This is a genomic window from Streptomyces sp. NPDC008086 (assembly GCF_042957325.1).
Taxonomy (GTDB): domain Bacteria; phylum Actinomycetota; class Actinomycetes; order Streptomycetales; family Streptomycetaceae; genus Streptomyces.
This window is the reverse complement of record NZ_JBIBIA010000010.1, coordinates 1-54,957: the sequence shown is the minus strand read 5'-3', so window position 1 is coordinate 54,957 and position 54,957 is coordinate 1. Positions and strand designations below refer to the sequence as shown.

At 71.0% G+C, this 54,957-nt stretch carries 52 protein-coding genes and 3 pseudogenes (1 of these 55 only partly in view); 20 read left to right on the top strand and 35 right to left on the bottom strand.

All coding sequences use genetic code 11. The features are described from left to right. The 7 genes in view from ACFZBP_RS32690 to ACFZBP_RS32660 are tightly spaced (at most 39 nt apart) and all read right to left on the bottom strand, a layout consistent with a single transcriptional unit that may run on beyond the window. Positions 1-1,326, bottom strand: partial view of a carboxyl transferase domain-containing protein gene (locus tag ACFZBP_RS32690; protein WP_391418467.1) — the 5' portion only. It extends 252 nt beyond the left edge of the window; 1,326 of the gene's 1,578 nt are visible here — the first part of the coding sequence; its start codon is at positions 1,324-1,326; its stop codon lies beyond the left edge, outside the window. Positions 1,327-1,345: 19 nt separating this feature from the next. Then, positions 1,346-1,879, bottom strand: a complete 534-nt coding sequence (locus ACFZBP_RS32685) for a flavin reductase (RefSeq protein WP_391418465.1) — start codon at positions 1,877-1,879, stop codon at positions 1,346-1,348. Between the two features lie 11 nt (positions 1,880-1,890). Then, positions 1,891-2,784 (bottom strand): MBL fold metallo-hydrolase, encoded by an 894-nt coding sequence (locus ACFZBP_RS32680; protein ID WP_062718358.1) that lies wholly within the window; start codon positions 2,782-2,784, stop codon positions 1,891-1,893. After that, positions 2,781-3,749, bottom strand: a complete 969-nt coding sequence (locus ACFZBP_RS32675) for an SRPBCC family protein (RefSeq protein WP_391418461.1) — start codon at positions 3,747-3,749, stop codon at positions 2,781-2,783. Before ACFZBP_RS32675 ends, ACFZBP_RS32680 begins: the two co-directional genes overlap by 4 nt. Then, a complete protein-coding gene (locus tag ACFZBP_RS32670) occupies positions 3,746-4,006 on the bottom strand; it encodes an acyl carrier protein (protein ID WP_062718362.1) in 261 nt (86 codons plus the stop codon). Before ACFZBP_RS32670 ends, ACFZBP_RS32675 begins: the two co-directional genes overlap by 4 nt. 39 nt (positions 4,007-4,045) lie before the next feature. Further along, positions 4,046-5,269: a beta-ketoacyl synthase N-terminal-like domain-containing protein gene (locus ACFZBP_RS32665; protein ID WP_391418458.1), complete on the bottom strand. Its 1,224-nt coding sequence runs from the start codon at positions 5,267-5,269 to the stop codon at positions 4,046-4,048. Further along, the gene (locus ACFZBP_RS32660; protein ID WP_391418456.1) at positions 5,266-6,675 is read right to left on the bottom strand and encodes a beta-ketoacyl-ACP synthase II; all 1,410 of its coding nucleotides are present in this window, start codon (positions 6,673-6,675) and stop codon (positions 5,266-5,268) included. Before ACFZBP_RS32660 ends, ACFZBP_RS32665 begins: the two co-directional genes overlap by 4 nt. A gap of 75 nt (positions 6,676-6,750) precedes the next feature. Here ACFZBP_RS32660 and ACFZBP_RS32655 point away from each other — a divergent pair, with 75 nt between their 5' ends. Further along, positions 6,751-7,536: a 3-oxoacyl-ACP reductase gene (locus tag ACFZBP_RS32655; protein WP_383457911.1), complete on the top strand. Its 786-nt coding sequence runs from the start codon at positions 6,751-6,753 to the stop codon at positions 7,534-7,536. 63 nt (positions 7,537-7,599) lie between these two features. Here the strand turns inward: ACFZBP_RS32655 and ACFZBP_RS32650 are convergent, their stop codons facing one another. The 3 genes from ACFZBP_RS32650 to ACFZBP_RS32640 form a co-directional block, all read right to left on the bottom strand. Continuing rightward, positions 7,600-8,367 carry a BTAD domain-containing putative transcriptional regulator gene (locus ACFZBP_RS32650; protein ID WP_383457914.1) on the bottom strand — a complete coding sequence of 256 codons (768 nt, stop codon included), beginning with the start codon at positions 8,365-8,367 and terminating at the stop codon, positions 7,600-7,602. Positions 8,368-8,521: 154 nt separating this feature from the next. Next, positions 8,522-10,657, bottom strand: a complete 2,136-nt coding sequence (locus tag ACFZBP_RS32645; protein ID WP_391418453.1) for an MMPL family transporter — start codon at positions 10,655-10,657, stop codon at positions 8,522-8,524. After that, the gene (locus tag ACFZBP_RS32640; RefSeq protein WP_391418450.1) at positions 10,658-12,418 is read right to left on the bottom strand and encodes an MFS transporter; all 1,761 of its coding nucleotides are present in this window, start codon (positions 12,416-12,418) and stop codon (positions 10,658-10,660) included. Positions 12,419-12,557: 139 nt separating this feature from the next. On the opposite strand from ACFZBP_RS32640, the gene ACFZBP_RS32635 reads away from it, so the two are divergent. Continuing rightward, entirely contained in the window at positions 12,558-13,355 is a 798-nt protein-coding gene (locus ACFZBP_RS32635; protein WP_391418448.1) for a TetR/AcrR family transcriptional regulator C-terminal domain-containing protein, read from the top strand. Here ACFZBP_RS32635 and ACFZBP_RS32630 read toward each other — a convergent pair. The 10 genes from ACFZBP_RS32630 to ACFZBP_RS32585 form a co-directional block, all read right to left on the bottom strand. Then, positions 13,321-13,662 carry an antibiotic biosynthesis monooxygenase gene (locus ACFZBP_RS32630; RefSeq protein WP_383457925.1) on the bottom strand — a complete coding sequence of 114 codons (342 nt, stop codon included), beginning with the start codon at positions 13,660-13,662 and terminating at the stop codon, positions 13,321-13,323. The two genes, ACFZBP_RS32635 and ACFZBP_RS32630, sit on opposite strands and share 35 nt — an antisense overlap. After that, positions 13,655-14,821, bottom strand: a complete 1,167-nt coding sequence (locus ACFZBP_RS32625; RefSeq protein ID WP_391419078.1) for an acyl-CoA dehydrogenase family protein — start codon at positions 14,819-14,821, stop codon at positions 13,655-13,657. Before ACFZBP_RS32625 ends, ACFZBP_RS32630 begins: the two co-directional genes overlap by 8 nt. Positions 14,822-14,832: 11 nt before the next feature. Beyond that, positions 14,833-15,717, bottom strand: coding sequence for an NmrA/HSCARG family protein (locus ACFZBP_RS32620; protein WP_383457928.1), 885 nt, complete (start codon positions 15,715-15,717; stop codon positions 14,833-14,835). Between the two features lie 24 nt (positions 15,718-15,741). Continuing rightward, positions 15,742-16,575: a DUF6081 family protein gene (locus tag ACFZBP_RS32615; RefSeq protein WP_391418443.1), complete on the bottom strand. Its 834-nt coding sequence runs from the start codon at positions 16,573-16,575 to the stop codon at positions 15,742-15,744. A 110-nt stretch (positions 16,576-16,685) separates the two neighbouring features. Next, the gene (locus ACFZBP_RS32610) at positions 16,686-17,081 is read right to left on the bottom strand and encodes a PPOX class F420-dependent oxidoreductase (protein WP_383457933.1); all 396 of its coding nucleotides are present in this window, start codon (positions 17,079-17,081) and stop codon (positions 16,686-16,688) included. A 1-nt stretch (position 17,082) separates the two neighbouring features. Next, a complete protein-coding gene (locus ACFZBP_RS32605) occupies positions 17,083-18,690 on the bottom strand; it encodes an MFS transporter (RefSeq protein ID WP_391419076.1) in 1,608 nt (535 codons plus the stop codon). Positions 18,691-18,701: 11 nt separating this feature from the next. After that, positions 18,702-19,622: an NADP-dependent oxidoreductase gene (locus tag ACFZBP_RS32600; RefSeq protein ID WP_383457939.1), complete on the bottom strand. Its 921-nt coding sequence runs from the start codon at positions 19,620-19,622 to the stop codon at positions 18,702-18,704. A 30-nt stretch (positions 19,623-19,652) separates the two neighbouring features. Beyond that, the gene (locus tag ACFZBP_RS32595; protein ID WP_391418437.1) at positions 19,653-20,291 is read right to left on the bottom strand and encodes a hypothetical protein; all 639 of its coding nucleotides are present in this window, start codon (positions 20,289-20,291) and stop codon (positions 19,653-19,655) included. 73 nt (positions 20,292-20,364) lie between these two features. After that, positions 20,365-21,351: a zinc-binding alcohol dehydrogenase family protein gene (locus ACFZBP_RS32590; RefSeq protein ID WP_383457944.1), complete on the bottom strand. Its 987-nt coding sequence runs from the start codon at positions 21,349-21,351 to the stop codon at positions 20,365-20,367. Beyond that, entirely contained in the window at positions 21,351-22,280 is a 930-nt protein-coding gene (locus tag ACFZBP_RS32585; RefSeq protein ID WP_391418433.1) for a 3-hydroxyacyl-CoA dehydrogenase NAD-binding domain-containing protein, read from the bottom strand. The genes ACFZBP_RS32590 and ACFZBP_RS32585 overlap by 1 nt, the downstream gene beginning before the upstream one ends. Positions 22,281-22,353: 73 nt before the next feature. On the opposite strand from ACFZBP_RS32585, the gene ACFZBP_RS32580 reads away from it, so the two are divergent. After that, positions 22,354-22,794, top strand: coding sequence for a nuclear transport factor 2 family protein (locus tag ACFZBP_RS32580; RefSeq protein ID WP_383457949.1), 441 nt, complete (start codon positions 22,354-22,356; stop codon positions 22,792-22,794). A 3-nt stretch (positions 22,795-22,797) separates the two neighbouring features. Here the strand turns inward: ACFZBP_RS32580 and ACFZBP_RS32575 are convergent. Next, positions 22,798-23,255 (bottom strand): annotated as a pseudogene (locus tag ACFZBP_RS32575) (DUF234 domain-containing protein); the annotation flags it as partial. Between ACFZBP_RS32575 and ACFZBP_RS32570 the strand changes: the two are divergent. Beyond that, positions 23,256-23,525: pseudogene (locus tag ACFZBP_RS32570) on the top strand (TetR/AcrR family transcriptional regulator); the annotation flags it as partial. 27 nt (positions 23,526-23,552) lie between these two features. Here the strand turns inward: ACFZBP_RS32570 and ACFZBP_RS32565 are convergent. From ACFZBP_RS32565 to ACFZBP_RS32540, 6 genes are all read right to left on the bottom strand, one after another. Next, a complete protein-coding gene (locus ACFZBP_RS32565; protein WP_391418427.1) occupies positions 23,553-24,578 on the bottom strand; it encodes a TauD/TfdA family dioxygenase in 1,026 nt (341 codons plus the stop codon). A gap of 56 nt (positions 24,579-24,634) precedes the next feature. Further along, on the bottom strand, positions 24,635-25,609 hold the full coding sequence (locus ACFZBP_RS32560) for a ThiF family adenylyltransferase (RefSeq protein WP_391418423.1): 975 nt from the start codon (positions 25,607-25,609) through the stop codon (positions 24,635-24,637). Beyond that, complete coding sequence (locus ACFZBP_RS32555; RefSeq protein ID WP_391418419.1) at positions 25,606-26,484, bottom strand: hypothetical protein; 879 nt, start codon at positions 26,482-26,484, stop codon at positions 25,606-25,608. Before ACFZBP_RS32555 ends, ACFZBP_RS32560 begins: the two co-directional genes overlap by 4 nt. Further along, a complete protein-coding gene (locus tag ACFZBP_RS32550; protein ID WP_391418416.1) occupies positions 26,481-27,692 on the bottom strand; it encodes an acyl-CoA dehydrogenase family protein in 1,212 nt (403 codons plus the stop codon). Before ACFZBP_RS32550 ends, ACFZBP_RS32555 begins: the two co-directional genes overlap by 4 nt. A gap of 45 nt (positions 27,693-27,737) precedes the next feature. Then, entirely contained in the window at positions 27,738-28,058 is a 321-nt protein-coding gene (locus tag ACFZBP_RS32545; RefSeq protein WP_383457965.1) for a hypothetical protein, read from the bottom strand. Between the two features lie 445 nt (positions 28,059-28,503). Continuing rightward, complete coding sequence (locus ACFZBP_RS32540) at positions 28,504-29,952, bottom strand: MFS transporter (RefSeq protein WP_383457971.1); 1,449 nt, start codon at positions 29,950-29,952, stop codon at positions 28,504-28,506. 138 nt (positions 29,953-30,090) lie between these two features. On the opposite strand from ACFZBP_RS32540, the gene ACFZBP_RS32535 reads away from it, so the two are divergent. Together ACFZBP_RS32535 and ACFZBP_RS32530 are read left to right on the top strand one after the other, a co-directional pair. After that, a complete protein-coding gene (locus ACFZBP_RS32535; RefSeq protein ID WP_383457974.1) occupies positions 30,091-30,525 on the top strand; it encodes a MarR family winged helix-turn-helix transcriptional regulator in 435 nt (144 codons plus the stop codon). Between the two features lie 427 nt (positions 30,526-30,952). After that, complete coding sequence (locus ACFZBP_RS32530) at positions 30,953-32,203, top strand: BTAD domain-containing putative transcriptional regulator (RefSeq protein ID WP_391418411.1); 1,251 nt, start codon at positions 30,953-30,955, stop codon at positions 32,201-32,203. A 377-nt stretch (positions 32,204-32,580) separates the two neighbouring features. On the opposite strand, the gene ACFZBP_RS32525 is transcribed toward ACFZBP_RS32530, so the two are convergent. Beyond that, the gene (locus ACFZBP_RS32525; RefSeq protein ID WP_391418409.1) at positions 32,581-32,802 is read right to left on the bottom strand and encodes a hypothetical protein; all 222 of its coding nucleotides are present in this window, start codon (positions 32,800-32,802) and stop codon (positions 32,581-32,583) included. Between the two features lie 363 nt (positions 32,803-33,165). Between ACFZBP_RS32525 and ACFZBP_RS32520 the strand changes: the two genes are divergently transcribed. Together ACFZBP_RS32520 and ACFZBP_RS32515 are read left to right on the top strand one after the other, a co-directional pair. Further along, positions 33,166-33,405, top strand: a complete 240-nt coding sequence (locus ACFZBP_RS32520) for a type II toxin-antitoxin system VapB family antitoxin (protein WP_383457982.1) — start codon at positions 33,166-33,168, stop codon at positions 33,403-33,405. Beyond that, the gene (locus ACFZBP_RS32515) at positions 33,402-33,821 is read left to right on the top strand and encodes a PIN domain-containing protein (RefSeq protein ID WP_391418406.1); all 420 of its coding nucleotides are present in this window, start codon (positions 33,402-33,404) and stop codon (positions 33,819-33,821) included. The genes ACFZBP_RS32520 and ACFZBP_RS32515 overlap by 4 nt, the downstream gene beginning before the upstream one ends. Before the next feature lie 494 nt (positions 33,822-34,315). Here ACFZBP_RS32515 and ychF read toward each other — a convergent pair whose 3' ends face one another. Next, the gene (gene ychF, locus ACFZBP_RS32510) at positions 34,316-35,404 is read right to left on the bottom strand and encodes a redox-regulated ATPase YchF (RefSeq protein ID WP_383457987.1); all 1,089 of its coding nucleotides are present in this window, start codon (positions 35,402-35,404) and stop codon (positions 34,316-34,318) included. Between the two features lie 631 nt (positions 35,405-36,035). On the opposite strand from ychF, the gene ACFZBP_RS32505 reads away from it, so the two are divergent. After that, entirely contained in the window at positions 36,036-36,497 is a 462-nt protein-coding gene (locus tag ACFZBP_RS32505) for a DUF6542 domain-containing protein (protein ID WP_383457992.1), read from the top strand. Between the two features lie 43 nt (positions 36,498-36,540). On the opposite strand, the gene ppgK is transcribed toward ACFZBP_RS32505, so the two are convergent. Both ppgK and ACFZBP_RS32495 read right to left on the bottom strand, forming a co-directional pair. After that, entirely contained in the window at positions 36,541-37,290 is a 750-nt protein-coding gene (gene ppgK, locus ACFZBP_RS32500; protein ID WP_391418400.1) for a polyphosphate--glucose phosphotransferase, read from the bottom strand. Between the two features lie 29 nt (positions 37,291-37,319). Beyond that, entirely contained in the window at positions 37,320-38,345 is a 1,026-nt protein-coding gene (locus tag ACFZBP_RS32495; protein ID WP_383457998.1) for a 4-hydroxy-3-methylbut-2-enyl diphosphate reductase, read from the bottom strand. A gap of 320 nt (positions 38,346-38,665) precedes the next feature. On the opposite strand from ACFZBP_RS32495, the gene xseA reads away from it, so the two are divergent. The 3 genes from xseA to ACFZBP_RS32480 all read left to right on the top strand — a co-directional run bounded on the left by xseA (position 38,666) and on the right by ACFZBP_RS32480 (position 40,877). Beyond that, the gene (gene xseA, locus ACFZBP_RS32490) at positions 38,666-39,898 is read left to right on the top strand and encodes an exodeoxyribonuclease VII large subunit (RefSeq protein WP_383458001.1); all 1,233 of its coding nucleotides are present in this window, start codon (positions 38,666-38,668) and stop codon (positions 39,896-39,898) included. A gap of 9 nt (positions 39,899-39,907) precedes the next feature. Then, the gene (locus tag ACFZBP_RS32485; RefSeq protein WP_383458003.1) at positions 39,908-40,138 is read left to right on the top strand and encodes an exodeoxyribonuclease VII small subunit; all 231 of its coding nucleotides are present in this window, start codon (positions 39,908-39,910) and stop codon (positions 40,136-40,138) included. Positions 40,139-40,286: 148 nt separating this feature from the next. After that, positions 40,287-40,877, top strand: coding sequence for a malonic semialdehyde reductase (locus ACFZBP_RS32480; protein WP_391418395.1), 591 nt, complete (start codon positions 40,287-40,289; stop codon positions 40,875-40,877). Between the two features lie 117 nt (positions 40,878-40,994). Here ACFZBP_RS32480 and ACFZBP_RS32475 read toward each other — a convergent pair whose 3' ends face one another. Beyond that, entirely contained in the window at positions 40,995-41,516 is a 522-nt protein-coding gene (locus ACFZBP_RS32475) for a DUF4245 family protein (RefSeq protein ID WP_391418393.1), read from the bottom strand. Positions 41,517-41,644: 128 nt separating this feature from the next. On the opposite strand from ACFZBP_RS32475, the gene glpX reads away from it, so the two are divergent. Next, the gene (gene glpX / locus ACFZBP_RS32470) at positions 41,645-42,682 is read left to right on the top strand and encodes a class II fructose-bisphosphatase (RefSeq protein ID WP_062718430.1); all 1,038 of its coding nucleotides are present in this window, start codon (positions 41,645-41,647) and stop codon (positions 42,680-42,682) included. A 78-nt stretch (positions 42,683-42,760) separates the two neighbouring features. Here glpX and ACFZBP_RS32465 read toward each other — a convergent pair whose 3' ends face one another. Both ACFZBP_RS32465 and ACFZBP_RS32460 read right to left on the bottom strand, forming a co-directional pair. Next, a complete protein-coding gene (locus tag ACFZBP_RS32465) occupies positions 42,761-43,141 on the bottom strand; it encodes a WhiB family transcriptional regulator (RefSeq protein WP_383458015.1) in 381 nt (126 codons plus the stop codon). 175 nt (positions 43,142-43,316) lie between these two features. Further along, complete coding sequence (locus ACFZBP_RS32460) at positions 43,317-44,000, bottom strand: DUF1707 domain-containing protein (RefSeq protein ID WP_391418387.1); 684 nt, start codon at positions 43,998-44,000, stop codon at positions 43,317-43,319. 202 nt (positions 44,001-44,202) lie between these two features. Between ACFZBP_RS32460 and ACFZBP_RS32455 the strand changes: the two genes are divergently transcribed. The 4 genes from ACFZBP_RS32455 (at position 44,203) to ACFZBP_RS32440 (ending at position 50,767) form a co-directional block, all read left to right on the top strand. After that, positions 44,203-45,870, top strand: a complete 1,668-nt coding sequence (locus tag ACFZBP_RS32455) for a FumA C-terminus/TtdB family hydratase beta subunit (RefSeq protein WP_391418383.1) — start codon at positions 44,203-44,205, stop codon at positions 45,868-45,870. Between the two features lie 307 nt (positions 45,871-46,177). Next, positions 46,178-47,566: an aspartate ammonia-lyase gene (locus tag ACFZBP_RS32450; protein WP_391418380.1), complete on the top strand. Its 1,389-nt coding sequence runs from the start codon at positions 46,178-46,180 to the stop codon at positions 47,564-47,566. A gap of 83 nt (positions 47,567-47,649) precedes the next feature. After that, the gene (locus tag ACFZBP_RS32445; RefSeq protein WP_391418377.1) at positions 47,650-48,345 is read left to right on the top strand and encodes a DUF402 domain-containing protein; all 696 of its coding nucleotides are present in this window, start codon (positions 47,650-47,652) and stop codon (positions 48,343-48,345) included. Between the two features lie 280 nt (positions 48,346-48,625). Further along, the gene (locus ACFZBP_RS32440) at positions 48,626-50,767 is read left to right on the top strand and encodes a SpoIIE family protein phosphatase (protein ID WP_383458037.1); all 2,142 of its coding nucleotides are present in this window, start codon (positions 48,626-48,628) and stop codon (positions 50,765-50,767) included. A 79-nt stretch (positions 50,768-50,846) separates the two neighbouring features. Here the strand turns inward: ACFZBP_RS32440 and ACFZBP_RS32435 are convergent, their stop codons facing one another. Next, entirely contained in the window at positions 50,847-53,246 is a 2,400-nt protein-coding gene (locus ACFZBP_RS32435) for a transglycosylase domain-containing protein (RefSeq protein WP_391418372.1), read from the bottom strand. Between the two features lie 355 nt (positions 53,247-53,601). Here ACFZBP_RS32435 and ACFZBP_RS32430 point away from each other — a divergent pair, with 355 nt between their 5' ends. The 3 genes and pseudogenes from ACFZBP_RS32430 to ACFZBP_RS32420 all read left to right on the top strand — a co-directional run. Continuing rightward, on the top strand, positions 53,602-54,495 hold the full coding sequence (locus tag ACFZBP_RS32430) for an SPFH domain-containing protein (RefSeq protein WP_391419074.1): 894 nt from the start codon (positions 53,602-53,604) through the stop codon (positions 54,493-54,495). Further along, entirely contained in the window at positions 54,492-54,758 is a 267-nt protein-coding gene (locus ACFZBP_RS32425) for a hypothetical protein (protein WP_383458045.1), read from the top strand. The genes ACFZBP_RS32430 and ACFZBP_RS32425 overlap by 4 nt, the downstream gene beginning before the upstream one ends. A 105-nt stretch (positions 54,759-54,863) precedes the next feature. After that, positions 54,864-54,957, top strand: a pseudogene (locus ACFZBP_RS32420) (PadR family transcriptional regulator); the annotation flags it as partial.

The window sequence follows — 54,957 nt, the reverse complement described above, 5'->3', positions numbered from 1 at the left end:
GCCCATCACCGCGATCTCGTTGGTCGGCCAGGCGAAGGCCAGGTCGGCGCCGATGGACTGGGAGTCCAGCACGATGTAGGCGCCGCCGTAGGCCTTGCGCAGGACGATCGAGACGCGGGGGACGGTGGCGTTGCAGTACGCGTACAGCAGCTTCGCGCCGTGCCGGATGATGCCGCCGTGCTCCTGGTCGGCGCCGGGCAGGAAGCCCGGCACGTCGAGCAGGGTCACGATCGGGATGTTGAAGGCGTCGCACATCGTCACGAAGCGGCCGGCCTTCTCCGACGCCGAGATGTCCAGCACCCCGGCCAGGGTCTGCGGCTGGTTGGCGACGATGCCCACCACCCGGCCGTCCAGCCGGGCGAGGCCGCACACGATGTTGCGGGCCCAGCGCTCGTGGACCTCCAGCCAGTCACCGTCGTCGACGAGTTCCTCGATCACCTTGTGCATGTCGTACGGCTGGTTGCCGTCCTGCGGCACCAGGTCGTAGAGCGTGGAGGTGACCCGGTCCGCCGGGTCGTCCGAGGGCTGCACGGGCGGGTTCTGCCGGTTGTTGGAGGGCAGCAGGGAGAGCAGGTAGCGCACTTCCGCCAGGCAGGTCTCCTCGTCCTCGTAGACGAAGTGCGCCACCCCGGACGTGGTGGCGTGCACGTCGGCGCCGCCCAGCGCGTTCTGGGTGAGCTGCGCGCCGGTGACGGCGCTGACCACGTCGGGGCCGGTGATGAACATCTGCGCGGTCTCGCGCACCATGAACACGAAGTCCGTCAGCGCCGGCGAGTAGGCCGCGCCGCCCGCGCAGGGCCCGAGCATCACCGAGATCTGCGGGATCACCCCCGAGGCGCGGGTGTTGCTGCGGAAGATCCCGCCGTAGCCGGCCAGCGCGGAGACGCCCTCCTGGATCCGGGCCCCGGCCCCGTCGTTGAGGCTGACGAGCGGAGCGCCCGCCGAGAGGGCCATGTCCATGATCTTGTGGATCTTCGCCGCGTGCGCCTCGCCGAGCGAGCCGCCGAAGATCCGGAAGTCGTGCGCGTAGACGAAGACCGTCCGGCCGTCGACCGTGCCCCAGCCGGTGATCACCCCGTCCGTGTACGGCCGCCGGTGCTCCAGGCCGAAGCCGCTCGCCCGGTGCCGGCGCAGCTGTTCCACCTCCTGGAAGGAGCCGGGGTCCAGCAGCAGCGCGATCCGCTCGCGGGCCGTCAGTTTCCCTCTGGCGTGCTGCGCCCGGGTCGCCTGCTCCCCCGGGCCGGCCTCGGCCTCCTCCCTGATCCGCGCCAGGCCGGCCAGGTCCTCGCCGGTCACCGCGTGGGTCACCTCGTCGGTCACGGACATGGTTCCTCCTCAACTCTCCTCAGCCGGCGTGCGCGTGCGCGCCCCGCCCGGCGGCGGTCACGCAGGCGCCCGTCCCCGAGCACAGGGCGGCGAACCCGCGGTCCACGTAGACCGCGGGCGCCCCCTTCTCCTCGACGTGCACGGACTGGACCTCGCCGAGCAGGATGATGTGGTCGCCCGCCGGGTAGCGCTCGTGGACCGTGCACTCGACGACCGCGAGCGCCCCGTCGAGCACGGTCCCGCCCCGCGCGGTGCGGATGAACTCCCCGCCCGTGAACTTGTCCGCCGACTTGCGCGCGAAGCGCATCGCCAGCTCGGTGTGGTCCTCGCGCAGCACGCTCACCGCGAACTCGCGGCAACTGTCGAACACCGGGAAGGAGTTGGCCGTACGGGCCAGGCAGACCAGCGCGAGCGGCGGTTCCATCGAGACGGACACGAACGAGCTGGCGGTGAAGCCGTGCGGGACCCCGGTGCGGTCGTGGGCGGTGACGAGCGCCACCCCGGCGGGCACCCGGGCCATGGCGTCCCGGAGGATTCCCTGGTCGGCGGCCATCTTTTGACTCCTTAGGCGAGGCAGGTGGGCAGCCGCCCACCGTTGTAGGCGACCAGCTCCGAGAAGATCTCCATGGCGTCCCGCGGGGGCCGGCCCAGCAGCTCCTCGTGAGCCCGGTGCAGGTTCGCGACGAGGCGCTCCGCGTCCAGCAGTTCGGCGTAGGCGCCGAGGTCCGCCTCGCGCGCGGCCTGAAGCGGGGTCAGTCCGCTGTCGGCCGCCTCGGCCGCGAGGCGCTGGACCCAGCGCAGGTACTCCCGGTTGGCGTCGAGCACCTCGGGTCCCGCGACCGGGCCGTGCCCGGCGACGACCACCTCGGGCTCCAGTGCCGCCAGCCGGTCGAGCGCGGCCAGCGTCCCGGTCACCGAGCCGAACAGCGCGAACGGGGTGACGCCCGACATGACGATGTCCCCCGCGAACAGCACCCGTTCCTCGGGCAGCCAGACCACCACGTCGTGGTCGGTGTGCGCGGGGCCGACACGGATCAGTTCGGCCCGTCGCTCGCCGATGTGCACGGTGAGGTGGTCGCGGAAGGTGACGGTCGGCGGTGTCACCTCGATGTCGCCCCAGTCGACGCGCGGCCAGAGCCCGGTGAGGGCGAGGCCGGTCGTCACCATGGCGGTCCGCATGTCCTCGTGCGCGATGATCTGCGTCCCCGGCGGGAAGACCTGGTTGCCGAAGGCGTGGTCGCCGTGGAAGTGGGTGTTGACCACGGTGCGGGCCGGGCCGGCGGCGAGCTTGTCGACGGTCTCGGCCAGCCGCCGCGCCCTCGGGATCGTCGACAGGGTGTCGACGACGAGGGCGCCGTCGCCGCCCACGACGATGCCCGCGTTGCTGACACACCAGCCGCCGGGGGCCTGCTCGTAGGCGTGCACCCCGTCGGCGACCTCGTGGACGGCGGCCGTCATGACGTCGGCCCGGCGTCGGCGGCGGCCGCCGCCGCGTGGCTGAGCGTGGCCCGGCTGTTGGCGCCGAGCGCGTCGCGCAGATAGGCGCGGGCGTCGGCGACGGTGGTGCCCTCGCCCAGGACCTCCTCGATCCGGGTGGGGTCGATCGCCACGGTGTGGCGGGCGGTGACCGTGTCCTTGTCGAAGAGCCAGGCGCCGCTGTGCCCGGTGAGCAGGGCGGGCGGCACGAGCTGCTTGTAGACGATGGCCTCGCCGGGGAAGCAGAGCCGGATCGAGCGGGTCGTGTGCGCGCTGCCGTCGGTGGTGACGGTCTCCATCGTCATGTCCTGCACGACGGGTGAACGGCCGTCCGCCGCCTCCTCGGTCAGCGTCACCTTCCCCACGTGCGGCAGCCGGTCCGGCCACAGGTCGCTGCGCTCGATGAAGGCGTACGCGTCGTCCCCGGAGGGCACCTGGAGGGTGTCCTCGAACGTGAACAGGAGCTCCTCGACCGGGTGCGGCCGCTCCGCGAGCCGGGCCAGCGCGGCCAGTTCCTTCCCGCTGTTCGTGTCCAGTGCGGCGCGCAGTCCGGGCAGGGCGTCCTCGTCGACGGCGGCGAAGTCGTGGGTCAGCACGATCTCGGTGCCGTCGCCGTCGGCCCGGAACTCCCAGCTCCCGCCCATCGAGGCGATCGGCGGCTGGGTGCGCTCCTGGCGGAAGGTGACCCGCAGCGCGTCGGGGTCCAGGGTCCGGCGGGACGTCCAGGTCTTGACCTGTCCGGCCACGCTCGCCCAGATCCGGAAGCGCTCGGTGCCCCGGTCGCGCTCCAGGATCCGCACGTGCACGGAGGGTTCGAAGACGGCCGGCCAGTGCTCGGCCCGCGCGACCAACTCGTACAGCCGCCGCGCCGGGGCCGGGGTCCTCAGGGTGTGGACCACGCGGTGCTCCACCTGGTGCTCCAACTCGTGTTCGTCCGGCCGGCTCATGCCGCCTCGGCCAGCGCGCCGTTGACCAGGTCGAGCAGCTCACGCGGGGTGTCGACGCGGCCCGCGACGTCGTCGGGGATGGCGACGCCGTAGCGGCTCTCCAGTCGGGCCGCGGTCTCCATCAGGGCGAGCGAGTCGTAGCCGATGGTCTCGAAGCGGGTGTCGAGGATGTCCCCGGACAGCTCCGTCCCGTCCGCCTCTCCGGCGCATTCGATGAGGACGCGGCGCAGGTCGTCGATGGTCAGCAGGGTTGCCATTACGGTCTCCAGTTCTCGGTGTGGCTGGGGGGTGGGTGGCTACGGGGTCGGTTCGGGGCGGCGCAGGACGACCGCCGAGTTGAAGCCCCAGCGGCCCCTGGCCAGGACCAGGGCGGTGCGCAGGGGCGCGGTGCGCGGGGCGCCGAGCACCAGGTCGATGCCGTACTCGCGCGGTACGGAACGCACGCCCGCGGTCGGCGGGATCACGCCTTCGCGCAGGGACATCAGGGCGGTGACCACGTCGAGCGGGCCGCCGCCGGAGTAGAGCCGGCCGGTCGTCGTCTTGGGGACGGTGACGGGGACGCCATGGCTGCCGAAGACCTGGCCGATGGCCCGGGCCTCCGCGGCGTCCAGCTCGGGTACGCCCGCGCCGTCGGCGAAGACGACGTCGACGTCCTCGGGACCGAGCCCGGCGTCGGCCAGCGCGAGCCGGATGGCGCGCTCCAGGCCGGGCGGGCGTCCGGAGCCGGGGGGCGGGTCGAAGGTGGAGGCGCAGCCCGCGAGTTCGCCGTAGGCCTCGTGCCTGCCGCGGGCCTCGGCGGCCTCGCTGTCCTCCAGGACGAGGAGGGCGCCGCCCTCGCCGGGGACGTAGCCGGCCGCCTGCTCGTCGAAGGGCAGATAGGCCCGCTCCGGGTCGGTGGCGGTGCTGATCCGGCCGCTGGCGACCTGCGAGACCCAGCCCCAGGGGTCCAGTGCCGAGTCGACTCCGCCGGAGACGACCAGCGGGGTGCCGCGGCGGATGGTGCGGCGGGCGTGGCCGAGGGCGTCCAGGCCGCCGGCCTGCTCGGCGACCAGGGCGCTGCTCGGGCCGCGCATGCCGTGCCGGATGGAGATCTGGCCGGTGTTCACGGCGTAGAACCACGCGAAGGACTCGTACACGCTGACCGACTTGGGGCCCTCGGTCCACAGTTTGCGGAACTCGCGGTGGGTGAAGTCGAAGCCGCCGCAGGCGTTGGCGGTGACCACGCCCATGTCGTAGTCGGTGAGTGACTCGGGGTCGGCCTTCGCGTCCTGGAGCGCCCAGGCGGCGGCGGTCAGCGCGAGCCGGGTGGAGGGGTCGGTCTGCGGCAGCAGCCGGCCCGGGACGTGGTCGGGTGCGTGGAAGTCGTCGATCTGGCCGGCGAGCGTGGCCGGGTACCGGCTCACGTCGAAGCGGGTGACGGGGCCGAGGCCGATGCGGCCGGCCAGGACGGACGCCCAGTACGGCTCCAGGCCGAGGCCGTTGGGGGCGACGACGCCGACTCCGGTGACGAGGACGCTCATGCGATCGCCCCCGCGGCCTCGGCGCCGCGCAGGACCATGGCGCTCTGGAAGCCGCCGAAGCCGCTGCCCACGGTGAGCACGGTCCCGAGCTTGCGCTCCCGCGCTTCGAGCGGGACGTAGTCGAGGTCGCACTCGGGGTCGCTGGTGTGCAGGTTCGCGGTCGGTGGCACCACCCCGTGTTCGAGGGCGAGCACACTGGCGGCGATCTCCAGCGAGCCGATCGCGCCGAGCGAGTGGCCGACCATCGACTTGATCGAGCTGACCGGGGTGCGCCGGGCGTGGTCGCCGAGCGCCCGCTTGTAGGCCGCGGTCTCGTGCCGGTCGTTCTGCCGGGTGCCGGAGCCATGGGCGTTGATGTAGTCGATGTCGGTGGCGTCCGTACGGGACTCGTCGAGGGCGACCCGGATGGCCTCGGCCATCTCACGGCCGTCGGCCTTGAGCCCGGTCATGTGGTACGCGTTGCAGCGCGTCGCGTAGCCCGGTATCTCGGCGTGGATGTGGGCGCCGCGGGCCAGCGCGCTCTCGTAGTCCTCCAGGACGAACATGGCGGCTCCCTCGGCCAGCACGAAGCCGTCGCGGGTGCCGTCGAACGGCCGCGAGGCGTGCTCCGGGTCGTCGTTGCGCGCCGTGGTGGCGCGGATCGCGTCGAAGCAGGCGACGACGATCGGGGTGATGGGGGTGTCGGCGGCCCCGGCGAGCATCACGTCGGCGCTGCCCTCCTCGATCAGCCGCACCGCGTGGCCCACGGAGTCCAGGCCCGAGGTGCAGCCGTTGGAGACCATCGCGACCGGGCCCTCGGCGCCGACCGCCCAGGCCACTTCGGCCGGCATGACGCTGGGCACCAGGTAGTCGAACATGTGCCGGGACAGCCAGTCCGCGTCGACCTCCCACTCCCGGCCGGAGTCCGACAGCAGCAGGTACTCGCGTTCCAGGCTGGTCGCGGCGGCCACCGCGCTGCCGAGGCTGACACCGACCCGGGTGGGGTCGAGGGTGTCGAAGTCGAGCCCGCTCGCGGTGACGGCCTCCCGGGCGCAGGCCACGGCGAACTGCGAGGCCCGGTCCATGCGGTCGATCTCGCGTGGGCCGAAGCCCTCGGCGACGGGGTCGAAGTCGGCTTCCGCGGCGACCTGCGAGCGGTACGGCGAGGGGTCGAAGAACGAGATCCGGCGCGTCGCCGTCCGTCCCGAGGTGAGCAGTTCCCAGAACTGCCGCGTGCCGTTCCCGCCGGGGGCGCGGACGCCGACGCCCGTGATGACGACTCTGCGCTTCAATCCGAACAGCTCCTTCGATGAGTTCGTCCGGTGGTCGTCGTCATCGTGGGCCGGGTGGCTCGAAAGCGGCTCGAAGGCGGATACGGGACCCCTCGATGCCGGATCCACCGCCGCGGTGTCCGAGCCGTGCCCCAACCCCCTTCGACCGCCGCTCTAGCGTTGCGCCCGAGGCTGGGCGGCTGAGGGACCACGAAGCAGGGAGAGGGACATATGGCCACGCAGCTCTCGAAGGTCGCACTGGTGACCGGCGCGACCAGCGGTATCGGGCTGGAGATCGCCCGCAGGCTCGGCAAGGAGGGGTTGCAGGTTTTCATCTGCGCCCGCGGTGAGGAGGCGCTGCGCACGACGCTGAAGGAGCTGCGGGAGGCGGGGGTCGAGGCGGACGGCCGGACCTGTGACGTCCGCTCGGTCGCCGACATCGAGGCCGTCGTCGCCGCGGCCGTCGAGCGGTACGGCCCCGTCGACGTGCTGGTGAACAACGCGGGCCGGCCCGGCGGAGGTGCCACGGCCGAGCTCGCCGACGAGCTCTGGCTCGATGTGATCGACACCAACCTCACCAGCGTGTTCCGGATGACCCAGCAGGTCCTGAAGGCCGGCGGCATGCTGGAACGGGGCTCGGGCCGGATCATCAACATCGCCTCGACGGGCGGGAAGCAGGGCGTGGTGCACGCCGCCCCGTACTCGGCGTCGAAGCACGGCGTGGTCGGTTTCAGCAAGGCGCTCGGCCTCGAACTGGCGCGGACCGGCATCACGGTGAACGCCGTCTGCCCGGGTTTCGTGGAGACGCCGATGGCCGCGAACGTGCGTGAGCACTACTCGGAGATCTGGGAGGTGTCGACCGACGAGGCCTTCGACCGGATCACCGCGCGGGTGCCGATCGGCCGCTATGTGCAGCCGTCCGAGGTGGCGGAGATGGTGGCCTATCTGATCGGGGACGGGGCGGCCGCGGTGACCGCGCAGGCCCTGAACGTCTGCGGCGGTCTGGGCAACTACTGACGTACGTCCGCGCATACGGTCGGAGCCCCTCGCGATGTGCGAGGGGCTCCGACCGTGGGCGGGCTACGCGAGCACCTGGTCGCCGTTGAGAATCTCCATATGCATCCGCTGGATTTCGGGGGTGGGGTCCACTCCCAACTCGTCGGACAGTATCTGCCGGAGATTTCGGTACGAGGCAAGCGCTTCCGCTCGCCGGCCCACCCGGTAGAGCGCCCCCATCAGCTTGGCGTGCAGGGTCTCGTTCAGCGGATGGGAAATTACCAGGGACCGCAGCTCGGGAATCATGGGCCCTATCCTTCCCAGTCGCCAATTCGCGTCGATACGGAGTTGCACTCCGAAGAGCCGGAGCTCTTCCAGATGAGCGATATGGCACTCGAGCACCGGCCCGCACGGCACCGTGGAGAGCGCCGGGCCCCGCCACAGGTCGAGGCCCGCGTTGAGCGAGGCGAGCGCCTCCTCGGGCCGGTCCTCCTCCAGCAGCCGGCTGCCCTTGCGGATCAGCCGTTCGACGATGGTGACGTCGAGCTCGTCGTCGTCGATCAGCGCGAAGTAGCCGGGTGGCCGGGTCAGGACCAACTCCCGTTCCGCACATGTCACCTGGTGCTCCGCCAGCAGTCGGCGGGTGTGGTAGACGTAGGTCTGGAGGGTGGTCATGGCGCTGCGCGGCGGGCCGTCCCCCCACAGCTCCTCGATGAGCACCCCCGAGCCCACCACTTCATGCCGCCTGAGCAGCAGCAACGCCAGGAGCTGGGTCGCCTTCGACGATTTAAGCGGAATTAACCGCCCCGCATCAGTGATTACATGGACATGCCCCAACAGATTGAATCTCATCCTGCGCCCCCGTCGAGATTCTCCGTTTTCTTTGGGGCGACGATAACAGGCCTACTTGACCGACTTCAACGTGGTTGTTGTCACAAGAGATCAAATAAATCGTCCAAATGTAAATCAGCGCAGCAAGCTGCGCTGATTTACATTTACCGTTTTCTTACCGAGAAACAGGAGCCGGGGCCTCCGAATTCCTGGAATCGGAAATTCCAGCCCCGGCCGATTCCCCGGACGGGTCCTCGCGGCGGAAGAGCCCGTGCGGCCACCACATCCACCGGCCCACGTCGAGCGTGAGCGCGGTGACCAGCACCGACCGCACGATCATGGTGTCGAGCAGGATGCCCACCGCCACCGTGAAGCCGAGCTCGGCGATGAAGACCAGCGGCAGCGTGGCCAGTGCGGCGAAGGTGCCGGCCAGCACCAGACCGGCCGCGGTGATGACACCGCCGGTCGAGGTGAGGCCCTTGAGCGCGCCCTGCCGGGTGCCGAGCCGGTTGCTCTCCTCCCTGATCCGGGTGACGAGGAAGATGTTGTAGTCGACGCCCAGGGCGACCAGGAAGACGAACACCCAGAGCGGGAAGGCCGAATCGGCCCCCGCGAAGTCGAAGACGTGGTTGAAGAAGAAGGCGGCGAGGCCGAGCGCCGTGAAGAAGGACAGCACCACGCTCGCGATCAGCAGCAACGGTGCCACCAGTGCCCGCAGCAGCAGCGCGAGGATGCAGAACACCACGGCGAGGATCACCGGGATGATCAGACCGCGGTCGCGGCTCGAGGCCTCGCGCATGTCGTGCACGACGGCGCTGCTGCCGCCCACCTTCGCCTCGGCCCCCTCCAGCCGGCCGAGGCTCTCGCGGGCCGCGGTGACCGCGTCCATCGCGGCCGGGGAGTCGGCGCCGGCGGCCAGCGTCACCTCGACGAAGGCCAGCCCGTCCTTGACCTGGGGCTCGGCGACCTCGTTGACACCGGGCACCTTCTGCAGCGCGCCGCGCACCTCGGCCGCCGCGGAGCCCTTGGCGATGACGACCATCGGCTCACCGGAGCCGGCCGGGAAGTGCCGGGCCAGGATCTCCTCGCCCACCACCGACTCCGGCTTGGTCTTGAAACCGTCCTTCTGCTGGAGCCCGTCGGCGCTCAGGGTGACGGCCAGCGTGGCCACCGCGCCCAGCACCAGGGTGGTCGTGATCCAGACCGTGCGGGGGCGGCCGGAGACCAGCCGGGCGACCCGCGTCCACACGCCCCGGGTGACGTCGGGGTCCGTACCGTGCTTGGGCCGGGCCGGCCAGAAGATCCAGCGGCCGAAGATCACCAGCAGGGCGGGCAGCAGCGTCATCATCGACAGCAGGCCCACCAGTACACCGACGGCGCAGACCGGACCGAGGCCCTTGGTGGAGTTCAGCGCGGCCAGCAGCAGCACGAGCATGCTGATCGCGACGGTGGCGGCGCTGGCCACGATGGCGGGTCCCGCGCGGTGCAGCGCCACGGCCATGGCCTCGTGCCGGTCCTCGTGCCGCCGCAGCTCCTCCCGGTAGCGGGCGACGAGCAGCAGCGCGTAGTCGGTGGCCGCGCCGAGCACCAGCACCGTGAGGATCATCGCGGTCTGGGCGTTGACCGTGAGTCCGGCGTTCTTGGCCAGCAGATAGATGATGGCCTGCGAGATCACCAGGGACATGCCCGCGGAGATCATCGGCAGCAGCCAGAGCAGCGGACTGCGGTAGGTGACGACGAGGATCGTCACGACGATGAGCAGGGTGACCAGAGTGAGTTTGAAGTCGGCGCTGCTGAACGACTCGGCGGAGTCGGCTGCGTAGCCGGTCGGGCCGGTCACATGGACGCCGAGATCGTCGGGCGCGTTGGGCTGTGCGACCTTGCGCAGGTCCTTCGTGGCCTCGTTGAGGCCCTCCCAACCCTCCTTGCCGAGGTGGACGTTGACCACGGTGCGCAGGGCCTTGCCGTCCTCGGAGCGCACCGGGCCGAACGGCTTGCCCACCACGTTCTTGCCGTCGGCGAACTTCACGGCGTCGGCACGAGCCTTCGCCTCGTCGGCGGCCGTGATCCCGGAGGCGCGGTCGTAGACGACGATGGCCGGGCTGGTGTCGGCGGGCTGGAACTTCTCGGAGAGTTCGAGCACTTCGGTCGATTCCGCGTTGCCCGGCAGCCATGCGGCGGCGTCGTTGGACTCGACGTCGCCGAGCTTGCCGGCCAGCGGCTGGAGCACGATGAGCAGACCGATCCAGCCGACGAGCACCAGCCACTTGACCCGGCGCCCACCGGGCCAGGCCAGCAGTTTGCGTGTCATCTAGAAACCCTCTTCCTCACGAGGCTTGGGCGGCAGCCGGAAGGCCAGCGCGAAGGACACAGCGAGCAGCCCGATCACGACCCAGAGCGTGCGGACCATCGCGGTGCTGAAGTTCTCGGTGTGGGCCGTCTGCCAGGCCCGCCCGGTGGCCTCGGCCAGCTCCGGCCGGACCTGCTGGATGTCGCGGCAGCTCGCGGGCGTGTGGTCGGAGTCCTTCTGGCTCGCCGAGTCCCGCAGGCACTCCCGCAGGTCGGCCAGGAGCCGGTCCTGCTCGGCCGGGGTCGCCCCGGCGGCGCTGAGCTCGGCCCGGGTGCGGCTCGCGCCGTCGGCGACGCTCGCCGTGGCCTGGGAACCGAGCAGCCCGAAGAACAGGGTCGCGAGCACGGCGACACCGACCGCGAACCCCAGTTGCTGGACCGCGGTGAGGACGCCGGAGGCGGTGCCGGCCTCCTGCTTGTCGACGTCGGCCAGGGCGATGTCGAAGAGCAGACCGATCATGATGCCCATGCCGAGTCCGGCCACGGCGATGCCGGGCACGAGTTCCCAACTGGTCAGGCCGCCGGCCTGGTCGCCGATGGTCAGCAGCATGATCAGTACGCCGACCGCCATCACGACGAGCCCGCCGTGCAGGGCCTTGCGGCCGAACTTGGCGCCCAGCACGGCGCCGGTCAGGATGGCGCCGACCACCAGGAACACCGACCAGGGCATCATCGTCAGCGCCGCCCGGGTCGGGCTGAAGCCCAGGCCGATCTGCAGGTGCAGGCCGAGCAGCAGCGACATTCCGGAGATGCCGGTGAAGAACACCAGCGCCACCGCGAGTCCGGCGGCGTAGCGGGACCTGCGCAGCAGGCTGAGCTCGATGAGCGTCGCGCCGCCGCGCCTCTCCTGGCGCAGTTCGTAGGCGACGAAGGCGGCGAGGACGGCCGCGCCGGCCACCATCAGCACGAACGTCCAGGCGGGCCAGTCGCGTTCGCGGCCCTGGACGAGCGGGAAGATCAGCAGGGTCAGACCGAGCGTCACCAGCAGCATGCCGCCGATGTCGAACTTGGGCCGCACGGGCGCCTTGCCCTCCGGCAGCAGCAGCACCGCGCCGATGACCACGGCTGCCCCGATCGGCAGGTTGATCAGGAAGACCGACCGCCAGCCGCTGCCGAACAGGTCGGCGTCGACAAGGAATCCGGCCACGATCGGGCCGAGCACGGCGCCCAGTCCGATGGCGGGCCCGAACGCGCCGAACGCCGCCGCGGTCTCCTTGGGCGGGAACATCTGCTTGATGAGGCCGAGGCCCTGGGGAATCATCAGCGCGCCCAGCCCGCCCTGCAGGAAGCGCGCGGCGATGAGCATCTCGGAACTGCCCGACGCCGCGCACAGCACGGAGGCCAGGGTGAAGCCGACGGCGCCGATGACGAACATGCGCTTACGACCGTAGATGTCACCGAGCCGGCCACCGACCACGAGCAGGACGGCGAAGGCGAGCGTGTACCCGACGGTGATCCACTGGATGACGCTGAGGCTGCCGCCCAGGTCGGCGCGGACCGCGGGCGCGGCGATGTTCATGACCGTGCCGTCGAGCAGGTCCATGATCTCGGCGCCGAGGATGACGGCGAGCGCGGCCCAGCGGCGCGCGTAGGCCGGCGACTCCGACGCCGACTCGGCCGTGGGTTCGGCGGCGGTCGCGTCCGGGGTGGGTTTCTGGTCCGGGACCAGCGCCGTCGGTGGCGCCGTTCCCCTGTCCGGTTCGTCTGGTTCAACGGAACTCATGGCATCCCCCGAGATCCTCGACAACAGGTCCATGAACGACCACCGTTCTATAGTGGAACGGTGGTCGTGTCAAGAAACGGTGGCCGTCGATGCCATACGATGAGGGCCATCCCTGTTGCGAAGCGAAGGAAGGAGGCCCATGCCCGAGGAGATCCCCGTACCGCCCTGGCGCCGGCCGAAGAAGGCGCCGCCGCGGATGCCCCTGACCCAGGACCGGATCGTCGACACGGCGCTCGGCATCCTCGACGCCGAGGGCCTCGACGCGCTCAGCATGCGGCGGCTCGCGCAGGAGCTGAAGACCGGCCACGCCTCGCTGTACGCGCACGTGGGGAACCGGGACGAGCTGCTCGACCTCGTCTTCGACCTGGTGCTGACCGAGGTCGAGATCCCGGAGCCGGAGCCGGGCCGCTGGGCGGAGCAGGTCAAGGAGATGTGCCGGTCACTGCGGCGGATGTTCCTGGCCCATCGGGACCTGGCGCGCATCGCGATCGACCGGGTCCCGCTCGGCCCCAACGGGATCCTGGGGATGGAGCGCACCCTGAACCTGCTGCGCGCGGGCGGTCTGCGGGACGAACTGGCCGCCTACGGGGGCGATCTGCTGTCGACGTTCGTCACGGCGGAGGCGCTGGAGCAGTCGTCCCGGCACTCCGGTGCGGAACAGAGCGAGGAGCAGGCCGGCATGTTCGCCGACCAGCTCCACGGCTATCTGAAGTCGCTGCCGGCCACCCAGTTCCCGAACCTGGTCCACCTGGCCGGCCCGATCACCTCGCTCGACTCCGACCGCCGCTTCGAGCTCGGCCTGGAGATCATCATCGCCGGCCTGGTGGCCGGGGCCGGCGACGACGGGGACTACATGAACGGCGCTGCCGGCACCGACGGCACCGAAGAGGCTGACAACGCCGTCAGGACGGCAGGATCGACCCTTCCGGGGTCATGAAGACGGCCTTCGGCGGTCCCATGAGCCCGGGCAGAGAGCTCAGCGCCTCCCGCAGCCTCGCCGAACGCGGGTCGGCGCTGAAGTTCTCCCGGTAGGCCTCCTCGCTCTCCCACTGGGCGTAGTTGACGACCGCCGTGCCGTCCGTGCTCGCGTGGTACGTGGCCGACAGGAAGCCGGGCACCTCACGGATCCACTCCTGCACCCCGCCCGTGGCCAGCTCCACCAGCTTGCGCTGGGTGGCGGGGCCGTCCACCGGGAAGGTGACGACGGCGACAAAGCCCACCTGAGGGTCGTTCACTTCAGCCATCGTTGCTCCTCCTCAACAGCTCTCCGGCATACAGCGTCGCTCCCGGCCCGAACTGCAGCCCGATATGGCTCGCGGCCGCGTGCACATCGCGCCACAACCGCTGCATCGGGCTGTCCTCGGCCTGCGCCCGGGTGCCCGCGGAGGCGAACAGACGGTCGGTCGCGGCGGTCAGCAGCTCGGCCGCCAGGGCACAGTCCCGCGCCCCCCGGCCCACGAGCTCCGCGGTCACCCCGCCGGCGTCGGCGGCCGCGGCGACCCGCTCCAGCAGCAGCTGGGCCGCGTCGATCTCACCGGTCGCCCGGGCCAGCGTGTGCTCGTACAGCACCCGGTCCTGGGAGGAGACGGCGTTCTGCCCGGTCGGCCCGGCCAGCTTCGCGGCGATCCACGACGTCCACACGGCGGCGGCGCCACGGGCCGCGCCGAGCATCGGCAGCGCGAAGGCCAACCCGTTGACCGCCCGCATCGGCACGGTGTGGCAGATCGCCTCGGCACCCGGACCGAGGCCGGACGCGATGGCCGCCCGGGTGCAGGCCCGCTCGTCCGGCACGAACACCCCGTCGAGCACGAGGGTGTTGCTGCCCGTGCCGCGCATGCCCATCGGGTACCAGCTGTCGACGATGCCGTACGCCTCACGCGGCACCGCGAAGAACCACGGCTCCTGCCCCGCCATGGCGCACACCAGCGCCCAGTCGGAGTGGTCGACGACGCTGACGAACGGCCAGGTGCCCGAGACCTGCCAGCCACCCGCCGTCCGCTCGGCTCGACCGAGCGGCATCAGGGCGCCGACGATCAGGGCGTCCGGGCCCTCGGACCACAGCTCGGCCCGGCCCTCCTGCGGCAGATAGGCGGCCATCCGGCCGAGGCTCGCCGTGAGCGAGGCGTACCAGGCCGTCGAGGCGCAGGCCTCCCCCAGTACCGCGACCGGCTCCACGAGTTCGGCGAAGGTCGCGGCCCGGCCGCCGTGCGCCACCGGCACGAAGTGGGCGGCGAACCCGGCTTGGAGGACCGCGCGGACGACGTCGGGGCTCAGCCGGCGCTGCTGCTCGGCCTCGGCCGTCCGCTTCCCGGCGAGCTCGGCGATCCGGCGCGCCCCGGACAGCAGCGGTGACCGCTCCTGGGTCTCCTGGGTCTCCTGGACGTCCTGGGTCTCCTCGGTCATCGCGTCCCCGCTCATGCCGCGTCCATCGGGGCCCAGCCGGTCTTGGCCAGCCACTGGTCGAGGGTGAGCATCTGCGGGAACCGGGCACGCAGCGTGGGGATGTCGGCGTGGTAGCCGATGCCGTTGAGCCAGGTGTACGAGATCGCCTGCCACTCGAAGCCCGTGCGGTGCAGCTCCGGTATCGGCACCGAGACGAAGCGGGCGGGCAGCCCGGTGTGCCGGCCGAACGCGTCGGCGATCTGCTCGCCGGTCAGCTCGTCCCCGGCCAGCTCGATCTTGGCGCCGCCGAAGGTGCCGGGGTCGTCGAAGGCGTCGGCCGCGAAGTAACCGATGTCGGGGCCGCTGATCATCTGCAGGGTGTTGGTCGGCCCGAGCCCCCGCCGGAAGGTCAGCACGCCGTCCTCCATGACCAGGGGCGACATGTCGTGGTTCAGGTTCTCCATGAAGTACGACGGCCGCAGGAAGGTGAAGTTGAGCTCGTTCTCCTGGATCCGCTGCTCGATCGCGAGCTTGGACAGCCGCCAGTTCACGCCCTCCGGCCGCTCGGCGCCGCCGACCGAGCTGTGGACGTAGTGCTGGACGCCGAGGTCACGGGCGGCGTCGGCGCAGATCTTGCCCTGCCGTTCCTCGCCCTCCACGCCCGCCGGCGTCATCGGCGTCTGGATGCTGAAGACGCCGTACGCGCCCTTCATCGCGGCGCGCACCGACTCGGCGTCCTCCAGGTCGCCGGTGTGCAGGCTCGCGCCCAGCTCCCGCAGCTCCTTGGCCTTGGGCGCGCCCGGGTCGCGGACGAACGCCCGTACGGTCCAGCCGCGTTCGAGCAGGTACCGGGCCGCGGAGCCGCCTTGCTTGCCGGTGGCGCCGAGGACCAGTACGGGCTTGTTCTCATCGGGCATGGCTGTGCCTTTCGTTGGTCGTCGTCACGAGTGGCGGGAACCTGCGGGCGAGGTGGACACCGAGAGCCGGCGGGCGGACAGCCGCACTCCCTGGCCGAAGTAGCGCTCCAGGAACAGCCCCAGACCGAAGCTGAGGCCACGCGGCCGTACGGCCTCCTCACGGCCGCCGTTGTCGCGGCGCAGCCACTGCGCGTCCAGCGAGCGCAGGCCGATCCGGTCCACGGCCAGCACCTCCTGCCCGTCGGCCGTCCAGCGGGCGGTGCCTGCCCCGGCGTCGTAGGCGACCTCCAGCCGGTGCAGCGTGCCGGGGGTGCGGTCCGCGACCGGGACGCAGTAGGTGAAGGCGGCGAACTCGGCGTCCGGCTGGAGCGCGAGCCGCTCGTAGACCGCGTAGAGGCGGCTGTGCGTGAGGAAGAAGTCGAAGATGATGCCGGTCTCGAGGTCGACCGAGATCAGACCGCCCGCGCCGAGCCGGGGGTCGGTGGTGGCCTCGGCCACGTCGTCGTACGGGTGGGAGCGCAGACCGAAGCCGCGCAGTCCCATCTCGGCGGTGACCGAGAGGACCTCACCGGGCCGCGCGGTGAACCCGCCGCGCGCGGAGGCGGTGCCGCCGGTGGTGAAGACGCCCCAGCGCAGATGGAGCGGGGCGCCGTCCGGTCCCGGCTTGGGCTCGGTGAACGCCGGCCGCCTGGTGTGCGGCTGGAGGGCGCTCGGTACGACCTTCAGGCCGTCCGGACCGCCGCGGACGATCCCGTCGCCCTCGGGAAGACCGTCGACCGGGCGCAGCCGCCATGGCGCGCCCGGTCCCTCGGTCACCAGTCCCGCGGTGAAATCCTCGCGGAAGATTTCTGTACTCATCCGGCCCTCCCCGTGGTGTGCCCGTCCTACGGGCTCCACCCTGGCAAGAGGGCATCGAGCTCCACTCGAAGCGGAGTCGAAGGGGCCTGGGCCCCTAGGGCCTGCCTACGTCAGACGTTGCGGCCGCGCTGTGCGGCGTCCTCGCCGATGCCCCAGGTGATGATGCGCCTGGGGTGGATGCGGATCATCGCGGTGCCGAAGTACGGGTGCGGCGGCTGGGCGTCGGTCAGTGCCTCGGCCCGGCCGCGCACTTCGATACCGCGTACGTTCCACGGCTGCGTGGAGAGCAGGTCGTCGACGACGAAGGCGACCTGGTCGTTCTTGCCGACGTTGCGGAACTTCTTGCTGGCCGTCAGGTTGTGCCCGCCGATGTCGATCGTGCCGGTCTCGGTGTTGATCGTGAACGAGACGGGGTTGACCTGGGGCTGGCCGTCGGCCGCCACGGTGGCCAGCCGGCCGAGGTTCTGGGAGGCGTAGTACTCGAGCTCGTCAGGAGTGAAAGGCATGTCAGCTTCCTTGGGCCTTGGTGTGGTCGGAGTGCTCCCGGCGGGGCGCGGGGCCCGCCGGGGGCTTCGGGGTCGTGACGGTGGAGGGCAGCCAGCGGAGCACGGCGAGGGCGCCCACGAGGGCCGCCGCGGCGGCGGCCCCGGCGGCCAGGTGCATGGCGTCCAGGAACGCCTGCCGTGCCGGATCGACAAGTCCGCTCTCCCCCAGCCGAGCCGCGGCGAGCAGCGTGGCGTCCAGCGACTCGCCGGCCTCGTGCCGCATGGAGGGCGGCAGTACGGCGAGCTCGTCCTCGATGCCGCTGCGGTAGGCGGCGCCCATCAGGGAGCCGAGCACCGCGACGCCGAGGGCGCCGCCCAGCTGGCGCACGGTGTTGTTCATCGCGGAGGCCACGCCCGCCTTCTCGCGTGGGATCGCGTTCATGATGGACACCGCTGCGGTCGGCATGACGCAGGCTACGCCTGCTCCCAGTGCGGCGAACAAGGCGAGGATCAGCCAGAGCGGGGCGTGTTGGGTCACGAACACGACCCCAGAGAGCGAGGCGGTCACGGCGAGCATGCCGGCCGCGCACACGTTCCGGGGGCCGATCGAACGGACCAGGACCGTGCTCAGGGGCCCGCAGACGACGTTCGCGACGGCCAGCGCCACGGTGCAGCTCCCGGCCTGCAGCGGCGTGTAGCCGCGCACGCTCTGGAGGTAGAAGGCGCTGAAGAACAGAAAGCCCATCATCGCGAAGCTGACGAAGCCGACGGCCGCGACAGCGGTGGAGAACGCCTTCAGCCGGAAGAAGCCGAGCTCCAGCGAGGGTTCCGCGGTACGGCGCTCATGCCACAGGAACACCCCGAGCAGTCCGAGCCCGGCCAGTCCGGGCCCCCAGACCGTGGGCTGGGTGACCCCGCCGGTCCGGCCGGCCTCGATGATGCCGTAGACGACGAGGACGAGCCCGGCGATCGAGAGCAGCAGCCCGGCCGCGTCGACGCGTTTGCCGGTGGCGCCCCGGGTCTCTGGCACCAGCAGCAGCACCGCGACCAGACAGACCGCCACGATCGGCACGTTGACCAGGAAGACCGAGCCCCACCAGAAGTGCGCGAGCAGCAGGCCGCCGGTGACGGGGCCGACGCCGAGGGCGAAGCCGACCGAGGCCGCCCAGATGCCGAGGGCCTTGGGCCGCTCCCGTATCGGGAAGACGGCCGCGATGGTGGCGAGCGTGCTCGGCAGCACCGCGGCGCCGCTCACCCCCATGCAGGCCCGCGCGACGATGAGCTGCTCCGGCGACCCGGCGTAGGCCCCGGCCAGCGAGGACAGCCCGAACAGGGCGAGGCCCAGCAGCAGTACGCGCCTGCGGCCCAGCCGGTCGCCGAGCACACCCCAGGTGAACAGGGTCGCGGCGAAGGCCAGGGTGTAGGCGCTGAGCACCCATTCGACCTGGCTGTGCGAGGCGCCGAGGCCCTGCTCCGGGTCGGTGAGGGTGCGCAGCGTCACGTTGAGCACGGTGTTGTCGAGGATGATGCTCACCAGGCTGAGGACCAGCACGGCGAGAATGGCCCAGCGCCGCGGATGCCCCTCGTGCGCGTGCGCCGGGCCGCCCGGTCGAGCGGGACCCGAGGTCACAGGTCCGGCTGTCACAGGTCCGGCACCAGGACGAGCTTGCCGCGCACATGGCCCTGCTCCAGCCGGTGGTGGGCCTCGGCCGCCTTGGCGAAGGGCAGGACGGCCTCGATGTGCGGTCGCAGCCGGCCCTCGGCGCAGAGCGCGGCCAGCGCGGCGAGCCGCTCGGCGGACCGCACCACCTGCGGCATGACGATGCCCTCCTGGGCGGCGGCGCGGAAGTTGGCGATGGTGGCGATCCGGCCCCGGTCCGCGACGAGTTCGAGCGACACCGCGAGGGCCTCCGGCCCGCCGTGGCAGTCCAGGGCCGCGTCCACGCCGTCGGGGGCGAGGGCGCGCACCCGGTCGGCGAAGCCCGGACCGTAGGCGACGGGCAGCGCGCCCAGCGAGCGCAGGAACTCGTGGTTGTGCTCGCCGGCGCTGCCGATCGCCGTGCCGCCCCGCTCGCGGACGAGCTGGACGGCGAGGCTGCCGACGCCGCCGGCCGCGGCGTGCACGAGCACGGTGTCGCCCTGGCCGACGCGCAGGGCGTCCAGGGCGATGTCCGCGGTCTGCCCGACGGCCGAGAGCGACCCGGCGACCTCCCAGGACAGCTCCGGCGGCTTGGCGGTGATCTGGTCCGCGCCGACGGCGAGCAGCTCGGTGCCGGACTGCATGACGGCGAATCCGAGCACCTCGTCGCCGGGCGCGAACCCGGTCACCTCCGGTCCGGTCCGCTCGACGACACCGGCGAACTCATTGCCGATGATCTGCGGGAACTCGACCGGATAACGCCCCCGCATGCCGCCGGACCGCACCCGGCAGTCGAACCCGTTGACCCCGACGGCCCGCACCCGGACCGTCACCTGCCCCGTCCCTGGCACCGGCTCGGGGACGTCGACGAGGCCCAGTACGTCCGGCCCGCCGAACTGGTGGATGGCTACGGCCTTAGGCATGCGTTCTCCACTTTCGCTTGACGGTGCTTGTTACTTGTTGACCTGCGTGCTGGCCAGGACGGTCTGGGGCTTCGCCGGGTCCGGGAAGCACTCGAAGGGGCCCCACTCGTCCAGGATCGGCTGGTAGCGGTACCAGTAGAAGCCGGGCTGCTCGTAACTCGAGCCGCCCGGACCGAAGTTGAGGGTACCGGCGGCCTTGGGCGCCTTGTAGGTGACCTTCAGCGTCGGCAGGTCGAACTCGACACCGCCCTCCAGCGGGCCGGAGGCGCTGACGATGATGTCCTTGCCCTCGATCCTGACCGTGAGCGCGGAGTCGCCGAGGCCGCTGCCGCCGGTGAGCTTCACCTTCTTGACCTTCGCGCCCTCCGGGATCCGGTAGGCGACCCGCACGTCCTTGACGGTCTTGTTGTACTCGGCGAAAGCGGTGATCGGGGCCGGGTCGTACGTGGCCTGGAACTGCTTGCCCGCACGGACCGAGGCGGGCACGGTGACATCGAAGCCGCGCTTGTAGTCGTAGACCGGGTGCGTGTTGCCCTGCACATAGGTACGGCACTCGTACGGCACGTCCACGGTGGCGGCGTGCGCGCTGGTGCCCAGGCTCATGACGCCCCCGAGGGCGATGGCGGACGCGGTGGTCAGACGTATCACGTGTTGACGCGACGAGGTCATAAAGGGTCTCCTTCGGACTTTGGAACGCGAATGCGAACGGATGGCTCGGAACGGAGGCCGGGAAAGGGTCAGGTCAGGGAATGAGCACGACCCGGCCCAGCTGGGCCCTGGCCTCCAGAAGGGTGTGTGCCTCGGCGGCCCGCTCCAGGGGCAGCCGGGCGTGCACGGCGGACTTGACCTGTCCCTCGGCGAGCAGCCGGGTGAGTTCGGCGACGCCCGCCGCGTACTCGTGCGGTCGGCCGAGCCGCCAGGCCGACAGCGCGAAGCCGGTGACGTACTTGATGCCGATGAGGTCCATCACGGAGACCCGCGGGATCTCCAGTTCGCCGCCGGACGAGCCGTAGAACACCAGCCGGCCACCGGGGGCGAGCAGGCGGACGCCCTGCTGGAGGACCTCGGCGCCCACGCCGTCCAGGATCAGGTCGGGTCCGCGTCCGTCGGTGAGTTCGCGGACCTCCTCGGCCCAGTGCGGGGAACGGTGGTCGACGACGGCGTCGGCGCCCACGGTCCGGGCGAACTCGCGTTTGGCGGGCTCGCCGGCGGTGCCGATGATCCGGCCGGCGCCGGCGGCCCGGGCGAGCTGGACCGCGATGTGGCCCACGCCGCCGGCCGCGGCGTGCACCAACACCGTCTCGCCCTTGGCGAGTTGACCGGTCCGCAGAATGCCGAGGGCGATGAGCCCGGTGCCCGGGAGGACCGCGGCCTCGGCGGCGTCCAGCTCCTCGGGTACGGGGACGACGGTGGCGACATCGACGACGACCTGCTCGGCGTAGGCGCCGTAGAGGGTGAAGGCGCCGACCCGGTCCCCGGGGTCCAGCCCCGTGACGTCGGGCCCCACCGCGGCGATCCTGCCGACCACGTCCCCGCCGAGGACAACGGGGAACTCGGGCTTCCACATCGGCGCGGGGAACACCTCGCGCCGCATCTGGGTCTGCGCGTGGCCGACGCTGACCGCCTCGACGGCGATGCGCACCTGGCCGGGTCCGGGCTCGGGAACCGGGCGCTCGGCGACGTGGAGCACGTCGGGTGCGCCGTACCGGTCGAACTGAACGGCACGCATCACTTCTCGATCTCCTTCTCCTGGGACTCCCCGGTCCGCCCCAGGGCGGCCAGTACGGCGTGGTGCCTGTCGTCACGGTCGCGGACCAGCTCGGCGTAGGTCCGGTCTCCATAGGCGGCCTCGGTCTGCGCGACCAGGGCCTCGATCGCTTCCGTGCCGAGGGCGGGCTGTCCGAGGCCGCGCCAGCCCTGTTCGAGGCCGCTGCCGAGGTGTTCGAGCCACTTGCGCAGGCCGCCGGGGCCGCCGCCCAGGTGGAAGGCGTGGAAGGGGCCGATGGTGGACCAGCGCAGGCCGATCGAGTCGGTGACGATCCGGTCGAGCTCCTCGACGGTCACCACGCCTTCCAGGACGAGGTGGATGCTCTCGCGCAGCAGCGCTGACTGCAGCCGGTTGGCGGCGAAGCCGGGTAGCGCCCTGCGCAGCACGACCGGGGTCCGGCCGACCGACTCCAGGAAGGCCACCGTCCGTTCGACGGCCTCCGGGTCGGTGCGCTCACCACCGAGCACCTCGACCAGCGGCACGATGTGCGGTGGGTTGAAGGGATGGGCGACGACCAGCCGGCCCGGTCCGGGCATGTCCCGCCCCAGGTCGTCGGGGAGCAGTTTCGACGTCGAGGACAGTACGAGGGCGTGGTCCGGTGCGGCCTCGCCGATCTCGGCGAACAGCCGCTGCTTGAGGGGCAGGTCGTCGGGCGCGTTCTCGGAGACGAAGTCGACGCCGGTCACGGCGCGGCGGACGTCCGGCTCGTACTCGATCCGCGCCGCCAGCTCCTCCGCCCGGCCCGGGGAGAACAGTTCGAGCCCCTCACGCACGATGCGCCGGGCGTCGGGCCTGCGGCTGTTGACCCGTACGGTCAGTCCGTGGGCGCTGAACAGATTGATCCATCCCAGACCGATCGTGCCCGCCCCGATCACTGTCACGGTGCTCATGGCGACGAGGCTGGCAGCGCCCACTCGAACCCGGCTCGAGCGGACTTCGAGGCCACGGCGCGACCGTGGCCGCATGACCATCACCGCGCTTCCCACCGGCCTGTACGCCGAGGTCCTGTCGTTCTACGGCCACCAGATGCAGAAGCTGGACGGCCGTGACTTCGCGGGCTACGCCGCGACCTTCACCGAGGACGGCGAGTTCAAGCACTCCCCCTCGCTGCCCGCCGCCCACACCCGTGCCGGGATCCTCGCCGTCCTGGAGGACTTCCACCAGAAGTTCGACGCCCGCAAGATCCAGCGCCGTCACTGGTTCAACCACGTGGCCGTCACCCAGGCCCCCGACGGCTCCCTCACGGCGACCAGCTACTGCCTGGTCCTCACCGTCCACGCCGACGTCAAGGAACCCGAGTTCGGCCCGAGCTGCGTCGTCCACGACGTCCTGGTCCGCGACGACGACGGCGCCCTGCTCCTACGCTCCCGGCACGTCACTCACGACCACGTCTTCCCGGCCTGACAGTCACAGTGGCCCGACGGCCAACGGATCGCCGGGGCCGTAGGCGGCGTCGAGCCCCGGACGGTCGACGCCGTTGCGCGCGACCGCCACGACCGGGACCGGATCGTCGGTGCGGGTGGCTCGCTGCCGATGGAGGCCACCAGGTCGTGCCGGTCGAAGGGGGCCCGCTCCAACCACTTGACGGAGCCGACGAAGAGCAGCTCCCTGGCGACGGGGGCGCGGTCCGCTCCGACGATGTCGATCTCGACGTCATGGGTACGGGTCCAGTAGCCCCCTACCGCGGGCGCCGCGGGGAGCCGCTCGTCGGGCAGGATCCGGGCGAGCGCCTCGCGGACGAGCGGCTCGATCGCGCGGCCGCGCCAGCTGGTCCAGCTCTCCCGGATCCGCGCGAGGGCCGGCTCTCCCCGCCCCCGCTGGGTCTCCTCCATGGAGGGGCCGAGCAGGTGCAGCCAGAACCGTAGATCTCGGACGACGACCGCAAGCGGGTCCGCCAGCTCCAGTGGCAGTACGTCGAACTGTGCGTCACGGTCGTGCGCGAGCTGTACCCGGCGGCGCGCGAGTGCGAGGTGGGTGCCGCCGTCCACGATGTCTTCGGCCTCCTCAACTCCACCCCGCACCTGGGTACGCCGCTGGGCCGCGAGGCGATGGAGCGGCTGCTGCGGGAGCTGGCGCACGGGGCGTTCGGGGCGCTGGGCGCTGGGCGCTGGGCGCCTGACGATCCCGGCGAATAGGACCGTCAGGCAGTCGTCAAGCGGCTGTCAGGCCGCTGTCAGCTCGGTCGCGGTGACCGGGTTGTGGCTGCGGCCCTCGCCGAGGTCGCCGAGAACCGGCCGCAGGTCGGCCAGCGCGAAGGAGCGCCGCAGCCAGCGGTCCTCGCCGTCGTACCGCGGGGTGAATCCGGTGCGGCCGTGGACCGTCCGCCGGTTGTCGAGGATGATCAGCTCGCCCGGCCGAAGCACGATGCCGCGCAGCGCGCCGAGCATCGCCCGCTGCAGCTCGGCCAGGGCGTCACGGGCCGCCCGGGTGACGCCGACCGTGCCGTGGAAGTCGACCCGCAGGTCCGGGTCGTCCACCGGGCCGGAGAGGACCGGCATCGGCTGCGTGAGCACCTCCTCGTCGGTGTCGTGCACGAAGGAGCTGGAGAACCGGGTCCGGAACTCGGGCCGGCGCAGCGCCTCCACCGTCCGCGCGTCCAGGGCCGGCAGTGCGTCCCCGATCCCGCCGGTGACCGTCGCCGCCACCCCGTCCCGGTCGCCGCGCAGGCAGACCAGGCTCAGGAAGTGCGGAGGCGCCGGGTGGAAGCCGTCCTCGGTGTGCAGTTCGAGGAGGATGGAGCCGCTGTTCTCCTGGCGGGTCTCGGCGCCGCGTTTGGGGCTGACGTCCTGGACGAGATCGCCGTTCTTCTCGTCGCTGTACGAGATCGAGCGGCCGAGCACGGACATCACCATGAGCTGGGCGATCGTCGCCACCGCGACCTCGGTCCAGTCGGGCTCGTCCTCCACCCGGTCCGGGGTGGCGGGCAGATCGCCCACCGGCAGGCCGCGCAGCAGCAGGGTGCCGCTCTCGTTCCCCTTGTCGCGGAAGGAGATGAGGGCGCGGCGGACGTGTGCGGGCAGGGCGGCGGCGGCGAGTTCCACGGCGTGCAGCAGATCCGTGCTGTGCAGCGAGTACCCCGCGTACTCGGTGGCGATCCTCAGGGCGGACACCTCGACGATCTTCGCCTCGGTCTCGCTCACCACGATCCCGGTCGCGCGCGCGTCGGCGTACGCAAATTCTTTCCTCATGCTTCCTTCCTTCTCTGCGTCCTTCTTCGAACAGTCCGGGAGGTCCGGGCGGGCGGTCAGGCGGCCTGACCGGTGCGCCGGCCGGCCCGGTAGACGGGCGCCGGGGCGAAGCCCCGCCACGCCTGCTCGGGCGGCAGCTTCCGCAGGAACCGGGCCTTCTCCCAGTGGCGGCTGACCCGGTTGACGACCCGTCGGCCAGGCGTCAGGGCGATGTGGTGGACGTCGACGGCGACCGTGCGCGGCACGTCCTCGCCCGCCACCAGCTGGTTGACCATGTGCACGGCGAGCGAGCCGAACTGGGTCGCCGCCTCGGTGAGCTGCGGCACGCTGTAGTCGGGCCGGCCGAGGCCGCGGCGCAGCTCCCGGTACATCTCGCCGGGGATGTGACCGCGCGGGGCGATCCGGAAGATCACTTCCCAGGTGCTCAGCCGATCGGCGTCCTCCGGCAGCAGCTGGCCGTCGAATATCCGGCGGACGAGCCGGTAGTCGAAACACTGCGCCGCGAGCATGCCTGCCATGTCCCAGCCGGTGACAAGCGGCTTGCGCTGGCGGCAGGCCTCCTGGTGCAGGGCGACCTTGGCGAGCAGCCCGGACCGCGTGGTGACGTCGACGCCGTCGATGATCACCTCGGCCGGGCGGACCAGGTCCCGGACGTTCTCCCGGGTGATGCCCTCCGGCACCACTTCGGCCTGCACATGCGGGTTGATGGCGCGCAGCGCGGCGGCACCCACCTCGGCCTTGTTGCGGCCGAGGTCGTCCACGGTGGCGTGCTGCCGGTTGAGGTTGTTCAGCTCGTAGGTGCCGACATCCGCGAGGACGAGGTCGCGGTAGCCCATCCGGCCAAGCGGCTGGACGGTGGCTCCGCCGATGGAGCCGCAGCCCGCGACGAGCAGCCGGGTGTTGCGGATGCTCTCCTGGAGGTCGGCGGGGATGAGACCGCGGTTGCGCTGGGTCAGCGAGGCGTAGAACTCCTCCTCGGCCAGCTCGCGGGCCTCCGTGGGCGTCCCGACATCGGGCGGTCCCGCACTCATGAGCGGGCCTCCTGGAACGCGGTGAGCCGGCCGCCGACCGAGCCCGGCTCTCCGGACGCGAGGACCGCGTCCAGGTGGGCCAGGGTGGGTCGCAGGGCGTCCCCGTCGGTGAGGACGAAGGGGTACGAGCGCTGCTCCTGGCCCCACATGGGCGCGAAGAGGTCCGTGGGTGCCGGGGGCTTCGCGGGCACGTCGAGCATGCGCGCGGAGAAGCCGAGCAGCCCCAGCTGGTGGATGGCGACGCCGGGCTTGCCGTCGCCGACGATGGCAGCGCCCTCGTCGGCGAGGGCACGGACGCAACCCTCCGCCCAGCCCCGGTAGACCCACCAGGGGACGGAGACACCGGCCTGGGACTGGTCCATGGCGTAGTCGCGGACCAGGCGCTTGCCCTCCCACACGTGCGCGGAGGGAGTGGCGGCGCCGAGGTGGTCGGCGAGCCGCAGCGCGTAGTCGCGCTCGACGACGAACGGACGGTGCTCCGCGTCGCCGAGGCGGGTGCCCGCCGGGCTGCGGGTGCCGGCCAGGGTGCCGTACCCGCGCAGCCGGCCGGTCTCCTCCTCGACGACCAGTGTGTGCTGGTCCGTCAGGGCGGTCTCGTCGTACGGCTCGGCGTCGAGACCACGCGCGGCGGCGATGTCCTCGTTGATCCAGCCCCGCTGGAGGTACTGCGCCAGGCGGAACCGGTAGACGTCCGAGAGGTACGGGGCGGGCAACTGCGCGCCCCGGACGGTGAGCGTGAGCAGGCCCTCGGGGCTGGCCGCCCGGAAGATCGGCTCGCCGTCGACGGACGACTCCAGGTCGGGCAGGGTGATCGCCCGGGTCTCGTGCAGCAGCCGGACCCGGTAGTCGGAGCGGGAGGCGACGTCGGTGATCATCGGACCTCCGGAACGCCGAACAGCTCACCGGTGACGACCAGCGCGAGGGCCTCCGGGCTGCCCTCGTAGATCCGCGGGCCGTAGGCGTCGCGGAGCACCCGGTCCATGCCGTCCTCGCGCTGGAAGGCGGCGGCGCCGATGAGGCCCATGGCGGCGTCGGCGTTGTCGATGGCTGCCCGGTCGGCGACCATCTTGGCGACGGCCGGTTCGTACGCCGGGGTGGGAATGACGGTGTCGGCCTTCAGCACCGCGTCGAGGTACAGCGCGCGGGCGGCGGAGACCCGGGCGGCCATGTCGGCGAGCTTGCGGGCGGACATCTGGTGCTCGAAGAGCAGCTTGCCGCCCTGGCGGCGGGTGCCGGCCCAGGCGACGGCGCGGTCCAGGGCGTGGCGGGCGATGCCGGTGGCGACCGCGGCGCAGGTGACGCGGGTGAGGTTGCCGATGGCGACGTTGAGGTCCCAGCCGCCGTGCTCGTCTCCGAGCACGTTCTCCTCGGGCACGCGCGCGCCGTCGAGGATCAGTTCGCCGGCCGGGGCGGTGCGGTAGCCGACCTTGTCGTGGATCTCGCCGCGGGTGACGCCGTCCTGCTCCAGGTCGGTGACGAAGCAAGTGAGTCCGGTCGAGCCGGGCGCGCCCTCCAGGTTCGCCATGATCGTGGCGTACGTGGCGACGGGGGCGTTGGTGATGTAGCGCTTGGTGCCGGTGAGGAGGTACTCGCTGCCCGAGCGGCGGGCGACGGTCATGTCCTGGGCGTACGGGGCCTGCTGGGGAAGCACCAGGTCGGTGCCGTTGCGCTCCTCGGCCACGGCGTTGCAGGCGAGGACCGGCTCGGGGCCGAGGAACTTCGGCAGGTACTTCTCCTGGAGTTCCGGCTTCTCGCAGATGAGCAGCGGGGTCTGGAAAAGACCGGTGGCCCCGAAGACCAGCGCCATGCCGGGGTCGGCGGCGGCCAGCTCCTCCAGGGTGAGGGCGATGCCGAGCTGGCTCAGGCCCAGGCCGCCGAAGTCGCGCGGGATGGCCATGCGGAGCAGGCCGATCGCGTGTCCCTTGCGGACGGTCTCCCAGTCGACCTGGCCCTTCACGATCCGGTCGCGCTCGGCGGCACCCGGGGCGACCTCGTCGCGGGCGAAGGCGGTGACCTCGCGCAGGATGTCGGCCTCGAAGGCGTCGAGCAGCGGGTGGTCGGCCGGGTTGTGCGTGTACGTCATGGTGATTCCTTGTCTGAGGGGTGCGGAGCCCGGGGTGCGGCGGGGTCAGCCCGCGAGGGAGAAGGTCGTCAGGGCCTGGCCGACGGCGAAGGTCTGCATGACGGGGCCGTGGGCCGTGACGCGGCGGGCGGTGACGGTGCGCAGGAAGGTGCGGCGCCCGGCGGCGAGATCGAGAAGGTCGGCGTAGGCGATGCCGAGTACGTGGGTCGGCTCCTCCTCGGTGAGGGCGCCCCGCGGGTCGAGGGTGAACTCGGCCGCCGGCTCGGAGACCACGAAGCGGACGGTGGCGCCGGCGGCCTGCCATGCGGCGGAGGCCCGGGCGGACTCGGACAGCGTGCGGGAGATCTCTTCGGGCGAGATGGCCATGTGGAATTCCTTCGCTCTGCGAGGGCGGGACGTGAGGAGTGAGAAGTGGATCGCCGAGCGGGCGGCGGCGGACCCGTGGGCGCGGCCGGACGGACGGAGAGTCGTCACGCGTCGGGCCGCGGCCGCAGGGGCCGCAGGGGCCGGAGGAGGCGGCGAGGGCTTCCTCGGCGCCGCCGCTCCTTCGACGAGTTCGACGTTACCGAGCGGTAGAAGAGGCTGTCCAAGAAGTAAAGCGAGGTTCCACAAGGGGGGAACCGGCCTTCCAATTCCCGGTAATCAAGCGCCCATTGAGAGCCGCCGAACCCCCGGTAACCTGCGGAAACGCCAAGTGGGCCCGCGGCCGGGGGGTGCCGCGGGCCCACGCTTTGGGGCCACGCCAGGAGACGTGTGGGGGGGAGGGTGACGCGTCAGGAAGGGGCGTCAGGAAGGGGCATCGGGCGCCGGGTCAGGACTGCGCGCCGGCGGACGCGTCGTCACGCGTCAGGTGGCGCAGGGCGAGCGCGATGACGATGGCGACGGCCGCGCACACCGCCAGGGCAAGGAAGCCGTTGGCGACGCCGGAGGTGGTCGCGTCCGGGAGGGAGGAGCCCTCCTTGAGGCGGCCGTCGACCGAGGTGGCCAGGATGGTGCCGATCACGGCGATGCCCAGGGCGGCGCCGCTCTCGTTGAAGGTGTTCAGGAGGCCGGATCCGACGCCCGACTCCTCCACCTTGACGTGCGAGGTGCCGATGCCGAACAGCGGGACGAAGCAGGCCGGGAGGCCGGCGCCGATGACGGCCAGGGCGACGATCGTCAGCCAGACGGCGTCGGTGCCGGTGGCGAGGATGCCCGTACCGACGAGCTGGAGGGCGCCGCCGAGGGCGTACATCCCGCCGAGGCCGAGTCCGCCGGCGAGCGCGGGCGCGACCATGGCCACGACGAGGGCGGCGAGACCCATCGGCAGCAGGGAGAGGCCGGTGACGAAGGCGCTCATCCCGTGGACCTGCTGGAAGTACATGCTGGCCAGGAAGGAGCTGCTGATCATCACGCTGGCCACCAGGAGCAGGCCGATGCTCGACAGCCAGTAGGTGGGCTTGCGCAGCAGGTGCAGCGGGAGCAGCGGGTCGTCCTTGCCCAGCTCCATGAAGGTCACCAGAGCGAGGAGGACCACCGCGGCGCCGAGGCTGATCCAGGCCATGTGGTCCCCGAAGCCCTCGTGCAGGCGGATCAGGCCGAAGGAGAGGGCGGCGAGTCCGGCCGTGGACACGACGGCCGAGGGAAGGCGGAGCCGGCGGCCCGAGCCGGTGCGCAGCGACGGCATGCTGCGCAGCGCGCCGACGAAGGCCGCGATGCTGACGGGCAGGTTGATCAGGAAGGCCCAGCGCCAGCTGATCGCCGTGACGATCAGTCCGCCGAGCACGACGCCGATGGTGGCGCCGATCACGCCGAGCCCGCTCCAGGCGGTCAACGCGATCTTGCGCTGCTCCTCGTCCTGGTAGACCTCCAGGATGATCGACAGGGCGGCCGCGGACAACAGCGCGGCGCCGATGCCCTGGGCGGCGCGCCCGGCGACCAGCAGTTCCTGGTTGGCCGCGACTCCGCAGAGCGCGGAGGCCAGGGCGAAGACGGTGAGGCCGCTGAGGAAGGTGCGCCGCCGGCCGAACACGTCCGACACGCGGCCGCCGAAGAGCAGCAGGCTGCCGAACATCAGCACGTAGGCGCTGATCGTCCACTGGAGGGCCGTCTGGTCCGCGGGCAGGTCCCCTCCGATGGAGGGGAGGGCCACGTTCACGACCGTCGAGTCGAGCATCACCATGAGCTGAGCGACGCCGACCACGACCAGGGTGGTCCAGGGGGCCTTGGCCGGGATGGCCGGCGCCTGCTCGGTGGGGGGTGCCAGCGTCTGCTCGGTCACCGGGTCTCCTTCTTCAGAGGTTCTGAATCCGTGCGATCGGATCTGCAGTCCGATCCATGTGCATGCATCGAATGGCCCGCACAGTACATTCATTCGCACGCATAGACAAGCCTGGGGAACGAACCTAATATCGGAGAGGTGACGGATACAGCTCTGACCGACCGGTGGATGGCCGTGGTCCGCGCCGACGCGCAGATCACCCAGGCGGCCGAACGCCGGCTCTCCGACGAATACGGCCTGTGCGCCAGCGCCTTCGAGGTCATGGATGTCATGTCGCGGGAGGACGACTGGATCCGGGCGGGGGAACTGAGCACCCGCGCCTCCAGGAGTCAGCCCCAGGTCTCCCGTCTGCTCGCGCAGATGGTCGCCGCGGGGTACGCCGAACGCCGGCCCTGCGCCAACGACAAGCGCGGCTTCGATGTCCGCCTCACTCCGGCCGGCCGGCAGATCTTCGAGCGGTCCACCGCCACCATGGAGGAGCTGCTCGGCGAGCTGTCCGACGCGAGTCCGCAGGTCCGCGAAGTGCTGGGCGTCGCGATGGCAGGAGTCGGAGGCCGCGGCGGAGCGACCTGACACGTAGCCGTCCTTGGCACTTTTCGGACGCCTACTGGCTGGTAGCCTCCGGATGTCGACCGTCCCGGGCCGAAGTCACGTGCGTGATCACGGTGCCGGGAAACGACGGTCCGGGGGGATGCGCGGGCCCGTGCGAACGGGCTCCGCGCGCCACGGCGCGCCGGAGTCCGCGGCGTGCCGTGCCCCCGGCGGGAACACGGGGTACCGGGGGCCGCCTCCGGTGCCACGCCCTCCCACGAGGGAGGGCTCGACACGGGGGAATATTGTGCTGAGCCAGTCCATTGCGAGACCGAACCTGTCCACCGTCCCGGCCGGCCGGCCCGTCGCGACCACCGCGACGACCGCGGCCGCCGTCACGACCACGGCCGCCCTGCACGGACGAGGGCCGGGCGGACCAGCGCACCTGCCGCGCCCGCGCACCGCTGTCATGAGCGAACGCGGTGTCTCCTTCCGCCTGCTGGGGACACTGGAGATCACCACCATCAACGGCCGGCTGCCGCTGAAAGGCATGAACCAGCGGCTCGTCCTCGCCTTACTGCTCCTGAACGCCAACCACGTCGTCCCCACCGCCGACCTGATGAACGTGCTCTGGCCCGACGGCAGGCCGCCCGCCACCGCCCGCAAGATCCTTCAGAACGCCATCTCGGCCCTGCGCGGCGTCCTCGCCCGCGCCGGCGTGCCCGAACACGTCGCCTCCCTCACCAGCCAGGGCTCCGGCTACTTCCTGAAGACAGCCCCCGAGAACATCGACCTGACACGCTTCCGCGCCCTCGCCGACAAAGGACGCGACGCCCTGGCGGCCGGCGACACCGAGGAAGCCGCCCGGCTCCTGCGCGGCGCCCTGGGACTCTGGCGCGGCCGGGCCCTGGAGGAACTCGCCTGCTCCGGCACCGACTGGCCCCAGATGGCCGCGATCGACGGGGCCTGGCTGCACACCCTCGAGGAGTACTGCGAGGCCGAACTGGCCAACGGACGGCCGTACGAGGTCATCCACCGCCTGGAGGGCGTCGCCGCCGCCCATCCCTGCCGCGAGCGCGCCCAACGGCTCCTGATGATCGCCCTCTGCCGCTCCAGCCGCCGCGACGAGGCTCTGCGCACATACGATCGGCTGCAGCAGCGGCTCCGCGACGACTTCGGCACCGACCCCAGCCTGGAGCTCCAGGACCTCCACGGCGCCATCCTCACCCAGGATCCCGTCCTCGCCTCTCACGACACCTCCGACCCACGCGGCACCACGACGCCCCGCCCCTGCACCGACCCCGAACTCGACGTCCTGCACGCCCTCCTGGACCTGGTGCGGCGGCAGAACCGCCCCCACGTCGTGGCCCTCACCGGCGACGCCGAGGAACGCCAGGCCGCGCTCGTCGCCCGGCTCATGAGCGAGCTCCAGCAGGACGACCGGGCCACTGTCTGGCACGTCCGGCCCGGCCCCGACGGCGCCGACCTCGACCAGGACCTGCGGGCCGCACTGCGCCGCGCCAGGCCCGAGCGCCCCATGGTGGCCGTCGCCGAGCGCCTGCACCAGGCCGGGCACCTCGTACCGGAGTGCGTCGGGGACATCGTGGCGGAGGCGGGGCGGACGCCGCTGCTCATCGTCCTCACGGCACGTACGGGGTCCCAGGGGCTGTGGCCCGGGTGGGACAACGCCGTGCCGCGGTTCACCACGATCACCGTCTAGGCCGAGTTTCAGTAGCGCGGGCGGCCAGCACCGCGGCTCCGTCGGCTACTTGTACTTTGGCGTTGAACTCCACCACATCAGCAGGGTGGTGGAGTTCAGACGTTGAAGCGGAACATCGGGCCCAGATTTTTGACCTGCGTAAACACCGGAGAGCCGGGGCGGATCCAGCCGGGATCCAGCCGTCGTGAGCGGCGCACCCCGCCCGCCCACGGGCCGTGACTGCCGACTCCGTCCCAGCCGAGCCCTCCACACCCATGCCGTATCGCGCCGTGGTCGACGTATGGCCAGCAAGTGGGCAACCATCACTCCCGACGCATCCCTTTTGTGGCTTTGCCAACCCCCGGACCGCGCCTCCTGTAGCTCACGCGGGTCGGTCATCAGCCTCTGGTGCTCCCCGGCACAGGCATCGACCGCTTCCCGCAGCCGTGCATGCCTCTTGCATTGAGCCGCCCGTCCGCCCGGGTCCGGTCCCCGAGCACCCGCAGCACCTCCAGCGCAGCCCCTTCCGCACAGGCCGAGGCGGGCAGAAACTGCGGCAACGCCTCCAGGAGCACCACCCGCACCAGATCGGGCGTCACCTCGGGCAGCCCGTCACGCACCCTGGCCCCATTCAGCGCCAGCAGATGCACCACCGCATCCGCGGCCACCGGGTCGAGAGCCTCACCCCGCTCCGCACCCCAGGCGCCAAGGGAGCGACGGCCAGCGACTCAGCTTCATCACGCATCACCACGCGACCGTACTGGCCGGACCCGCGGCCCGGGGAACCCGCCTCGGGGCCGGAGACCGAGGGGTACCGTACGCGGCCGAACATGGAAGCTACGCAGAATCAGTGAGGATCCAACCCACCGGAAACGGCAGGGAGCGCCACTTCGACGCCATCACCACCCCAAACTGGGTATATAGTTTTCGCGACCGAAACGATATAATTTGCCTTCCGTCCATCATCCGAAGGGAGGCCCGACATGTCCAAGACCCTGGTCGAGATCGACGACGCGGTCCTCGAAGAAGTGCGTGACCTGCTGGGCACCACCACCAAGGCCGCCACCATCCGTGAGGCCCTCCTCGATGTTGCCAAGCGCGGCCGGCGCCGCCGGGGCATCGATGCCATCAAGGCCGGACGGTTCGACTTCTCGGAGATCATCGAGGGCAGCGGCCCCAAGAACCACACCGCCGACAGCTCGTCCGCGGCCGACACCGCATGACTGCCGCTCACTTCCTCCTCGACAAGTCCGCCTTCGCCCGCTGGAGCAACCCTGCTGTCGCTCTCGTCCTGGACGAGCTCGACCAGCGCGGGCTCCTGGCGGTCACTGCCGTCACCGAAATGGAACTTCTGCACAGCGCCCGCGACCGCAAGGAGGCCGACGAACTCCAGGAGATGCTCTCCGGCTTCGACCACCTCCCCTGCCCCGACGAGGTCTGGGACCGCGCCAAGGAACTCCACCGCGCCGCTCTGGACCGCGGCTTCCACCGGGCTCTGTCCATCCCCGACCTCATCATCGCCGCCTGCGCCGAACGCCACAGAGCCACTGTCCTGCACTACGACGGCGACTTCGACATGATCGCCGGCCTCACCGGCCACCCCTCCCAGTGGGTCGTCGAACCCGGAAGCGTTCCCTGAACCACCCCACCAGCCGGTACGCCACTTACAGCGCCCCGAATCCGCGCTGCGTCTACTTCACTCCAGGCAATACAAACGCCGCACACCCGGACCGCCCACCACGGCACGCAGAGCCCGGGCCCACCCCGCTGCCGACCCCGCCGAGACCACGGGCCCACCGAGACGTGGAGTCGACGGCACCACCGCAACCACTTGGCGCGAAGGCCCCGAGATGCCGCCGCAACGCCGCCCCACCCGCGGCGAACCATCTGCGAACAGTTGACAGGACGTCGCCTTCTCCACCCAAAACCCAGCCACCGTGACGGTGACCGAACAGTCACTCATCGCCCCCGCTGCCCCTGTCACGCCGCCGACCTGCGAAAACGCGAAACCCGCCACCGCCACTCAACCCTTTGAACGTCCCCCCGGTACCCACGACGTCCATCGCTCACAGCACACAAAAAAACACCCCCTGGCCTGCACGTTCATCGCGCAGAACCAGGGGGCGGAATCATTCACACGTTGAAGCGGAACTCCACCACGTCCCCGTCCTGCATCACATACTCCTTGCCCTCCATGCGCGCCTTCCCCTTCGCGCGGGCCTCCGCCACCGAGCCGGTCTCCACCAGGTCGGCGAAGGAGATGACCTCCGCCTTGATGAAGCCCTTCTGGAAGTCGGTGTGGATGACGCCGGCGGCCTCGGGGGCGGTGGCGCCCTTCTTGATGGTCCAGGCGCGGGATTCCTTGGGGCCGGCCGTGAGGTAGGTCTGGAGGCCGAGGGTGTTGAAGCCGACGCGGGCGAGGGTGGCGAGGCCGGGCTCCTCGGCGCCGACCGACTCCAGGAGCTCCATCGCGTCCTCCTCGTCGAGCTCGGCGAGGTCCGCCTCCAGCTTGGCATTGAGGAAGATCGCCTCGGCAGGGGCGACCAGGGCGCGCTGCTCGGCCTTGAAGTCGTCGTCGACCAGCTCGTCCTCGTCGACGTTGAAGACGTAGAGGAAGGGCTTGGTGGTCAGGAGGTGCAGGTCGTGCAGGAGCTCCTCGTTGCCGGAGCCCTGGACGATGCCCGCGGAGAACAGCGTGTCGCCCTTCTCCAGGATCTCCTTGGCCTCCTCGACGGCCTTCACCTTCGGCGCGATGTCCTTCTTGATCCGCGACTCCTTCTGAAGCCGGGGCAGGACCTTCTCGATGGTCTGGAGGTCGGCGAGGATCAGCTCGGTGTTGATCGTCTCGATGTCGTCCTTGGGCGAGACCTTGCCGTCGACGTGGACGACGTTCTCGTCCTTGAAGGCGCGGATGACCTGGCAGATCGCGTCGGACTCACGGATGTTCGCGAGGAACTTGTTGCCCAGGCCCTCGCCCTCGGAGGCGCCGCGCACGATGCCGGCGATGTCGACGAAGTCGACGGTCGCCGGGAGGATCTTCTGGGAGGAGAAGATCTCGGCCAGTTTCGCCAGCCGCGGGTCCGGGACGCCGACCACGCCCACGTTCGGCTCGATCGTGGCGAACGGGTAGTTGGCCGCCAGCACGTCGTTCTTGGTCAGGGCGTTGAACAGGGTCGACTTGCCGACATTCGGCAGACCGACGATTCCGATCGTGAGCGACACGTTGCGACTTCCCGTACGTGAGAGGACTTCAGGGGGCGGGGCTGGGGCCCGGTCCTTCCTCGATCTTCGCTGCAGATGCTGCACACGATGCCGACGACGCAGATGTACGGGCCGATCCACCAGTCTACGGCGTACCGGGTCGGGCCCCGGGCGCCGTATCGAACACCTGGCCAAGGTCCGCCCCAAGGTGTGTCCGAGGGCGAATTCGCCACATAAACCGACCTAGGTTGGACCGGTGGAGCAGGACAGGGCGCGACCTGCCGGGTTCGGATCGCGACGCGGTACTCCGCCACCGTTGCCGCCGCAGGCGGGGCGGGGTGGGGGTGGTGCGGGGCTGGGTGAGCGCGGGTGCGCGCCGTACGGGAACGGCGACGGGGACGGTGTGGTGCGGGGCGAGGGGCGTGCGAGGCGTGACGGGGGCGGGTGGACGCCGGAGGTGGGCGGTGTGAGCGGTGCGAGCCGTGCGAGGGGGGTGAGCGGGGGGCGGGATCCGGGCGGGCGGTCCGTCTGGGCGTCGCGGTCGTCCGGTCCCGGTCACGGTCAGGGGAGCCGGCCGCCGCGGCCTTCCGCGTCCGCCCAGCCCGTCCGTGCCACCCGGCCCGTCGCCCAGCGCCGGCCGAGCACAACCCCGGTGCCGGCGAGGGCGGGGGCGGTACCGCGCTCCGGGGCGCCGCACCCCGTACGGCAGGCCCTACGCCGGTTCCCCGACCCGCGGCTCACCGGCCTCGGCTGCGGCCTGTTCTGCGGTGCCGTGATGTTCCTGCTCGGTCACCTCGACGCGCTGCTGCTCGGGTCGTCGCTCACCGTGTACAGCGTGCTGTTCGTGCCGGTGTGCGTGCTGACCGCGGTCTGGGTGCGCCGGGTCGACCTGATGACCGCGCCGGTGGTGCTGCCGATCGCGTTCGCGGTGGGGCTCGTTCCGCTGGCCGACGAGGGCGGCGGGATCGGCGGTCATCTGATGGGGCTGTTCACCGCCCTCGCCACCCAGGCCGGGTGGCTGTACGGGGGGACGCTGATCGCCGGTCTCATCGTGCTCGTACGACGGGTCCGCCTGGTGGCACGCAGGGCGGCGGCGCGACGACACGTCACGTGACCGTCGGCCGGCGGTTCCCCGTCCGCCGACGGCCCGCCCTCGCTCAGCCGTCCTTCTCCGCCGCGTGCATCGCCGCGCCCACGATCCCCGCGTTGTTCTGCAGCTGCGCCGTGACGATCTCCGCCGTGATGCCCTCGATGTGCGGCAGGAACTTGTGGGACTTGCGGCTCACCCCGCCGCCGATGATGAACAGCTCCGGGGAGAACAGCATCTCGACATGGGCGAGGTACTTCTGGACCCGGTGGGCCCAGTGCTCCCAGGACAGGTCCTCGTCCTCCTTGGCCTTGCTGGAGGCGCGCTTCTCCGCGTCGTGGCCGTGGAGTTCGAGGTGGCCCAGCTCGGTGTTGGGGACCAGGCGGCCGTCGATGAAGACCGCGCTGCCGATGCCCGTGCCGAAGGTGAGGAGGATCACGGTGCCCCGGCGGTCGCGGCCCGCCCCGAAGTGCATCTCGGCGACACCGGCCGCGTCCGCGTCGTTGACCACGGTCACCGGCAGGCCGCCGAGGCGGTCGCTGAACAACGCGCGCGCGTCCGTGTCGATCCAGCTCTTGTCGACGTTCGCCGCCGTACGGATCGTGGATCCATCGGTGACCACACCGGGGAAGGTGAGCCCGACCGGCCCGGTCCAGCCGTAGTGCTCGACGACCTGCTGCACACCGTCGGCCACCCCGTCGGGCGTGGCCGGGTGCGGAGTGAGCACCTTGAAGCGCTCCTGAGCGAGGTCGCCTCTGTCGAGGTCCACCGGGGCGCCCTTGATCCCGGATCCACCGATGTCCAAGCCGAAGATCTGCATGGCCCTACGTTACGACGCGGGACCGACAGTCACTGCCCGGAGTCGCCGGAGCCCGTGGCCCCGGTGCGCTCGGCGATCAGCGCGGCCGCCTCCTCGCGCAGGTCACGGCGGAGTTCCTTCGGCAGTGAGAAGGTGATCGACTCCTCGGCCGCCTTCACCAGCTCCACGTCGCCGTAGCCGCGCTGGGCGAGCCACTCCAGGACCTCCTCGACCAACACCTCCGGGACGGAGGCGCCGGAGGTGACGCCGACCGTGGTCACGCCCTCCAGCCAGGCCTCGTCGATCTCGCTCGCGAAGTCCACGAGGTAGGCCTCGCGGGAGCCGGCGAGCTTGGCGACCTCGACGAGCCGCTTGGAGTTGGAGGAGTTGCGGGAGCCGACCACGATGACCAGCTCGGCCTCGGCGCCCATCTGCTTCACGGCGAGCTGACGGTTCTGCGTGGCGTAGCAGATGTCGTCGCTCGGCGGGGAGATGAGCTGCGGGAACTTCTCCTTCAGGGCGTCGACGGTCTCCATGGTCTCGTCGACGGAGAGGGTGGTCTGGGAGAGCCAGACGACCTTCGACTCGTCGCGGACCTCGACCTTGGCGACGTCGCCGGGGCCGTCGACCAGCTGGATGTGGTCCGGTGCCTCGCCGGACGTGCCGATGACCTCCTCGTGGCCCTCGTGCCCGATGAGGAGGATGTCGTAGTCCTCGTTCGCGAAGCGGACGGCTTCCTTGTGGACCTTGGTGACCAGCGGGCAGGTCGCGTCGATGGTGGCGAGCCTGCCGCGCGCGGCCTCCTCGTGGACGACGGGGGCGACGCCGTGCGCGGAGAACATCACGATGTTCCCCTCGGGGACCTCCTCCGTCCGTTCGACGAAGATGGCGCCCTTCCGCTCCAGGGTCTGGACGACGTACTTGTTGTGGACGATCTCGTGCCGGACGTACACCGGAGCGCCGTACTGCTCCAGGGCTTTCTCGACGGCGATCACGGCGCGGTCCACACCCGCGCAGTAGCCACGGGGGGCGGCGAGCAGGACACGGCGGCCAGGCGAAGCAGTCATGCGTCCCATCGTAAGGGTGCGTCCGGCGGGTCGAAGATCGCGTGGGTGACGGGTTGGTGCACGGACTGACCGTGGGTTGTGAGGGGCGTTCTTCGCCCCCGCCGCCCCTACCGGTCCCATCCTTCTGGGGCTCCGCCCCAGACCCCGCTCCTCAAACGCCGGAGGGGCTGAATACTTCAGCCCGTCCGGCGTTTGAGGACGAGGCCCGAAGGGCCGATCAGGGGGGTCTGGGGGCGCGGCCCCCAGGGATGGGACGGGTAGGGGCGGCGGGGGCGAAGAACACCTGTTGGCTGGGCCGGGTTGTCGGTGGTGGCCGTTACGCTCGGCGCATGGCTGTGAACACGTCTCCCGAATCGCCCCTGCCCGTCGGCGAGGTGTCGCGGCTCATCGGGGGGTGGATCGACCGGCTCGGGGCGGTGTGGGTCGAGGGGCAGATCACCCAGCTGTCGCGGCGGCCCGGCGCCGGCGTCGTGTTCCTGACGCTGCGGGATCCGTCGTACGACATCTCCGTGAGCGTGACGGCGTACCGGCAGGTGTTCGACGCCGTCGCCGACGTGGTGACCGAGGGCGCCCGGGTCGTCGTGCTCGCCAAGCCGGAGTGGTACGCCCCGCGCGGCCAGCTCTCCCTGCGCGCCACCGAGATAAAGCCCGTCGGCGTCGGCGAGCTCCTCGCCCGGCTGGAGATGCTGAAGAAGTCCCTCGCCGCCGAGGGTCTCTTCGCGCCCGAGCGGAAGAAGCCGCTGCCCTTCCTCCCGCAGCTCGTCGGCCTGGTCTGCGGCCGGGCCTCGGCGGCCGAGCGGGACGTCCTGGAGAACGCCCGCCACCGCTGGCCGGCGGTCCGCTTCGAGGTACGCAACGTCCCCGTCCAGGGCGTGCACGCCGTGCCGCAGGTCGTACAGGCGGTGAAGGAGCTCGACGAGATCGACGCCGTGGACGTGATCATCGTGGCCCGCGGCGGCGGCAGCGTCGAGGACCTGCTGCCGTTCTCCGACGAGCAGCTGGTGCGGGCCGTCGCCTCCTGCCGCACCCCGGTCGTCTCCGCGATCGGGCACGAGCCCGACAACCCCCTCCTCGACCACGTCGCCGACCTGCGCGCCTCCACTCCTACCGACGCCGCCAAGAAGGTCGTGCCGGACGTGGGCGAGGAGTACGAGCGGGTGCGGATGCTGCGCGACCGGGCCCGGCGCTGCGTCGAGGCGTTCGTCGAGCGCGAGGAGCGGGGGCTCGCGCACGCCCTCGCGCGGCCGTCGATAGAGGATCCGCACCGGATGATCGACGAGCGCGCCGATCACGTGGCCTCGCTCCTCGACCGCAGCCGCCGCTGCGTCGGCCACCTCCTCGACCGCGCCCGCTCCGAACTGACGCACACGCACGCGCGCGTGGTGGCCCTCTCCCCCGCGGCGACCCTGAAGCGGGGGTATGCGGTGCTGCAGCGGGCCGACGGGCATGTGGTGCGGGACCCGGGCGAGGTGACGGCGGACGAGGCGCTCCGGGCGCGCGTCGCCGAGGGCGAGTTCTCCGTACGAGTCGAAGCACGAAGCGACGCACGAAGCGATGCATAGGGTGGGCGAATGACCAGCAAGGTGGAAGAGGCACTCGGGTACGAGCAGGCCCGGGACGAGCTGATCGAGGTCGTACGGCGGCTGGAGGCGGGCGGTACGACGCTGGAGGAGTCCCTGGCGCTCTGGGAGCGGGGCGAGGAGCTGGCCAAGGTGTGCCGGCGCTGGCTGGACGGGGCGCGGGCGCGGCTGGACGCGGCGCTGGCCGAGGAGCGCGAGGCCGAGGAAGAGGGCGACGAGTAGCCGTACGGGTGACGTTCTGCTGTGAAGCGGATCACTACACCCGGGTTATTGTTGAAGCGTCAACCTTCCTTGGCGTACCTTCGTGACGTCAGCCGATCCGGACCGCGGTCCGGTAAGGACCCAGGCGTCACCCTCTAGGAAGTTCCGCATGTCTCTCGTTCTTGACCCCGCCGCCCAGGACCTGCTGTTCCGCGAGGCCCGTACCGCGAACACCTTCACCGACGAGCCGGTGACCGAGGAGCAGATCCAGGCGATCTACGACCTGGTCAAGTACGGCCCCACCGCCTTCAACCAGACCCCGCTGCGCATCACCCTGGTCCGCTCGGCCGAGGCCCGTGAGCGTCTGGTGCAGCACATGGCCGAGGGCAACCAGGCCAAGACCGCCGCCGCCCCGCTGGTCGCGATCCTGTCCGCGGACAACGAGTTCCACGAGGAGCTGCCGGCCCTGTTCCCGGCGTTCCCGCAGGCCAAGGACGTCTTCTTCAGCGAGCGCGCGGCCCGTGAGAACGCCGCCGGGATGAACGCCGCCCTCCAGGCCGCGTACTTCATCGTCGGCATCCGCGCCGCCGGGCTGGCCGCCGGACCGATGACCGGCTTCGACTTCGAGGGCGTCCGCAAGGAGTTCCTGGACGACGACCACACCCCGCTGATGGTCGTCAACATCGGCAAGCCGGGCGCCGACGCCTGGTACCCGCGCTCCCCGCGCCTGGAGTACGACCAGGTCATCACCACCATCTGAGCGGAACCGACCCGCACGACAGAGGCCCTCGGCTGCACGCCGAGGGCCTTTTCGTCATCCGCGGCCGGTCCGGTCGCCGTCCGGTCGGTCCGACCACCCGGTCACTCCGCCTTCAGGTCACTCCGCCCTCAGCGCCTTCGCCATCTGTGTCAGCTGCTCGAACGACCCCGTGCCCGCCACCACCGTGGTCGCGCCCTTCTCCTGGTGCACGAGCGCGTCATAACGGCCGCCGGTGTAGCGCGTCCACGTCCGTTCGCCGATCTTCTCGGTGACGTCGGTGGCCCGCCCGCCCTGGGTGGCCTTCTCCAGGAACGTCGACGGCTTCTCGGCCGACTGCTCGACCTGGACGTACTCCCCGGCCGAGGTGTGGAAGCCGAGGTGCCAGGCGTCGAAGTCGGCGCCCTTGAAGCGGACCGACGTCGGCTTCCAGCTGTCGGGCAGCCCCTGGGGCGCGACCACCGGGTACGACGCCGCACGGCGGGCCGTGAGCAGCTCGACGCGGTAGTCGACCCGCGGGAGGTCGGGCTCGCCGTCCTCATGGGGAACGAAGAGATAGATGACTCCCGCCGCGAGCACGGTCACTCCCAGGGAGAGCACCATGTTGCGGACCGACTTCTGCTTGCCGTTCGAACCTGCCACGCCCCCTATCGTCGCAGGTGCCCTGGCCTGCTCATCCGTGGGGCCCCCTGCTCATTCTGCGCGCCCGAGGATAGAGTCAGGGCGGTCACCCTCATCCGGCCGTCGTCGTATCAGAAAGGTGCGCTCCGATGACCGAGAATCATCATCATTTGCCGTCCGAGCTCGAAGTACCCAGTGAAGCCCCCGATCGCAACCTCGCCCTGGAACTGGTCCGTGTGACCGAGGCGGCGGCGATGGCCGCGGGCCGCTGGGTCGGGCGCGGCGACAAGAACGGCGCCGACGGTGCCGCGGTGCGCGCCATGCGGACCCTCGTCCACACCGTGTCGATGAACGGCGTCGTCGTCATCGGTGAGGGCGAGAAGGACGAAGCGCCGATGCTCTTCAACGGGGAGCGGGTCGGCGACGGGACCGGCGCCGAGGTCGACATCGCCGTCGACCCGATCGACGGGACCACGCTGACCGCGAAGGGCATGCCCAACGCGATCTCCGTGCTCGCCGCCGCGGACCGGGGGTCCATGTTCGACCCGTCCGCCGTCTTCTACATGGACAAGCTGGTCACCGGCCCCGAGGCCGCCGACTTCGTCGACATCGACGCGCCCGTGTCCGTGAACATCCGCCGGGTCGCCAAGGCGAAGCGGTCCACGCCCGAGGACGTCACCGTCGTCATCCTCGACCGGCCCCGGCACGAGGGCATCATCAAGGAGATCCGGGATGCCGGTGCACGCATCAAGCTGATCTCCGACGGCGATGTCGCGGGCTCGATCTACGCGCTGCGCGAGGGCACCGGCGTCGACATGCTGCTCGGCATCGGCGGTACGCCGGAGGGGATCATCTCGGCCTGTGCGGTGAAGTGCCTCGGCGGCACGATCCAGGGCAAGCTGTGGCCGAAGGACGACGAGGAGCGCCAGCGGGCCATCGACGCCGGCCACGACCTCGACCGGGTGCTGCTGACGGACGACCTGGTCGCCGGGGACAACGTGTTCTTCGTCGCGACCGGCATCACCGACGGCGAGCTGCTGCGCGGGGTGCGCTACCGGTCGGAGAACGCGACGACCGACTCGATCGTGATGCGCTCGAAGTCGGGGACGGTGCGGCGGATCGACTCCGAGCACCGGCTGAGCAAGCTGCGGGCCTACAGCGCGATCGACTTCGACCGCGCGAAGTAGGCAGGCCGCGGCCGCCGACGAAGTCAAGGACGATGGGCGCCCCCGGTGCGGAGGGGGCGCCCATCGCTTTGCCTGCTGTCAGCCCGCCTGCGCTATGCGGTTCGTCGTCGCACGTGCCGCCTTCTTCAGTTCCATCTCGCGGCGGCGGCGCCTGGCCAGGACCACTCGGCGTTCGGCCGCGGTCAGGCCGCCCCAAACGCCGTAGGGCTCGGGCTGGAGGAGGGCGTGTTCGCGGCACTCGACCATGACCGGGCAGCGGGCACAGACCCGCTTGGCCGCCTCCTCGCGGGAGAGTCGGGCCGCGGTGGGCTCTTTCGAAGGGGCGAAGAACAGGCCGGCCTCGTCGCGGCGGCACACGGCTTCCGTGTGCCATGGGGCGTCTTGGTCCCTGTCTCGCACTGGCACCCGCTGGGCCGGAACGGCAGCTACCTGCAGGGACGAATGCGGCGGTTGCAGCACGGTCTACTCCTGACGACGGCTTCGCGAGCGAGAGACGATGCAGCAAGGTCTACCCGCTGTGCGCGCGCCTATGCAGGGAGTTCCGATCCGCTGGATCTCAGGGGGTTCGGCACGCTTGTCCCGGGCGTCCGCAACGGCCGAAAGGCGCGGTGGAAGCCGGTCCGATTCACAACCGTCAACGATCCAGGTGCTTGCGCAAACTCCTGTCGACCTTGCGCTGAACCCGGTCGAGGATGTCGGCGACCACCTTCCCCCGCTTCGGCCGTCCCTCGATGTTGCCCAGCACGGCCCAGCCGTCGACGTGGACGACCGGCGCCCGGGGGTCCTCGGCGTCGAGGTGGTCCACCTCGAAGTTGCCGAGGACACCGCCGCCGGTGCCGCGCAGCGAGACGTTCTCCGGGACGCGGACCTCGACGTTGCCGAAGACCGAGATCGCCCGGATCACGACCTGCTGGTACTCGAAGAGGGCCTCGCTGAGGTCTATCTCGACGCTGCCGAAGATCGCGTACGCGTGGATGCGGCGGCCCGCGCGCCAGCGGCCCTTGCGGACGGCACTGCTGAAGACCGCGACCACGTTGTCGTCGGGGTCGGCCGGTATCGCGGCCGGGGCGGGGCGGCCGGGGGCGGGGATGTGCGGGGCGCGGCGCGCATGGGCCGCGGGCAGGTCCCGTATGAAGACATCCAGTTCACCCACCGTCTTGGCCGTCAGCACGCCCTCGACGCGCTCGGCGTGCTCGTCGGCGGTGAGGCGGCCCTCGGCCAGGGCGTCGCGCAGGATGTCGGTGATCCGGTCGCGGTCGGCGTCGGAGGCACGGAGCTCGGTGGCGGCAGCGGGTGCGGTCTGCTTCTGAAGGTCCACGGCAGCAGCGTACCGAAACACGATAGATCGCGATAGCCCCTGTGGATGACGGTCTGCGCATGCCGCCGCGAGCCCCCCGGAGGGCGACTGGGCCTCGAACTGAGCCTTACCTCACAAGCTCGTCATCAGTGGCAGGTTCTACGCTGGTGGACGCTGCCAACGGAGGCCAGCCGCGCTGTCTGTTTAGTGAGGAATGGGCGACATGCCTGAGTTCGCGTACACCGATCTGCTCCCCATGGGAGAGGACACCACCCCGTACCGGCTGGTGACCTCCGAAGGTGTCTCCACCTTCGAGGCCGACGGGCGGACGTTCCTCAAGGTGGAGCCCGAGGCGCTGCGCAAGCTCGCCGAGGAGGCCATCCACGACATCCAGCACTACCTGCGCCCCGCCCACCTCGCGCAGCTGCGCCGGATCATCGACGACCCCGAGGCCTCCAGCAACGACAAGTTCGTGGCGCTGGACCTGCTGAAGAACGCGAACATCGCGGCGGCGGGTGTGCTGCCGATGTGCCAGGACACCGGCACGGCGATCGTGATGGGCAAGCGCGGGCAGAACGTGCTGACCGAGGGCGGCGACGAGGAAGCCCTGTCGAAGGGCATCTACGACGCGTACCTGAACCTCAACCTGCGCTACTCGCAGATGGCTCCGCTCACCATGTGGGAGGAGAAGAACACCGGGTCGAACCTGCCGGCCCAGATCGAGCTGTACGCCACCGACGGCGGCGCGTACAAGTTCCTGTTCATGGCGAAGGGCGGCGGTTCGGCCAACAAGTCCTTCCTCTACCAGGAGACGAAGGCCGTCCTGAACGAGGCCTCCATGATGAAGTTCCTGGAGGAGAAGATCCGTTCGCTGGGTACGGCCGCGTGCCCGCCGTACCACCTGGCGATCGTGGTCGGCGGTACCAGCGCCGAGTACGCCCTCAAGACCGCGAAGTACGCCTCCGCGCACTACCTGGACGAGATCCCTGCCGAGGGCTCGCCACTCGGGCACGGGTTCCGGGACAAGGAGCTTGAGGAGAAGGTCTTCGAGCTGACGCAGAAGATCGGGATCGGGGCGCAGTTCGGGGGCAAGTACTTCTGCCACGACGTGCGTGTGGTGCGGCTGCCCAGGCACGGCGCCTCCTGCCCGGTCGCCATCGCCGTGTCCTGCTCGGCCGACCGTCAGGCCGTCGCGAAGATCACCGCCGAGGGTGTGTTCCTGGAGCAGTTGGAGACCGACCCGGCGCGGTTCCTGCCGGAGACGACGGACGAGCACCTCGACGAGTCGTCCGACGTGGTGAAGATCGACCTGAACCAGCCGATGGAGACGATCCTCGCGGAGCTGACCAAGTACCCGGTCAAGACGCGGCTTTCGCTCACCGGGCCGCTGGTCGTGGCCCGTGACATCGCGCACGCCAAGATCAAGGAGCGGCTCGACGCGGGCGAGGAGATGCCGCAGTACCTGAAGGACCACCCGGTGTACTACGCCGGTCCCGCGAAGACCCCCGAGGGGTACGCGTCCGGTTCCTTCGGCCCGACCACGGCCGGCCGTATGGACTCCTACGTCGAGCAGTTCCAGGCGGCTGGCGGCTCCAAGGTCATGCTCGCCAAGGGCAACCGCAGCAAGCAGGTCACCGACGCGTGCGACGCGCACGGCGGGTTCTACCTCGGCTCCATCGGCGGGCCGGCCGCGCGGCTCGCCCAGGACTGCATCAAGAAGGTCGAGGTCGTCGAGTACGAGGAGCTCGGCATGGAGGCCGTCTGGAAGATCGAGGTCGAGGACTTCCCGGCCTTCATCGTCGTCGACGACAAGGGCAACGACTTCTTCCAGGACCCGGCACCGGCGCCGACGTTCACGTCCATTCCGGTACGGGGGCCGGGGCTGGCGTAGCCCTTGCGGCGCGGCGGGGCCGTTTCTCGCCCCCGCCGCCCCTACCCGTCCCATCCCTGGGGGCTGCGCCCCCGGACCCCCGCGGTCGGCCCTGCGGGCCTCGTCCTCAAACGCCGGACGGGCTGGAAGATCGGAGCGGGGTCTGGGGCGGAGCCCCAGAAAGGGGCGCGGGGCTGTGTCGATATGCGGCTCCGCCGCGTGGGCGCGACCAGCCCCCACCGGCCCGCACCCGAAGATCGACCCGGGGTCGAAGCCCCGCGTGGCCCAAGCCCGGAACATCCCCGCCGTCCCGATCGCTAGAGACGGTATGAGCGACGAATACCGCATCGAGCACGACTCCATGGGCGAGGTCCGCGTCCCGGCGGACGCCAAGTGGCGGGCCCAGACGCAGCGTGCCGTCGAGAACTTCCCGGTCTCCGGCCAGCGCATCGAGCGGGCCCACATCGAGGCCCTCGCCCGCATCAAGGGCGCCGCCGCCAAGGTGAACGCGCGGCTCGGGGTGCTCGACAAGGACATCGCCGAGGCCATTCAGGAGGCGGCCGGCGAGGTCGCCGAGGGGCGGTGGGACGAGCATTTCCCCGTCGACGTGTTCCAGACCGGGTCCGGTACCTCGTCCAACATGAACACCAACGAGGTCATCGCCACCCTCGCGACCGAGCGCCTCGGCCGGGACGTCCACCCCAACGACCATGTGAACGCCTCGCAGTCGTCCAACGACGTCTTCCCCTCCTCCATCCACATCGCCGCCACCGCCGCCGTCACCCGGGACCTCGTCCCCGCGCTGGAACACCTCGCCGCCGCGCTGGAGCGCAAGGCCGAGGAGTTCGGGGACGTCGTGAAGTCCGGGCGGACCCACCTCATGGACGCCACGCCCGTGACGCTGGGCCAGGAGTTCGGCGGGTACGCCGCCCAGGTGCGGTACGGCGTCGAGCGGCTGCACGCCTCACTCCCCCGCCTCGCCGAACTCCCCCTCGGCGGGACCGCCGTGGGCACCGGCATCAACACACCGCCCGGCTTCTCCGCCGCCGTCATCGAGGAGGTCGCCCGCGCCACCGGGCTGCCGCTCACCGAGGCGCGGGACCACTTCGAGGCGCAGGGCGCCCGGGACGGGATCGTGGAGACCAGTGGGCAGCTGCGGACCATCGCCGTCGGGCTGACGAAGATCTCGAACGACCTGCGGTGGATGTCCTCCGGGCCGCGTACCGGGCTTGCCGAGATCAGCCTTCCCGATCTGCAGCCCGGATCGTCGATCATGCCCGGCAAGGTCAACCCCGTCATCCCCGAGGCCGTCCTCATGGTCGCCGCGCAGGTCGTCGGCAACGACGCCACCGTGGCCACCGCCGGCGCCGCGGGCAACTTCGAGCTGAACGTCATGCTGCCGGTCATCGCGAAGAACGTCCTGGAGTCGATCCGGCTGCTCGCGAACGCCTCCCGGCTGCTGGCCGACCGGACCGTCGACGGCATCGTCGCCCATCGGGAACGGGCCCTGGAGTACGCCGAGTCGTCGCCGTCCGTCGTGACGCCGCTCAACAAGTACATCGGGTACGAGGAGGCGGCCAAGGTCGCCAAGAAGGCGCTGGCGGAGCGGAAGACCATCCGCCAAGTCGTCCTGGAGGGCGGGTACGTGGAGCGCGGGGACCTCACGACGGAGCAGTTGGACGAGGCCCTCGATGTCCTGCGGATGACACGGCCGTAACGACTGGTCGCGCGTTCGTCGCGGTGCGGTGAACCACGACGCTTGCCGCAGCGTCGTATGCCTGTGGCACCTAATATCTGTACATGGCAGACGGTGGAGCGGTGACGACGGAAGTGGAAGCGGGCGGCTCGACGGGATCCTGGGCGCCCGGGACACAGATCCTGTGGCGGTACCGGGAGAACGCCGGCCGTCGCTTCCACATCGCGCGCCCCGTCACCGTCGTCCGGGACGACCACGAGATCCTCGCCGTATGGCTCGCTCCGGGCACGGAGTGTGTGAAACCGGTGCTCGCCGACGGGACGTCCGTGCACGAGGAACCGCTGGAGACGCGGTACACCAAGCCGCGTACCGTCCAGCGCGACCGCTGGTTCGGGACCGGGGTGCTGAAGCTGGCGCGGCCCGGTGAGCCGTGGTCGGTGTGGCTGTTCTGGGAGCCCGGGTGGCGGTTCAAGAACTGGTACGTGAACCTCGAGGAGCCGCTGGCCCGTTGGACGGGCGGGGTGGACTCCGAGGACCACTTCCTCGACATCTCGGTGCACCCGGACCGCAGTTGGCACTGGCGGGACGAGGACGAGTTCGCGCAGGCCCAGCGGGACGGGCTGGTGGACGACCGGCTCGCCGCGCGGGTCCGGGAGGCGGGCCGCGAGGCGGTCGAGGTGATCCGCTCCTGGGGACCGCCGTTCGCCGACGGCTGGCAGCACTGGCGACCGGATCCCGCCTGGGCTGTACCTTCTTTGCCTGAGGACTGGGATCGCACGCCCGCGCACATCACCTCATGAGACCCTTGATGCGCCCCCGGGCAGCAAACGTAGGATCGTCCTCCGCAAGGACGCGCATCGACGGCAACTACCGGAGCGCGCGCCGGGCTTGACCGATCGTCACCGAGGGGCGGCAGGACGTGAGCGAGGGTTACCAGGACACCGCCGGGGGCAGCAGACGCCCCACCGGCGGCACAGGAACTGCCTCTGGTCACGCGGAAATTCCGTTCCTGGGGCACGTATTCCGGGTATCGGAGTTTCGGCGGGACGAACTGCACGCGCGGCGCGCAGCCCCGGACGGATGGATTCGAAAGGCGTGACGGAGCAGCCGATCTCCTTCGAACGCCCCGAGACGGGCGTCGACCCCGCGGAGCCCCGCGGGGCGCTCGTGCGTACCTCGACACCGTCGACGACGCCCTCCACGCCACCGCGCACCCCTGGCGGCGACGCCTGCGGGGGCACGCCCTTACCCACGCAGGCGCGCACCGGAGAGACCCCTTCCACGCCGGGCACCACCGCACCGTCCGGCCCGAGCAAGGAGCCCTCAGACATCGCCGGCAACGGCCCCGAGCACTCGCAGCCCTCCGTCGCCGCCGAGCCCGATTCGCACCGGCCGCGGCCCGTCCCCGAGGCCATCCCGCCGCAGCCCGGCACCGAGCCGCCGCAGTCGTCCGCCGAGCGGCGCACCGGACAGGGCGTCGTGCCCGGCCGGCCCACGCCTATGCGACGGGACGGGGACCGGCTGCGCTTCGTGGGCGCCGCCACCCGGCGGATCGCCCGCGGCATAGACCTGGACGAGATCGTGATGGGGCTGTGCCGGGCGACCGTGCCGACCTTCTCCGACGCGATCCTCGTCTATCTGCGCGACCCGCTGCCGGTCGGCGACGAGCGGCCCACGGGTCCCGTCGTGCTGCGCCTGCGCCGCACGGACCGCATCCCGGAGGAGCGGGACACCGACAGCGGCGGCTTCCTGCCCGCACCGCAGCAGCCAGAGCCGCCCGAGCTGGCCGAACTGTCCACGGTCACCGCCGAACTGTGCGAGGTGCGGCCCGGCGGCGCACTCGCCGAGGTGCTGCGCGGCGTACGTCCCGTCTTCGCCGACGCGCCCGCCGCCCGCGCCGCGCTGCCCGAACTCCTCGGCGAGGACGGTGAGTCGATCATCCCGGACGGCCAGCGCGCGATCCTCGCGCCGCTGCGCGGCCGCCGCCGGGTCATCGGCGCCGCCGTCTTCCTGCGCCGCCCCGACCGCCTCGCCTTCGAGCCCGACGACCTCCTGGTCGCCGCCCAGCTCGCCACGCACAGCGCGCTCGGCATCGACAAGGCGGTGCTGTACGGCCGTGAGGCGTACATCGCCGACGAGCTCCAGCGCACCATGCTGCCGGAGACGCTGCCGCGTCCGACGGGCGTACGGCTCGCCTCCCGCTATCTCCCGGCCGCCGAGACGGCCCGGGTGGGCGGCGACTGGTACGACGCGATCCCGCTGCCGGGCAGCCGAGTGGCACTGGTCGTCGGTGATGTGATGGGCCACTCCATGACGTCGGCCGCGATCATGGGCCAGCTGCGGACGACGGCCCAGACGCTCGCCGGGCTCGACCTGCCCCCGCAGGAGGTCCTGCACCACCTCGACGAGCAGGCCCAGCGCCTGGGCACCGACCGCATGGCGACCTGCCTGTACGCCGTCTACGACCCGGTCTCGCACCGCATCACCATCGCCAACGCGGGCCATCCGCCGCCCGTCCTGCTGCACCTGGGCGGCCGCGCGGAGGTCCTGCGGGTGCCCGCGGGCGCGCCGATCGGCGTCGGGGGCGTCGACTTCGAGGCGGTGGAGCTGGACGCGCCGGCCGGAGCGACGCTGCTCCTCTACACGGACGGTCTGGTCGAGTCGCGGCTGCGTGACGTGTGGACCGGCATAGAGCAGTTGCGCGAGAAGCTCGCCGCGACCGCGCAGCTGACCGGGCCGGACCATCCGCCGCCGCTGGAGGCCCTGTGCGACGAGGTGCTCGACATGCTCGGGCCGGGCGACCGGGACGACGACATCGCGCTGCTCGCCGCCCGCTTCGACGGGATCGCGCCGAGCGATGTGGCGTACTGGTTCCTGGAGCCGGAGGACGCGGCGCCGGGTCGTGCCCGACGGCTGGCCCGGCGTGCGCTGTCCCGGTGGGGACTCGAAGAACTCTCCGATTCCGTGGAGCTGTTGGTGAGCGAGGTCGTGACGAATGCCGTGCGGTATGCCACGCGGCCGGTGACGTTGCGGTTGTTGCGGACCGATGTGCTGCGGTGTGAGGTCGGGGACGACGTGCCGCAGTTGCCTCGGCTTCGGCAGGCTCGGGCCACGGATGAAGGTGGGCGGGGGCTCTACCTGGTCAATCGGCTGGCTCGGCGGTGGGGGGCCACGCGGTTGAGCACCGGGAAAGTCGTGTGGTTCGAGTTGAATCGAGGCTGAACGCCGTAGGGGAACTGCGCGTCGCCGACTGCGGATGCGTCGTGTCGCGCAGTTCCCCGCGCCCCTGGAGGGCGTTGTCCTACTGGTCGTTTCCGGGTCTGCCCGGGTCCAGGGTGATCGGATCCGTCGGCTCGTCCGTCGGGGCCGTCGGCGCCGGCTCCGTCGTCGGTTCCTCCGTCGGGGGCTCCGTCGTCGGTTCCTCCGTCGGGGGCTCCGTGGTGGGCTTCTCCGTCGGCTCCTGAGTCGTCGGTTCCTCCGTCGGCTCCTGGGTCGTCGGCTCCTGGCTGGGGGTCGGGGTCCAGGTCGGCTGGACGGCGGCACCCTGGTCGGTGTTCAGGTCGAACCTGGCGTCCGGGTCGGTCACGCCGAACATGTACGCCGCCCAGATGTCCGCCGGGAAGCCACCGCCGTTGACGCGGTCCTTGCCGCCGGCGCCGTACATCTTGGCCTGCGCGTGGGTCTTGTCGTCCTCACCGAACAGGCCCACCGAGGTGACCAGGTCCGGGGTGTAGCCGGTGAACCAGGCCGACTTGTTGTCGTCGGACGTACCCGTCTTGCCGGCGACCTTCTGGCCGTCGCGCTTGGGGTTGTTCGCCACGGCCCGCTGCGCCGTACCGTCGTCGACCACGCCCGTCAGCACCGAGGTCACCGAGTCGGCGGCCTCACGGCTGATGACCTGCTCGCCGATCGGGTTCGGGATGTCGACCGTACGACTGTTGTGCTCGGCCTTCTTGATGATGCTCGGGGTGACCTTCTCACCGTGGTTGTCGAGGGTCGCGTACACGCCGGCCATCTGCAGCGGGCTGGCGCCCATGGTGCCGAGGGTCTGCGCGGGTACGACCTGCTCCTTGGCGGTGTCCATGCCGAGCTTGCCGGCCATGTCCATCACGTTCTCCATGCCGACGTCGACGCCCATCTGCGCGAAGACGGAGTTGACCGACTGGTTCATCGCCTTCTGGACGGTGATGGGGCCGTAGTTCTGGTCGTCCTCGTTCTCGGGGGCGAAGCCGACCTTGTCGCCGTCGCTGTCCACGACGGGGCGCTTGCTGGTGCCGTCGTAGATCGTGTTCGCGGTGATCGGCTTGCCGGACTGCGTCCGCGCGCCCTCGTCCAGGGCGGCGGCCAGGATCACCGGCTTGAACGTCGACGCGGGCTGGTAGTCGGTGCGGGTCGCGTTGCTCGTGTAGTGCTTGAAGTAGTCCACGCCGCCGTACAGCGCGACGATCTTGCCGGTCTTGGGGTCGACGGAGACCGCACCGGCCTGGACGTCCGCGTCGACCGGCCGCTTCTTCTTGTCCAGCTTGCTGGTGAGCTGCGCCTTGACAGCCTTCTCCAGCTGCGTCTGCTTCTTCTTGTCGATGTTCAGGGTGATGGTCCAGCCCTGGTCGACGACCTCGGCCTCGGCCTGGGAGCGCGGGATGCCCTCCTGCTTCATCAGCTGGGTGATGAGCTGCTCGTTGGCCAGCTCGATCAGGTAGCCCTTCTGGCCCTCCCGGCCGGCGGCGGGCTTCGGCTCCTTCGGCTCCTTGAACGTCATGCCCTGCCGCTCGGACTTGTCGAGCCAGCCCTCCTCGACCATGTTGTCCAGGACGTAGTTCCAGCGGGCCGTGACCAGCTTCTTGCCGGTCTCGGACGCGGCCTGCCAGTCGTACTGGCTGGGCGCCTGGAGCAGAGCGGCGAGGTACGCGCCCTGTTCGACGGTGAGCTTGTCGGCGTCGACGCGGTAGTAGGCCTGGGCGGCGGCCTGGATTCCGTAGGCGCCGCGGCCGTAGTAGCTGGTGTTGATGTAGCCGGCGAGGATGTCGTCCTTGGACATCTGGCGGTCGACCTTCAGGGAGATGACCATCTCCTTGAGCTTGCGGCTGACCGTCTGCTCCTGGCTGAGGTAGTAGTTCTTCACGTACTGCTGGGTGATCGTCGAACCGCCCTGCGCGCCCTTGCCCATCAGCGTGTTGAGCACACCGCGGGCCGTGCCCTTCAGGTCGATGCCGTTGTCGTTGTAGAACGACTTGTTCTCGGCCGCGACGAAGGTGTAGCGGACCTTCTTCGGCACCTTGGACAGGTCGACGATCTCGCGGTTGACCGTGCCGGCGCGGGCCAGGGTCGTCGTGCCGTCGCTGAACTTGTAGACGTTGCTCTGGCGCTGGGCGGCCTGGGCCGCGGCGTTGTCGCTGGGCACGTCCACGTACAGGTACAGCCCGATGAACGCGGCGATGGCGAGCAGACACGTGCCGAGGAACGTGCCGAGGATCTTCTTCCAGGTGAAGAGCCGGCGTATGCGCCCCTTGCCGTCACCGCCCTTGCCCCCGGACCTGGCCGCCCGCCGGGCCGCGGCACGGCCGCCCGTGCCGGCCGACGGCGTCCCGATGACGGTGGCCGACGGGTCCGCCCCGGCGGCCGACGGCGACCCGGACGGACGCCGGGGCGCCGCGCGGCGGCCACCGCGCTGTCGCGCTCGTCTGTCTTCCGCTCGTCCCATGGGTCCGTTCCGCTCCGCTTCGTTCTTGTGTGCGCTTCTGCCACACAGGTTCGCCGCTCAGGTCAGCTCAGAAAGCTAACACCGGAAGTTGTGACAAAGCCCTGTCGATCCGGGCTTTTGGGGACGTGACAATCAGCACCTGTCCCAACGGAACCGACGGCTGAAGCGTGCATAGGGTTGCCCGGAAGGGGTAATCTGTTATCACTTAGCTAGATCCGAGATAAGGAAGCCGCGGAGAACGCCACCCGCGGCTTCGGGAGGAGACGGGGGATCACCCATGCCGAAGGACCTGACCGACAAGACCGACGCCACATCCGGCAGCACCACCGCACCGACGGCCCCCGACGTCCCCGAGATGCCGGCCCCCCGTGTCCGCGAGTTCACCGCGCACAGCATCGGCGGCGGGCTCGCCCTGCTGCTCGGCCTCGTCGGGCTGCTGGTCGGGGCGGGGCTGATCGTGAGCGCCTCGGCGGTGTCCGGGGCCGGCGGCCAAGCCGCGCTGATCATCTCCGGCGTCCTGATCGCCATCGCCGCGCTCCTCGCCATGTGCGGGCTGAACATGGTCGCGCCGGGTGAGGCGCGGGTCGTGCAGCTCTTCGGGCGGTACCGGGGGACGATCCGGGAGGACGGGCTGCGCTGGGTGAACCCCTTCACCTCGCGTACGAAGATCTCGACCCGGGTCCGCAACCACGAGACGGCCGTACTGAAGGTCAACGACGCCTACGGCAACCCGATCGAGCTCGCCGCGGTGGTGGTGTGGAAGGTCGAGGACACCGCGCAGGCCACGTTCGAGGTGGACGACTTCCTGGAGTTCGTCTCCACCCAGACCGAGGCGGCGGTGCGGCACATCGCCATCGAGTACCCGTACGACGCCCATGACGAGGGCGGTCTCTCGCTGCGCGGGAACGCCGAGGAAATCACCGAGAAGCTCGCCGTCGAACTGCACGCGCGCGTGGAGGCGGCCGGGGTGCAGATCATCGAGTCGCGCTTCACTCATCTCGCGTACGCTCCCGAGATCGCCTCCGCGATGCTCCAGCGACAGCAGGCCGGGGCGGTCGTCGCGGCGCGGCGGCAGATCGTCGACGGGGCGGTGGGCATGGTCGAGGCGGCGCTCGCGCGGATCTCCGAGCAGGGCATCGTGGAGCTGGACGAGGAGCGCAAGGCGGCGATGGTGTCCAACCTGATGGTGGTGCTGTGCGGCGACCGGGCCCCGCAGCCGGTCCTCAACACCGGGACGCTCTACCAGTGACGGCACCCTCCGATCCGTTCGACGACTCCGCCGAGTCGGCGCCTCGGCGTCGGCCGCAGCAGCGCAAGCAGGTCCTGCTGCGGCTCGACCCGTCGGTGTACGAGGCGCTCGCGCGGTGGGCGGGCGACGAGCTGCGCTCGGCCAACGCGCAGATCGAGTTCCTGCTGCGGCGGGCCCTCGCGGAGGCGGGCCGGCTGCCGGGCGAGGCCAAGCCGATCCCACGGCGCGGCCGACCTCCCGCGCAGCCCCCCGAGTCGCAGTAGCAGAACCGTGACAATGGGCCCCCACCTGGCCCTTCGCACCCAGCGCCATGATCTCCACACTGGGCGTATACATACGACGTATACACCCCGTGTACTGTCCTGCTCATGTCCATCGGTCACACCCTCCTGGGGCTCCTGGAAACCGGCCCGCGCCACGGCTACGACCTGAAGCGGGCCTTCGACGAGAAGTTCGGTCACG

What these genes read in the sequence shown, in the direction of transcription:
- ACFZBP_RS32685 (WP_391418465.1), bottom strand. Translation starts at nt 1,879, where the DNA reads ATGGCCGCCGACCAGGGAATCCTCCGGGACGCCATGGCCCGGGTGCCC.
- ACFZBP_RS32680 (WP_062718358.1), bottom strand. Translation starts at nt 2,784, where the DNA reads ATGACGGCCGCCGTCCACGAGGTCGCCGACGGGGTGCACGCCTACGAG.
- ACFZBP_RS32675 (WP_391418461.1), bottom strand. Translation starts at nt 3,749, where the DNA reads ATGAGCCGGCCGGACGAACACGAGTTGGAGCACCAGGTGGAGCACCGC.
- ACFZBP_RS32670 (WP_062718362.1), bottom strand. Translation starts at nt 4,006, where the DNA reads ATGGCAACCCTGCTGACCATCGACGACCTGCGCCGCGTCCTCATCGAA.
- ACFZBP_RS32665 (WP_391418458.1), bottom strand. Translation starts at nt 5,269, where the DNA reads ATGAGCGTCCTCGTCACCGGAGTCGGCGTCGTCGCCCCCAACGGCCTC.
- ACFZBP_RS32655 (WP_383457911.1), top strand. Translation starts at nt 6,751, where the DNA reads ATGGCCACGCAGCTCTCGAAGGTCGCACTGGTGACCGGCGCGACCAGC.
- ACFZBP_RS32650 (WP_383457914.1), bottom strand. Translation starts at nt 8,367, where the DNA reads ATGAGATTCAATCTGTTGGGGCATGTCCATGTAATCACTGATGCGGGG.
- ACFZBP_RS32645 (WP_391418453.1), bottom strand. Translation starts at nt 10,657, where the DNA reads ATGACACGCAAACTGCTGGCCTGGCCCGGTGGGCGCCGGGTCAAGTGG.
- ACFZBP_RS32640 (WP_391418450.1), bottom strand. Translation starts at nt 12,418, where the DNA reads ATGAGTTCCGTTGAACCAGACGAACCGGACAGGGGAACGGCGCCACCG.
- ACFZBP_RS32635 (WP_391418448.1), top strand. Translation starts at nt 12,558, where the DNA reads ATGCCCGAGGAGATCCCCGTACCGCCCTGGCGCCGGCCGAAGAAGGCG.
- ACFZBP_RS32630 (WP_383457925.1), bottom strand. Translation starts at nt 13,662, where the DNA reads ATGGCTGAAGTGAACGACCCTCAGGTGGGCTTTGTCGCCGTCGTCACC.
- ACFZBP_RS32625 (WP_391419078.1), bottom strand. Translation starts at nt 14,821, where the DNA reads ATGACCGAGGAGACCCAGGACGTCCAGGAGACCCAGGAGACCCAGGAG.
- ACFZBP_RS32620 (WP_383457928.1), bottom strand. Translation starts at nt 15,717, where the DNA reads ATGCCCGATGAGAACAAGCCCGTACTGGTCCTCGGCGCCACCGGCAAG.
- ACFZBP_RS32615 (WP_391418443.1), bottom strand. Translation starts at nt 16,575, where the DNA reads ATGAGTACAGAAATCTTCCGCGAGGATTTCACCGCGGGACTGGTGACC.
- ACFZBP_RS32610 (WP_383457933.1), bottom strand. Translation starts at nt 17,081, where the DNA reads ATGCCTTTCACTCCTGACGAGCTCGAGTACTACGCCTCCCAGAACCTC.
- ACFZBP_RS32600 (WP_383457939.1), bottom strand. Translation starts at nt 19,622, where the DNA reads ATGCCTAAGGCCGTAGCCATCCACCAGTTCGGCGGGCCGGACGTACTG.
- ACFZBP_RS32595 (WP_391418437.1), bottom strand. Translation starts at nt 20,291, where the DNA reads ATGACCTCGTCGCGTCAACACGTGATACGTCTGACCACCGCGTCCGCC.
- ACFZBP_RS32590 (WP_383457944.1), bottom strand. Translation starts at nt 21,351, where the DNA reads ATGCGTGCCGTTCAGTTCGACCGGTACGGCGCACCCGACGTGCTCCAC.
- ACFZBP_RS32585 (WP_391418433.1), bottom strand. Translation starts at nt 22,280, where the DNA reads ATGAGCACCGTGACAGTGATCGGGGCGGGCACGATCGGTCTGGGATGG.
- ACFZBP_RS32580 (WP_383457949.1), top strand. Translation starts at nt 22,354, where the DNA reads ATGACCATCACCGCGCTTCCCACCGGCCTGTACGCCGAGGTCCTGTCG.
- ACFZBP_RS32565 (WP_391418427.1), bottom strand. Translation starts at nt 24,578, where the DNA reads ATGAGGAAAGAATTTGCGTACGCCGACGCGCGCGCGACCGGGATCGTG.
- ACFZBP_RS32560 (WP_391418423.1), bottom strand. Translation starts at nt 25,609, where the DNA reads ATGAGTGCGGGACCGCCCGATGTCGGGACGCCCACGGAGGCCCGCGAG.
- ACFZBP_RS32555 (WP_391418419.1), bottom strand. Translation starts at nt 26,484, where the DNA reads ATGATCACCGACGTCGCCTCCCGCTCCGACTACCGGGTCCGGCTGCTG.
- ACFZBP_RS32550 (WP_391418416.1), bottom strand. Translation starts at nt 27,692, where the DNA reads ATGACGTACACGCACAACCCGGCCGACCACCCGCTGCTCGACGCCTTC.
- ACFZBP_RS32545 (WP_383457965.1), bottom strand. Translation starts at nt 28,058, where the DNA reads ATGGCCATCTCGCCCGAAGAGATCTCCCGCACGCTGTCCGAGTCCGCC.
- ACFZBP_RS32530 (WP_391418411.1), top strand. Translation starts at nt 30,953, where the DNA reads ATGAGCGAACGCGGTGTCTCCTTCCGCCTGCTGGGGACACTGGAGATC.
- ACFZBP_RS32520 (WP_383457982.1), top strand. Translation starts at nt 33,166, where the DNA reads ATGTCCAAGACCCTGGTCGAGATCGACGACGCGGTCCTCGAAGAAGTG.
- ACFZBP_RS32515 (WP_391418406.1), top strand. Translation starts at nt 33,402, where the DNA reads ATGACTGCCGCTCACTTCCTCCTCGACAAGTCCGCCTTCGCCCGCTGG.
- ppgK (WP_391418400.1), bottom strand. Translation starts at nt 37,290, where the DNA reads ATGCAGATCTTCGGCTTGGACATCGGTGGATCCGGGATCAAGGGCGCC.
- ACFZBP_RS32495 (WP_383457998.1), bottom strand. Translation starts at nt 38,345, where the DNA reads ATGGGACGCATGACTGCTTCGCCTGGCCGCCGTGTCCTGCTCGCCGCC.
- xseA (WP_383458001.1), top strand. Translation starts at nt 38,666, where the DNA reads ATGGCTGTGAACACGTCTCCCGAATCGCCCCTGCCCGTCGGCGAGGTG.
- ACFZBP_RS32485 (WP_383458003.1), top strand. Translation starts at nt 39,908, where the DNA reads ATGACCAGCAAGGTGGAAGAGGCACTCGGGTACGAGCAGGCCCGGGAC.
- ACFZBP_RS32480 (WP_391418395.1), top strand. Translation starts at nt 40,287, where the DNA reads ATGTCTCTCGTTCTTGACCCCGCCGCCCAGGACCTGCTGTTCCGCGAG.
- glpX (WP_062718430.1), top strand. Translation starts at nt 41,645, where the DNA reads ATGACCGAGAATCATCATCATTTGCCGTCCGAGCTCGAAGTACCCAGT.
- ACFZBP_RS32455 (WP_391418383.1), top strand. Translation starts at nt 44,203, where the DNA reads ATGCCTGAGTTCGCGTACACCGATCTGCTCCCCATGGGAGAGGACACC.
- ACFZBP_RS32450 (WP_391418380.1), top strand. Translation starts at nt 46,178, where the DNA reads ATGAGCGACGAATACCGCATCGAGCACGACTCCATGGGCGAGGTCCGC.
- ACFZBP_RS32445 (WP_391418377.1), top strand. Translation starts at nt 47,650, where the DNA reads ATGGCAGACGGTGGAGCGGTGACGACGGAAGTGGAAGCGGGCGGCTCG.
- ACFZBP_RS32440 (WP_383458037.1), top strand. Translation starts at nt 48,626, where the DNA reads ATGGATTCGAAAGGCGTGACGGAGCAGCCGATCTCCTTCGAACGCCCC.
- ACFZBP_RS32435 (WP_391418372.1), bottom strand. Translation starts at nt 53,246, where the DNA reads ATGGGACGAGCGGAAGACAGACGAGCGCGACAGCGCGGTGGCCGCCGC.
- ACFZBP_RS32430 (WP_391419074.1), top strand. Translation starts at nt 53,602, where the DNA reads ATGCCGGCCCCCCGTGTCCGCGAGTTCACCGCGCACAGCATCGGCGGC.